General features: G+C 43.6%; 58 protein-coding genes and 1 tRNA gene (1 of these 59 running past the window's edge). 32 read left to right on the top strand and 27 right to left on the bottom strand.

Annotation, left to right across the window (positions count from 1 at the left end):
* The first annotated feature begins 431 nt into the window (after nt 1-431).
* Nucleotides 432-833: a hypothetical protein gene (locus MR764_RS17255; RefSeq protein ID WP_247980698.1), complete on the top strand. Its 402-nt coding sequence runs from the start codon at nt 432-434 to the stop codon at nt 831-833.
* Between the two features lie 76 nt (nt 834-909).
* Here the strand turns inward: MR764_RS17255 and MR764_RS17260 are convergent, their stop codons facing one another.
* The 15 genes from MR764_RS17260 to MR764_RS17330 are packed head-to-tail and all read right to left on the bottom strand — an operon-like array spanning nt 910 to nt 17,716.
* Nucleotides 910-1,359, bottom strand: a complete 450-nt coding sequence (locus MR764_RS17260) for a GatB/YqeY domain-containing protein (protein WP_247980699.1) — start codon at nt 1,357-1,359, stop codon at nt 910-912.
* A gap of 14 nt (nt 1,360-1,373) precedes the next feature.
* Complete coding sequence (ftsZ, locus tag MR764_RS17265) at nt 1,374-2,762, bottom strand: cell division protein FtsZ (protein ID WP_247980700.1); 1,389 nt, start codon at nt 2,760-2,762, stop codon at nt 1,374-1,376.
* 28 nt (nt 2,763-2,790) lie between these two features.
* Nucleotides 2,791-4,101, bottom strand: coding sequence for a cell division protein FtsZ (gene ftsZ, locus MR764_RS17270; protein WP_247980701.1), 1,311 nt, complete (start codon nt 4,099-4,101; stop codon nt 2,791-2,793).
* Between the two features lie 11 nt (nt 4,102-4,112).
* Nucleotides 4,113-5,396, bottom strand: coding sequence for a cell division protein FtsA (gene ftsA / locus MR764_RS17275; protein ID WP_247980702.1), 1,284 nt, complete (start codon nt 5,394-5,396; stop codon nt 4,113-4,115).
* A gap of 2 nt (nt 5,397-5,398) precedes the next feature.
* On the bottom strand, nt 5,399-6,148 hold the full coding sequence (locus MR764_RS17280) for a hypothetical protein (RefSeq protein ID WP_247980703.1): 750 nt from the start codon (nt 6,146-6,148) through the stop codon (nt 5,399-5,401).
* Nucleotides 6,141-7,532: a UDP-N-acetylmuramate--L-alanine ligase gene (murC, locus tag MR764_RS17285; protein WP_247980704.1), complete on the bottom strand. Its 1,392-nt coding sequence runs from the start codon at nt 7,530-7,532 to the stop codon at nt 6,141-6,143. Before murC ends, MR764_RS17280 begins: the two co-directional genes overlap by 8 nt.
* Nucleotides 7,529-8,632: an undecaprenyldiphospho-muramoylpentapeptide beta-N-acetylglucosaminyltransferase gene (gene murG, locus MR764_RS17290; protein WP_247980705.1), complete on the bottom strand. Its 1,104-nt coding sequence runs from the start codon at nt 8,630-8,632 to the stop codon at nt 7,529-7,531. Before murG ends, murC begins: the two co-directional genes overlap by 4 nt.
* On the bottom strand, nt 8,613-9,836 hold the full coding sequence (locus tag MR764_RS17295) for an FtsW/RodA/SpoVE family cell cycle protein (protein WP_247980706.1): 1,224 nt from the start codon (nt 9,834-9,836) through the stop codon (nt 8,613-8,615). Before MR764_RS17295 ends, murG begins: the two co-directional genes overlap by 20 nt.
* Nucleotides 9,836-11,173 (bottom strand): UDP-N-acetylmuramoyl-L-alanine--D-glutamate ligase, encoded by a 1,338-nt coding sequence (murD, locus tag MR764_RS17300; protein WP_247980707.1) that lies wholly within the window; start codon nt 11,171-11,173, stop codon nt 9,836-9,838. Before murD ends, MR764_RS17295 begins: the two co-directional genes overlap by 1 nt.
* Before the next feature lies 1 nt (nt 11,174).
* Nucleotides 11,175-12,425 carry a phospho-N-acetylmuramoyl-pentapeptide-transferase gene (gene mraY / locus MR764_RS17305; protein ID WP_247980708.1) on the bottom strand — a complete coding sequence of 417 codons (1,251 nt, stop codon included), beginning with the start codon at nt 12,423-12,425 and terminating at the stop codon, nt 11,175-11,177.
* 10 nt (nt 12,426-12,435) lie between these two features.
* Nucleotides 12,436-13,893 carry a UDP-N-acetylmuramoyl-L-alanyl-D-glutamate--2,6-diaminopimelate ligase gene (locus tag MR764_RS17310; protein WP_247980709.1) on the bottom strand — a complete coding sequence of 486 codons (1,458 nt, stop codon included), beginning with the start codon at nt 13,891-13,893 and terminating at the stop codon, nt 12,436-12,438.
* 1 nt (nt 13,894) lies between these two features.
* Nucleotides 13,895-15,997 (bottom strand): penicillin-binding protein, encoded by a 2,103-nt coding sequence (locus tag MR764_RS17315; protein ID WP_247980710.1) that lies wholly within the window; start codon nt 15,995-15,997, stop codon nt 13,895-13,897.
* Between the two features lie 3 nt (nt 15,998-16,000).
* On the bottom strand, nt 16,001-16,348 hold the full coding sequence (locus MR764_RS17320) for an FtsL-like putative cell division protein (RefSeq protein WP_247980711.1): 348 nt from the start codon (nt 16,346-16,348) through the stop codon (nt 16,001-16,003).
* A gap of 1 nt (nt 16,349) precedes the next feature.
* Nucleotides 16,350-17,252, bottom strand: a complete 903-nt coding sequence (gene rsmH, locus MR764_RS17325; RefSeq protein ID WP_247980712.1) for a 16S rRNA (cytosine(1402)-N(4))-methyltransferase RsmH — start codon at nt 17,250-17,252, stop codon at nt 16,350-16,352.
* An 8-nt stretch (nt 17,253-17,260) separates the two neighbouring features.
* Nucleotides 17,261-17,716 carry a hypothetical protein gene (locus MR764_RS17330; RefSeq protein ID WP_247980713.1) on the bottom strand — a complete coding sequence of 152 codons (456 nt, stop codon included), beginning with the start codon at nt 17,714-17,716 and terminating at the stop codon, nt 17,261-17,263.
* Nucleotides 17,717-18,077: 361 nt separating this feature from the next.
* On the opposite strand from MR764_RS17330, the gene MR764_RS17335 reads away from it, so the two are divergent.
* The 3 genes from MR764_RS17335 (at nt 18,078) to MR764_RS17345 (ending at nt 20,716) form a co-directional block, all read left to right on the top strand.
* Nucleotides 18,078-18,929 (top strand): 1-acyl-sn-glycerol-3-phosphate acyltransferase, encoded by an 852-nt coding sequence (locus MR764_RS17335; protein ID WP_247980714.1) that lies wholly within the window; start codon nt 18,078-18,080, stop codon nt 18,927-18,929.
* Nucleotides 18,930-19,059: 130 nt separating this feature from the next.
* Nucleotides 19,060-20,019, top strand: a complete 960-nt coding sequence (locus MR764_RS17340) for a GNAT family N-acetyltransferase (RefSeq protein ID WP_247980715.1) — start codon at nt 19,060-19,062, stop codon at nt 20,017-20,019.
* Complete coding sequence (locus MR764_RS17345; RefSeq protein ID WP_247980716.1) at nt 19,994-20,716, top strand: NUDIX domain-containing protein; 723 nt, start codon at nt 19,994-19,996, stop codon at nt 20,714-20,716. The genes MR764_RS17340 and MR764_RS17345 overlap by 26 nt, the downstream gene beginning before the upstream one ends.
* A 26-nt stretch (nt 20,717-20,742) precedes the next feature.
* Here MR764_RS17345 and MR764_RS17350 read toward each other — a convergent pair whose 3' ends face one another.
* Both MR764_RS17350 and MR764_RS17355 read right to left on the bottom strand, forming a co-directional pair.
* Nucleotides 20,743-22,641: an amidophosphoribosyltransferase gene (locus MR764_RS17350; RefSeq protein ID WP_247980717.1), complete on the bottom strand. Its 1,899-nt coding sequence runs from the start codon at nt 22,639-22,641 to the stop codon at nt 20,743-20,745.
* Nucleotide 22,642: 1 nt separating this feature from the next.
* Complete coding sequence (locus MR764_RS17355) at nt 22,643-23,104, bottom strand: SPOR domain-containing protein (protein ID WP_247980718.1); 462 nt, start codon at nt 23,102-23,104, stop codon at nt 22,643-22,645.
* A gap of 252 nt (nt 23,105-23,356) precedes the next feature.
* On the opposite strand from MR764_RS17355, the gene miaB reads away from it, so the two are divergent.
* The 3 genes from miaB to MR764_RS17370 are packed head-to-tail and all read left to right on the top strand — an operon-like array spanning nt 23,357 to nt 25,418.
* Nucleotides 23,357-24,688, top strand: a complete 1,332-nt coding sequence (gene miaB / locus MR764_RS17360; RefSeq protein WP_247980719.1) for a tRNA (N6-isopentenyl adenosine(37)-C2)-methylthiotransferase MiaB — start codon at nt 23,357-23,359, stop codon at nt 24,686-24,688.
* A gap of 4 nt (nt 24,689-24,692) precedes the next feature.
* The gene (locus MR764_RS17365) at nt 24,693-25,046 is read left to right on the top strand and encodes a carboxymuconolactone decarboxylase family protein (RefSeq protein ID WP_247980720.1); all 354 of its coding nucleotides are present in this window, start codon (nt 24,693-24,695) and stop codon (nt 25,044-25,046) included.
* A 48-nt stretch (nt 25,047-25,094) separates the two neighbouring features.
* Nucleotides 25,095-25,418 carry a NifB/NifX family molybdenum-iron cluster-binding protein gene (locus MR764_RS17370; RefSeq protein WP_247980721.1) on the top strand — a complete coding sequence of 108 codons (324 nt, stop codon included), beginning with the start codon at nt 25,095-25,097 and terminating at the stop codon, nt 25,416-25,418.
* Here MR764_RS17370 and yjjX read toward each other — a convergent pair.
* Complete coding sequence (yjjX, locus tag MR764_RS17375) at nt 25,405-25,938, bottom strand: inosine/xanthosine triphosphatase (protein ID WP_247980722.1); 534 nt, start codon at nt 25,936-25,938, stop codon at nt 25,405-25,407. The genes MR764_RS17370 and yjjX overlap by 14 nt on opposite strands.
* 147 nt (nt 25,939-26,085) lie before the next feature.
* Between yjjX and MR764_RS17380 the strand changes: the two genes are divergently transcribed.
* The 5 genes from MR764_RS17380 (at nt 26,086) to MR764_RS17400 (ending at nt 30,967) form a co-directional block, all read left to right on the top strand.
* On the top strand, nt 26,086-26,952 hold the full coding sequence (locus tag MR764_RS17380; RefSeq protein WP_247980723.1) for an alpha/beta hydrolase: 867 nt from the start codon (nt 26,086-26,088) through the stop codon (nt 26,950-26,952).
* Nucleotides 26,953-27,094: 142 nt separating this feature from the next.
* Nucleotides 27,095-27,541 (top strand): GNAT family N-acetyltransferase, encoded by a 447-nt coding sequence (locus MR764_RS17385; protein ID WP_247980724.1) that lies wholly within the window; start codon nt 27,095-27,097, stop codon nt 27,539-27,541.
* A gap of 36 nt (nt 27,542-27,577) precedes the next feature.
* Nucleotides 27,578-28,240 (top strand): RNA-binding domain-containing protein, encoded by a 663-nt coding sequence (locus tag MR764_RS17390; protein ID WP_247980725.1) that lies wholly within the window; start codon nt 27,578-27,580, stop codon nt 28,238-28,240.
* Nucleotides 28,241-28,324: 84 nt separating this feature from the next.
* Nucleotides 28,325-29,479: an alkaline phosphatase gene (locus MR764_RS17395; RefSeq protein ID WP_247980726.1), complete on the top strand. Its 1,155-nt coding sequence runs from the start codon at nt 28,325-28,327 to the stop codon at nt 29,477-29,479.
* Nucleotides 29,480-29,623: 144 nt separating this feature from the next.
* On the top strand, nt 29,624-30,967 hold the full coding sequence (locus MR764_RS17400; RefSeq protein WP_247980727.1) for a 1-acyl-sn-glycerol-3-phosphate acyltransferase: 1,344 nt from the start codon (nt 29,624-29,626) through the stop codon (nt 30,965-30,967).
* Between the two features lie 14 nt (nt 30,968-30,981).
* On the opposite strand, the gene MR764_RS17405 is transcribed toward MR764_RS17400, so the two are convergent.
* Nucleotides 30,982-31,332 (bottom strand): T9SS type A sorting domain-containing protein, encoded by a 351-nt coding sequence (locus MR764_RS17405; RefSeq protein ID WP_247980728.1) that lies wholly within the window; start codon nt 31,330-31,332, stop codon nt 30,982-30,984.
* A 64-nt stretch (nt 31,333-31,396) separates the two neighbouring features.
* Nucleotides 31,397-32,131, bottom strand: coding sequence for a 3-deoxy-manno-octulosonate cytidylyltransferase (kdsB, locus tag MR764_RS17410; protein WP_247980729.1), 735 nt, complete (start codon nt 32,129-32,131; stop codon nt 31,397-31,399).
* Nucleotides 32,132-32,477: 346 nt separating this feature from the next.
* Between kdsB and MR764_RS17415 the strand changes: the two genes are divergently transcribed.
* The 4 genes from MR764_RS17415 to secG are packed head-to-tail and all read left to right on the top strand — an operon-like array spanning nt 32,478 to nt 35,162.
* Nucleotides 32,478-33,710: a sigma-54 dependent transcriptional regulator gene (locus MR764_RS17415; protein WP_247980730.1), complete on the top strand. Its 1,233-nt coding sequence runs from the start codon at nt 32,478-32,480 to the stop codon at nt 33,708-33,710.
* 4 nt (nt 33,711-33,714) lie between these two features.
* Nucleotides 33,715-34,230, top strand: a complete 516-nt coding sequence (locus MR764_RS17420; protein WP_247980731.1) for an LptE family protein — start codon at nt 33,715-33,717, stop codon at nt 34,228-34,230.
* 1 nt (nt 34,231) lies between these two features.
* Nucleotides 34,232-34,831, top strand: a complete 600-nt coding sequence (locus MR764_RS17425) for a tetratricopeptide repeat protein (RefSeq protein WP_247980732.1) — start codon at nt 34,232-34,234, stop codon at nt 34,829-34,831.
* Nucleotides 34,832-34,835: 4 nt separating this feature from the next.
* Nucleotides 34,836-35,162 (top strand): preprotein translocase subunit SecG, encoded by a 327-nt coding sequence (secG, locus tag MR764_RS17430; RefSeq protein ID WP_247980733.1) that lies wholly within the window; start codon nt 34,836-34,838, stop codon nt 35,160-35,162.
* A gap of 96 nt (nt 35,163-35,258) precedes the next feature.
* Here secG and MR764_RS17435 read toward each other — a convergent pair whose 3' ends face one another.
* Together MR764_RS17435 and MR764_RS17440 are read right to left on the bottom strand one after the other, a co-directional pair.
* A complete protein-coding gene (locus MR764_RS17435; protein WP_247980734.1) occupies nt 35,259-35,855 on the bottom strand; it encodes a hypothetical protein in 597 nt (198 codons plus the stop codon).
* A 564-nt stretch (nt 35,856-36,419) separates the two neighbouring features.
* Nucleotides 36,420-37,505 (bottom strand): helix-turn-helix transcriptional regulator, encoded by a 1,086-nt coding sequence (locus MR764_RS17440; protein WP_247980735.1) that lies wholly within the window; start codon nt 37,503-37,505, stop codon nt 36,420-36,422.
* Nucleotides 37,506-37,878: 373 nt separating this feature from the next.
* Here MR764_RS17440 and MR764_RS17445 point away from each other — a divergent pair, with 373 nt between their 5' ends.
* From MR764_RS17445 to MR764_RS17490, 10 genes are all read left to right on the top strand, one after another.
* Nucleotides 37,879-38,157: a co-chaperone GroES gene (locus MR764_RS17445; RefSeq protein WP_247980736.1), complete on the top strand. Its 279-nt coding sequence runs from the start codon at nt 37,879-37,881 to the stop codon at nt 38,155-38,157.
* Nucleotides 38,158-38,181: 24 nt separating this feature from the next.
* Nucleotides 38,182-39,816, top strand: coding sequence for a chaperonin GroEL (gene groL / locus MR764_RS17450; protein WP_247980737.1), 1,635 nt, complete (start codon nt 38,182-38,184; stop codon nt 39,814-39,816).
* 388 nt (nt 39,817-40,204) lie between these two features.
* Entirely contained in the window at nt 40,205-41,539 is a 1,335-nt protein-coding gene (gene gdhA / locus MR764_RS17455; RefSeq protein WP_247980738.1) for an NADP-specific glutamate dehydrogenase, read from the top strand.
* A gap of 171 nt (nt 41,540-41,710) precedes the next feature.
* Nucleotides 41,711-42,475 (top strand): TatD family hydrolase, encoded by a 765-nt coding sequence (locus MR764_RS17460; RefSeq protein WP_247980739.1) that lies wholly within the window; start codon nt 41,711-41,713, stop codon nt 42,473-42,475.
* Between the two features lie 29 nt (nt 42,476-42,504).
* Complete coding sequence (locus MR764_RS17465; protein ID WP_247980740.1) at nt 42,505-43,548, top strand: asparaginase; 1,044 nt, start codon at nt 42,505-42,507, stop codon at nt 43,546-43,548.
* 67 nt (nt 43,549-43,615) lie between these two features.
* Nucleotides 43,616-43,703: transfer RNA gene (locus MR764_RS17470), tRNA-Ser, on the top strand.
* Between the two features lie 136 nt (nt 43,704-43,839).
* Nucleotides 43,840-44,643 carry a MotA/TolQ/ExbB proton channel family protein gene (locus MR764_RS17475; RefSeq protein WP_247980741.1) on the top strand — a complete coding sequence of 268 codons (804 nt, stop codon included), beginning with the start codon at nt 43,840-43,842 and terminating at the stop codon, nt 44,641-44,643.
* A gap of 16 nt (nt 44,644-44,659) precedes the next feature.
* Nucleotides 44,660-45,121: a hypothetical protein gene (locus tag MR764_RS17480; protein WP_247980742.1), complete on the top strand. Its 462-nt coding sequence runs from the start codon at nt 44,660-44,662 to the stop codon at nt 45,119-45,121.
* Nucleotides 45,122-45,154: 33 nt separating this feature from the next.
* Entirely contained in the window at nt 45,155-45,718 is a 564-nt protein-coding gene (locus tag MR764_RS17485) for a biopolymer transporter ExbD (protein WP_247980743.1), read from the top strand.
* Nucleotides 45,719-45,730: 12 nt separating this feature from the next.
* Nucleotides 45,731-46,201, top strand: coding sequence for a biopolymer transporter ExbD (locus tag MR764_RS17490; protein ID WP_247980744.1), 471 nt, complete (start codon nt 45,731-45,733; stop codon nt 46,199-46,201).
* Nucleotides 46,202-46,267: 66 nt separating this feature from the next.
* Here MR764_RS17490 and MR764_RS17495 read toward each other — a convergent pair whose 3' ends face one another.
* The 3 genes from MR764_RS17495 to MR764_RS17505 all read right to left on the bottom strand — a co-directional run bounded on the left by MR764_RS17495 (nt 46,268) and on the right by MR764_RS17505 (nt 49,292).
* Nucleotides 46,268-47,587, bottom strand: a complete 1,320-nt coding sequence (locus tag MR764_RS17495; RefSeq protein ID WP_247980745.1) for a DEAD/DEAH box helicase — start codon at nt 47,585-47,587, stop codon at nt 46,268-46,270.
* 139 nt (nt 47,588-47,726) lie between these two features.
* The gene (gene dprA / locus MR764_RS17500; protein WP_247980746.1) at nt 47,727-48,830 is read right to left on the bottom strand and encodes a DNA-processing protein DprA; all 1,104 of its coding nucleotides are present in this window, start codon (nt 48,828-48,830) and stop codon (nt 47,727-47,729) included.
* Between the two features lie 9 nt (nt 48,831-48,839).
* Nucleotides 48,840-49,292: a hypothetical protein gene (locus tag MR764_RS17505; RefSeq protein ID WP_247980747.1), complete on the bottom strand. Its 453-nt coding sequence runs from the start codon at nt 49,290-49,292 to the stop codon at nt 48,840-48,842.
* A 97-nt stretch (nt 49,293-49,389) separates the two neighbouring features.
* Here MR764_RS17505 and aroB point away from each other — a divergent pair, with 97 nt between their 5' ends.
* Nucleotides 49,390-50,454, top strand: coding sequence for a 3-dehydroquinate synthase (gene aroB, locus MR764_RS17510; protein WP_247980748.1), 1,065 nt, complete (start codon nt 49,390-49,392; stop codon nt 50,452-50,454).
* Nucleotides 50,455-50,495: 41 nt separating this feature from the next.
* Nucleotides 50,496-51,728, top strand: a complete 1,233-nt coding sequence (locus tag MR764_RS17515; RefSeq protein ID WP_247980749.1) for a 3-phosphoshikimate 1-carboxyvinyltransferase — start codon at nt 50,496-50,498, stop codon at nt 51,726-51,728.
* Nucleotides 51,729-51,955: 227 nt separating this feature from the next.
* Here MR764_RS17515 and MR764_RS17520 read toward each other — a convergent pair whose 3' ends face one another.
* A complete protein-coding gene (locus MR764_RS17520; protein WP_247980750.1) occupies nt 51,956-52,399 on the bottom strand; it encodes a nucleoside deaminase in 444 nt (147 codons plus the stop codon).
* Between the two features lie 160 nt (nt 52,400-52,559).
* Between MR764_RS17520 and aspS the strand changes: the two genes are divergently transcribed.
* From aspS to MR764_RS17535, 3 genes are all read left to right on the top strand, one after another.
* Nucleotides 52,560-54,317, top strand: coding sequence for an aspartate--tRNA ligase (aspS, locus tag MR764_RS17525; RefSeq protein WP_247980751.1), 1,758 nt, complete (start codon nt 52,560-52,562; stop codon nt 54,315-54,317).
* 782 nt (nt 54,318-55,099) lie between these two features.
* Entirely contained in the window at nt 55,100-55,765 is a 666-nt protein-coding gene (locus tag MR764_RS17530) for a transaldolase family protein (protein ID WP_247980752.1), read from the top strand.
* Between the two features lie 231 nt (nt 55,766-55,996).
* Complete coding sequence (locus tag MR764_RS17535; RefSeq protein WP_247980753.1) at nt 55,997-56,353, top strand: ArsC/Spx/MgsR family protein; 357 nt, start codon at nt 55,997-55,999, stop codon at nt 56,351-56,353.
* 16 nt (nt 56,354-56,369) lie between these two features.
* On the opposite strand, the gene MR764_RS17540 is transcribed toward MR764_RS17535, so the two are convergent.
* The gene (locus MR764_RS17540; RefSeq protein ID WP_247980754.1) at nt 56,370-57,041 is read right to left on the bottom strand and encodes a carboxypeptidase-like regulatory domain-containing protein; all 672 of its coding nucleotides are present in this window, start codon (nt 57,039-57,041) and stop codon (nt 56,370-56,372) included.
* A gap of 244 nt (nt 57,042-57,285) precedes the next feature.
* Here MR764_RS17540 and MR764_RS17545 point away from each other — a divergent pair, with 244 nt between their 5' ends.
* Nucleotides 57,286-57,671, top strand: the 5' portion of a protein-coding gene (locus tag MR764_RS17545) for a pirin family protein (protein ID WP_247980755.1). Its footprint extends 631 nt past the window's final position; the window shows 386 of its 1,017 coding nt (coding positions 1-386); its start codon is at nt 57,286-57,288; the stop codon falls past the right edge of the window.

Raw genomic sequence — 57,671 nt, forward strand, 5'->3', positions numbered from 1 at the left:
CACAAACAAGATACCATTAAAATTAAAAGCTATAAAAGAACAGACCGTTTCAAAGCTAGCTTTGAAACGGTCTGTGAATCTATTAACTTAGTCCAATAATCTGTAACGCTTATTTAGGACTAGTCAACTTTTCATTGATTCGTTCCCAAACCTGCTATCCATCAGAAAGCTTGCCTTGAATGACGATGTTCAGATGTTCAATTTCGCCTTATCATAATAAAAACATGCCGATAAGCTTTTAAGATTCAGTAACTTCAAACTAAACTTTTCACTAATTCAAAAAAAATAGGTTAGTTCTATTGCAAATGTCGGATTAAGGATATTTATTTGTCGAAGAAAGATTGCAGTTCATTGTGTGATTGTAAGGAGAAGATGCTTAGACATCTAAGCAATGAAATATTTAAGGAACAATAACTTAACTGGTTCAAAAAATGACAAGCAGCAAGCCCAAGGTAATTAAAGACTATAACAAACTTGATAAAGATCTGCAACAGCAGATCAAGCTAATTTATGCAGACGGATTCGCCGATAACCTGATCCATTTCTTTGACAAAAACGGACAGAAAATTACTGTTCTTCCGTTTGAAACAGAGGATAAGTATTACATGCTACGCATGACCGAAAACGAAGCCGTTGCACTGGTTGACGAGGACGACGACTACGATGATGAAGGCTTCCTGAAGGATGAAGTAAAACAGGAATACGAAGACAAATACTCGGAACTCGACCATATCGCTGATAAGCTAAATGATGATGAGGATGTTCCGGACGATGATGAAGACGAAGAAGATGATGATGCTGATGAAGACGAAGGAGACGAAGACGATTTTTAACATAAAAAAGGCCGGTTAAAACCGGCCTTTTTCATTTCCCAAAAGCGGAAACTGTTGATCTGGATTATTACAGATTCTATCCTAACAGTTCTTTTACTTTTGCTGAAATATCTTTTCCGTCAGCCTTTCCGGCGAGCTTTTTGGAAGCAATGCCCATCACTTTCCCCATATCTTTCATCGAAGTGGCACCTACTTCTTCTACAATTGCCTTCACCGCTTCAGTCAATTCTTCGTCCGACATTTTGGCGGGCAGATATTGTTCAAAAACGGCTACCTGCAGCATTTCCTGCTCATAGAGATCTTCCCGGCCCTGTTGCTTAAAAATAGCAGCAGCATCGCTTCCCTGTTTGGCCAGTTTTGAAATGATCTGCAAAGCTTCCTCGTCGGTAAGATCTGCACCGGCACCTTTGGCGGTTTTGGCTTCCAGCATTACTTTTTTGATTCCGCGAATGGCTTCAAGCTTTTCCTTCTCGCGTGCTTTCATCGCCTCCTTGATATCGTTGTTGATTTGATCGAATAATGACATAACGTTTGTTTTTATTAATCTACTTTATCGTGTAAATAACTATTACGGTCTGAAATCTGGTTGTTCCGGTTCACCGAATATTTCGATGGTTTCTTCTGAAACTTTGGATCGTTCATCCTGATCTGGCGACGCCGGTAGGCAGGTATTTTGTCGAGGTCATCCATATCTTCCTCGCTTAGCGACGAAAAATCGGAGATATCCAGTGGTTGTTTTTCCTGGGTTGTACGTTTACGGCTCGTATTAGGATACAGGTTCTCAAATTCCATATCCTCAATTTCGCGTTCTTTTTTAATATCGAACTCAAAGGTTTTCTGACCAGCGCCATGGCCTTGAGCGTGTTTTGCATGACTTGATGCATCGCTTTCCGAAGTGGCATCGTCCGATAAATAGACCCGTTCTTTTTGCTGACTGTTTTCATGCGTTCCGGAAAGAATGCCGTTTGGGAATCCGGTGGCAATCACTGTCACCGAAAGTTCCTCATCAAGGCTTTCATCAAAGCCGTTCCCCCAGATCAGGTCGGCATCAAATCCGGCTTTATTTTGAATATAATCGGTTATTTGCCCGATTTCGGACATGGTGACTTCCTTTTCTCCCGAAGTAATATGAACCAGCACATTTCGTGCTCCGCGAATATCGTTATTGTTCAGCAAAGGAGAATTGAGTGCCAGCTCCACTGCTTCTTCTGCACGGTTGGGTCCTAACGAAACTCCTGTTCCCATCACGGCCATACCGCTTTTGCGCATTACGGTTTCGACATCGGCAAAATCGACGTTAATATAACCGGGCACGGTGATGATCTCCGCAATCCCTTTAGCGGCCGTAGACAGAATGTTGTCGGCCCTCAAAAATGCTTCAGAAATTCCAAAATCGCCATACATTTCACGAATCCGCTCGTTATTGATCACCAACAGCGAATCCACGTATTTTTCCAATTCTTTGATGCCCTCGTAAGCCTGTTTTATTCTTCGCCGTCCTTCGTTTCGGAAAGGAATGGTTACAATCGCCACGGTCAGGTATCCTTTTTCGTGACAGGCCTGTGCGATTACCGGCGCTGCACCTGTTCCGGTACCACCGCCCATTCCGGCAGTGATAAATACCATTTTAGTGTCCTTCTCCAGCGCTTTTTTTACGTCTTCAATATTTTCGATGGCAGCCTGCCGTCCTGTTTCGGGTTTATTCCCCGCGCCCCGTCCTTCAGTAAGTGTAGCGCCAAGCTGCACCCTCCGGCGGATCGGACTGTTTTCCATTGCCTGAGCATCGGTGTTGCAAATCATATAACCTACATCACGGATTCCATGCTCGTGCATGTGATTAACGGCATTTCCTCCGCCTCCACCAACTCCTACAATTTTTATTACCGTTCCCGGTTCTTGCTCCAGATTAAAATTTGCCAGTTTCTCCATTTTCCAGTCTTTTAAGGGTTAAGTGGTGTTAATCCAACGATTGGTCATCTTCATCAAAAAACTTGCTCAAACCAAAGTTCTTAAAGAACCAGTTATCCACGTTCGATTCAGTCACCGGCTCATCCCTTTTGCTTTTTTCCTTCTTCTCTCGCTTGGCCTTTTTTTCTTTTTTTCTGTCATACTCCTGCCGGGGAGGCCTGACAATAATAGTTTCTTCAGTATCCGAATTGTCGACGATGTGTTCCTCTTCTTCCTCCTCATCGCGATTCGAGAAATCGAAGCTCACAAATCCTTCAGTTTCATTTTCATCTTCCTCCTCCAGATCAAATTTCTCCGGTTCCTGAACGGGCTGCATTACCCGGTTCGGATTGGTTACAAAACCGGTGGCCAGAATGGTAACGCTGATCCGGTCGCCCAAGCGATCGTCGTATCCGTTACCCCAGATAATATCAGCTTCCTGGCCGGCTTTTTCCTGCAATGCTTCAATAATTTCGCCGATCTCTCCGATCCTGATTTCTTCACTTCCGGAGATGATATTGAGCAGAATATTTTTAGTGCCGAAAATGTCGTTGCTGTCGAGCAGCGGCGATTCCAAAGCAGCCTGCACCGCATCCATAGCGCGTCCTTCGCCGGTTGCAAACCCGGTTCCCATAATGAAAACGTCGCTTTTGTGCATTACAGTATGCACATCGGTATAATCGATGTTCACATTTCCGTGAACCGTGATGATTTCGGCAACTCCTTTTACAGCCGTCGAAATAATATTATCGGCCATTTTGAAGGCTTTGCTCGCCGGCAAATCGCCATAAATATTGTGCAGCCTGTCGTTGCTGATCACCAGCATACTGTCGACATATTGTTTTAGCTTCTTGATGCCTTCCTGTGCCTGATCGTAGCGTTTACGACCTTCGGCCGGCGACGGAATGGTAACCACTGCAATGGTCAGAATATCCAGCTCGCGGGCCAGACTGGCAATTACAGGTGCTGCACCGGTCCCGGTACCGCCGCCCATTCCGGCAGCAATAAAAAGCATCTTTGTATTTTCCTGCAGAACCTTTTTCAGGTCTTCATAATTTTCGCGGGCTGCTTCTTCCCCCATTTCGGGCCTGTTCCCTGCACCTCGTCCTTCGGTTAGCGTAACTCCTAACTGTATTTTTACGGGTACCGGGCTATTTTCCAACGCCTGTGCGTCGGTATTACAAATAATGTAGTCAACCCCTTTAATGCCTTCTTCGTACATGTGATTGACCGCATTGCAGCCAGCACCTCCCGCACCTATCACCTTAATTATGGAAGATGTTGCTTTTGGAAATTGAAAGTTTACGAATTCTTCGGCCATAATATCATTATTTAATTTAATTCTGCGTCTGAACCATCGGTATCAAAAAGGTTGAGCGCGCCCTGCACTACATCCTTAAAAAGCGGTGCAAAACGACGTTCCTTTTTCTTGCTGCTCCTCACCTGTGTCCGTTCCGAAATATTTCCGGATGAACTCAGCACAAGCTTTAAAGCTCCCAGGGCGGTAAAAAGTTCAGGATTTTTAAATTCTTCCTTGCGATTTACGGGATGAATAACCGCGTGAGCATTTCGCGCATCCATGGCAGTTTTGAATTTTACCAACGCCACCATATTGTCGAGTTTTGCCGTACCGCCCGTAATCACAATTCCGGAACCGAGGTTACTTTCCATTCCCGATTTTTCAATCTGAACATTTACACATTCGATGATTTCCTCGAGGCGTGCCTGAATAATGTAGGCCAGGCTTTTAAAGGAAATATCGCGGGGTTCCCAACCGTTTTCGCCGGCGATGGTCACCACTTTCTGCTCGTCGGCGAAATCGCCCATTGCCTGCCCGTATTTTACTTTTAACAGTTCTGCCTTTTTCAGAAAGATCGAGCATCCCTCTTTGATATCGTTCGTGACTACTTGCCCGCCAAAAGGAATTACGGCAGTATGTCTTAAAATACTGTCCTGATAAACGGCGATATTTGTAGTTCCGGCTCCAAAATCCATGACAATTACGCCCATTTCTTTTTCTTCGGAACTTAACACAGCTTCCGAAATGGCCAGCGAAGCATGAACGATTTCGCCCAGCTCCACTCCGGCTTTGTCAAAAACCAGGTTCAGGTTGTTCACGTATTGCGTAGGCATAACCACCAGCTTAAAGTTGGCTTCTATCTTCCGACCCGTGGTGCCCACTGGTTTTTCCACTTCGTGCTCGTCATCGATCATGTACGAAGTAGGAATCACTTTCACGACTTTGTAATCTTGCTGAATCTCCACCCTTTCGGCTTCATCGAGTAAACGCTGCACATCGGAAGCGGTCACAAAACCTTCGCCCGAGGTAAGTGAAGTAGTCCGGTAATCGATGGTTCTCATTTTTGATCCGGCAAAAGCCACATGCACCACTTCCGGCCTCTCTTCCAGCTGATTTTCGAGCAGATTGAGCAAATCGCCAAGAGCATCAGCAGCTTCCTCAATATTCACAATCACCCCCCGTTTTATTCCTTTAGAGGGTATTTGAGCTGTACCTAAAATTTCCATTTTACCCAGCTCCGTAAGTTTACCCGCCAGCGCCACCATTTTTGACGTGCCCAGGTCAACAACCACCGAAAAATTCTGTTTTGAAGCCATAATTACCTTCTTTTAGCAATTACCTGATTAGTATATTTTAAACTTATCGATTCGTATTTGTTCCAGTTTCTGTTGGCCAACACCTGTTTGTAGAAGGCCTTCATGTTCCGGAATTTTTCCTCCAGATGCTCCGGAGTTCCCAGTTCTATTAAATGATCGCCCATCAATGGACTTAAGACCATGTCGCCATCGGGCTCCACATGAACCTGCTCAATCTGTGCATTCCAGAACTCATCGCCGGTGATAAACAACACACACGGCAACAATTGTTCTTTTGCGTAGGTGGTATCGATCCTTCCGGTGGCTACCAGCACCTGAGCAGGGTAAGTGGACGATACCGGGAAACGGTGCCCGTACTTATCGAGATAATACGAGTCGGTACTTGTGATTACCCTCACCACCGGCTCGCGGTGTTTCACCCGCACGGTCAGTATTCCGGAGAACGATGAGCTGTCTTTGGCAACAGTCTTGAAAACTTCGGCTTTAAAAACAGCAGCCTGTTTTTCCACAGCGGCCTCCAGCTTCTCGGCATCGATTTGATCGAATTTCTTCCCAACAATGTCTTTGTCCGCTTTCCTGACCATTCTCCGGATCACTTCTTTATTCAGCGTGATCTTGTCGTCAGCTTCATATTCGATACGGACAGATTTACAGGTAACTCCGGAATATTTCATAGAGGTGAATGCCAGTGTTATGATCATGAATAACACCACCAGCAAAGCACTTCCTATTTTCCAAAGTTTCTTAAACACCTTGTTCCTGTTGTAAAAGTTCAACAATGGGTTTTACCATTCTGTCAATGTCGCCTGCTCCCATAGTCAGGATAATCTCATTCTGATCGTCTTTTAAAAGATCTTCCAGTTCACTTTTATCCACAAGTTGCTTCTCCTCCAACTTCATTTTATCAAAAATAATTTCGGATGAAACGCCTTTGATAGGTTCCTCTCTCGCCGGATACAAAGGCAATAAAACAGCGTGATCGAGCAGATCGAGGCTGGCAGCAAATTCAGCGGCAAAATCGCGGGTACGCGAATACAGGTGCGGCTGAAAAATACCGGTTACTTTTTTGCCCGGATATAGCGCTTTCACCGACGAAATAAAAGCTTTCAACTCTTCGGGATGATGCGCATAATCGTCGATATATATCTTCTTTTCGGAACGGAAACGCACATCGAAACGACGGGCCACTCCCTGGTAATCCTGAATTCCGGCCTTTAATTCGTTGGCGCCCACTCCGGCCAGCCAGGCGAGCGAAGCTGCTCCCACAGCATTTTCCACATTTACCAGTCCGGGATATTCCATTTTACAATTGGCAATAATACCGCCCGGCGTTTTCAAATCAAAACTGTACGTTCCGCTTGCCTCATCCAGCTTTAAATTCAGCGCAGCGAAATCGGTATCGTCTTTTAACGAATAGGTGAATACTTGTGCTTTTGTTTTTGAGGTATCCAGTTCCACGCCTTTTTTGATAACCAGCTTCCCCTCCTCACGGATCTGAGAAATAAATTTCTCGAACGACTCAACAATTTGTGCCTTGTCGCCATAAATATCCAAATGATCGGCATCCACCGAAGTTACCAGCGCCAACAAGGGATGCAAATGCAAAAACGAACGATCGAACTCGTCGGCTTCTGCCACAATCCACGGCGATTCCTCTTTCGGCAAAACCAGGTTACTTCCAAAATTCTTGGAAATGCCCCCGAGAAATGCGCCACATCCTTCGGTGGTTTTGTTCAGAATATTCGCCACCATTGTACTGGTGGTGGTTTTACCGTGGGTCCCTGACACCGCAATGGTGCTCTTTTCGTTGGCGATTAAACCCAGCACTTTGGCCCGTTTAAACAAACCAATGGGCTGACTTTTAAACCAATTCAATTCTTCGTGCTCGTCGGGTAAGGCCGGGGTGTAAATCGCGATGGTTTCTGCCGGGTTCCATTTCGACGGAATTTTACGAATATCGTCTTCAAAGTGCACATCAATTCCCTCTTCCTGCAAGGCATCCGTGAGCGCAGTTTGCGTACGGTCGTAACCTGCTACGTTCTTTCCGGTATATTTAAAATACCGGGCCAAAGCGCTCATCCCAATTCCACCGATACCGAGGAAATACACATTTTTTATCTTTTCGATGCTCTTCATTTTAACAACTTTTCTACTTCATCAACTATTGTTTTCGTGGCTTCCGGCCTGGCCAAACCCTTTATCTTTTCTGACAGCCGGGAACATTTTTCTGCGTTGTTTACCACTTCGAATGCAAGCGGAAACAAGCGGATATCAATTTCATCGTCGCGTAACATTAAAGCGGCTTCTTTTTCAACCAGCGCCAAAGCATTTTTTGTCTGATGGTCTTCTGCCACATTTGGCGAAGGCACCAGCACCGATGCCTTTTCAACCAGGCACAGCTCGGAAATCGTACCCGCGCCGGCTCTCGAAATCACCAGGTCGGCCACGGCATAAGCCAAATCCATTCGCGAAATAAACTTATGCACCTGCAGATTTCCGGGTTTCGAAGTTTTCAGTTCTTCTTCAATACGATCGTAATAAATGGCGCCGGTCTGCCAAACTACTTTAATGTCAGTATCAGCAATCGACTTTATATTTTTAAGTACCGCATTGTTGATCGACCGCGCGCCAAGGCTTCCGCCAACAATGAGTATTACTTTATCGGTTTCATTCAGCCCGAAATAGTTCAGGGCCTCTTGTTTGTCTATTTTCTGAATGAGGTTTTCGCGCACCGGATTTCCGGTAAACACAATCTTCTCTTTTGGGAAAAAACGTTCCATTTTGTCGTAAGCCACACAAATGCTTTTCACCTTTTTGCTTAGCAGCTTGTTGGTGATTCCTGCATATGAATTCTGCTCCTGAATGAGTGTAGGCACCTTAAATTTGGCGGCTGCGCGTAAAAGCGGACCACTTGCATAACCACCCACTCCAATTGCAACTTCGGGTTTAAAGTCTTTCACAATTTTGCGGGCCATCGATGCACTTTGCATCAGCTTTCTGAAGAAAGTGATCATTTTTAAGCTAGGCTTGCGCGGAAATCCCATCACGGGCAGACCAATAATTTTGTAACCGGCAGCAGGAACTTTCTCCATTTCCATGCGCCCCAAAGCCCCTACAAAAAGTATTTCGGCATCCGGATTCCGGCGCCGTATTTCGTTGGCAATGGCCAAAGCCGGGAAAATGTGCCCCCCGGTTCCGCCACCGCTTAATATGACTCTATTTATCTTTTTCTTCATTGGCTTCTATTTCATAATCTTCGTCAGGAGCTTTTACCATCACGGGCTGATCCACTGCCTCGCGGTTCACCTGGTTCTGATAACTCACACTCAAAATACACCCAAAAGAAATGGCAGTAAACAACAAGGCGGTTCCACCGTAACTTACCCACGGCAAGGGCTGCCCGGTAACCGGTAAAGTGCCGCTGGAAACTCCAATATTTATCATGGCCTGGTAAACCAGTATCATTGTTAGCCCCACCACTAAGAATGCGGGGAAAGTCCGGTTGGCCCTTCGCACAATCGTCACTCCCCGAAAAAAGAAGATCAGGTACAAAAAGATCACCCCGATACCGATAAACAAACCGTATTCTTCAACTATAATTGCAAAAATAAAGTCGTTGTAGGCCGCCGCCATAAAGTTACTTACATCAGAATGACCAGGTCCTTTTCCCAGGAAACCTCCGGAATAAATGGCCAGTTTGGCATAGTCGGCCTGGGTAATCCCATGTTCGGAATTCGGATCGCCGTGAACAAAACGATCGATACGCCCTTTTATGGTAGCAATACGTGCAGGCGGCTCGTCCAATACACTTGCGCCAAAATACATCAACGCTACAAAGCCAATTCCGGCTATCACCACCAGAAACATATATTTTAATGGAATGCGACCGATAAACATCATTGTCATAATGGTTGCAAAAAGCAGTGCCGAGGTAGAGAAATCGGATAAGGAGATCAGGAAACACACGATCCCCGCAGGAATGATTATTCCCCGGAACGCCAGGAAAAGGTCCCGGTTTGTTTTTTGCTTTTTCCCCAGCACTTTCGCAGCGTACATGATCAATGAAATTTTGGCGACTTCGGCAGGCTGAAACGACAAGGGCCCCAATGGAAGCGTACGCCCACTTCCTGAAATAAGGTGTGTAAACTTAAGCGCCACCGCCAGCATCAGCAAAGCGATACTCAGGTAGAGCGCCAGATTGGCCGCCATCGAATAAATCTTTACCGGCAGGATGTTCACCATCAGCAACATCACACCAAAACCGGCAACCAGAAATCCCAGGTGCCGAACCAGGTAAATCCAGGTTTTGCCCGAGGCCACACGATATGCCAATGCCCCGGTCGCGCTGTAAACAATCAGCAACGACAGCAACGACAGCAAAATCAGCACAGCCCAGATAACACGGTCGCCTTTAAATATTTTCCAAAAGGAAACGTTCATTACAAATTTCTTACCTGTTTCTTAAACTGATTACCGCGGTCTTCGTAATTTTCAAACAAATCGAAACTTGCACAGGCAGGCGAAAGCAAAACCGTATCTCCGTTTCGTGCCAGGTAGTAGGCAGCGCGCACTGCTTCTTCCATACTCATTGTTTCGACGATGTCCGACACACAATCACCAAAAGCTTCTTTAATTTTTGCATTGTTTTTCCCCAGGCAAACAATGGCTTTTACTTTACTGGTTACCAATCCCTTCAGGATCGAGTAATCGTTGCCTTTGTCAACACCGCCGGCAATCCAAACCACCGGTTTGTGCATGCTTTCCAAAGCATACCACGAAGAGTTGACGTTTGTTGCCTTTGAATCGTTCACAAACTCGATTCCGTGAACTTTCAGGAAATGCTCCAGACGGTGCTCTACCCCTTTAAAGTCGGACAGGCTCTCCCTTAACTGTTCGTCGCGAATTTGAAACACCATGCTCGCAATGCCCGCAGCCATGCTGTTGTAAATGTTGTGTTTCCCCTGTAATGATAAATCCAGAATAGACATACTGAATTGGTTTTGTTTTAAGTTGATAATTATCCGATTCTCTTCCACTCCTGCTCCCGGCACAGCGGCCGCTCCCAACCCAAAAGGAACCTGAACAGAAGCAATTTCTCTTTTTCCTATTTCTTGTTTCACCACTTCATCGTCGTCGCAATAGATGAAGTAGTCGTCGCTTGTTTGATTTTGAAGGATCCTGAATTTTGAATCCACATAATTCTGCATCTGATAGCCGTAACGATCGAGGTGATCGGGTGTAATGTTCAGCAAAACTGCCACGTCGGCACGGAAGTCGTACATACCGTCGAGCTGAAAACTGCTGAGTTCAATTACATACACATCGTGATTTTCTTCGGCTACCTGCCAGGCAAAACTTTTCCCCACATTTCCGGCAAGGCCCACATCTAATCCGGCTTTCTGCAAAATGTGATAAGTAAGCAGCGTAGTGGTGGTTTTTCCGTTGCTACCGGTAATGCAGATCGTTTTTGCATCGGTATACCTACCGCCAAATTCTATTTCAGAAATAACCGGGATACCCTTTTCTCTGAGTTTGACGATCAGTGGTGCAGTCTCCGGAATGCCCGGGCTTTTTACCACTAACTCAGCATTCAGAATTTTATCTTCGGTATGCTGACCGGCTTCAAATTCAATCGCATATTCTGAAAGAACGTTCTGGTATTTCTCCTTGATCTTCCCGAGGTCGGAAACAAAAACGTCAAATCCCTGTTTCCTGGCGAGGATAGCTGCACCAACCCCACTTTCTCCTGCTCCTAATATGGCTACCAGCTTTTTCACTTTATCTCATTTTTAGTGTTGCCACGGTTATTACTGCCAGGATAATTCCGACGATCCAGAAACGTGTTACAATCTTTGGTTCCGGAAATCCCTTTTTCTGAAAATGATGATGAATCGGGCTCATCAGGAATACACGCCGCCCCTCACCATATTTGCGTTTCGTATATTTAAACCAGCTCACCTGAATGACCACCGAAAGGTTTTCGACCAGGAAAATTCCGCAAAGCAGCGGGATCAGAATTTCTTTTCGGATGATGATGGCAAAAACAGCCAGAATTCCTCCAAGCGCCAGACTTCCGGTATCGCCCATAAAAACCTGCGCCGGATAGGAATTGTACCACAGGAAACCTACAGTAGCACCGATAAACGCCGCTATAAAAATCGTCAGTTCACCAATGTTGGGGATGTACATGATGTTGAGGTAGTCGGCATAAATAATGTTACCACTTACATACGCCAGAATACCAAGTGTTGCCCCGCTAATCGCCGAAGTCCCGGTTGCCAGTCCGTCGATACCGTCGGTAAGGTTGGCGGCATTCGAAACAGCTGTGATAATCAGAATAATGGCGATGGCATAAATCACCCATTTTAACCAGCGGGCTGCATCGCCGGCAAAAGCCACCAGCCAGGCGTAATCAAATTCATTCTTTTTGATAAAAGGAAGAGTTGTTTTGGTTGACTTCACTTCCTTGGTTACAAACACCTCCTGAGTTTCACCCGTCACCGGATCAGAGGTTTGCATCGTCAGGTATTTTCCGTTCTCGTCGCGAACATGCTCCCGCACTTTTACATCTTCACTGATGAAAAGTGTGGCCACCACAAAAAGCCCCAAACTCACCTGCCCCAGTATTTTAAACCTTCCGGCCAGCCCTTGCTTGTTCTTTTTGAAAACCTTAATATAATCGTCGAGAAAACCGATCAACCCCAGAAAAGCTGTGGTGATCAGCATCAAAAGAATATACACATTATCGAGGCGGGCAAACAACAAGGTTGGAATAATGATCGCCATCAGAATAATAATACCGCCCATGGTTGGCGTACCCTGTTTTTGCATCTGACCTTCGAGGCCCAGATCGCGCACTTCGTCGCCAATTTGCTTGCGTTGCAAAATGCGGATCATTTTTTTACCAAACACCGTGGTAATAAACAACGACAGAATAATGGCTGCCGCCGACCGGAAAGAGATGCCGGGGATCATCCCTGCTCCCGGAATATCATAATCTTTTAAAATTTCATATAACCAGTACAACATATCTCTGTATTTAATCGTCCAATCCGAAACATTTTTTTACTTCTTCCCTGTCGTCGAAATGATGTTTCACTCCGTTTACTTCCTGGTAATTCTCGTGCCCTTTTCCGGCAATCAGAATAATATCGCCGGGCTGTGCCATCAGCACTGCAGTTTTTATGGCGTCCCTGCGGTTTTCGATCGAAACCACTTTGTTTTTGTACTGCGGATCAACACCCGCTTCCATATCTTTAATGATCGCAGCCGGGTCTTCAGTACGCGGATTATCCGACGTTAAAATCACCTTGTCGCTGGCCACCAAAGCCTCATGCGCCATCTCGGGGCGTTTGGTTTTATCGCGGTCGCCACCGGCACCAACTACCGTAATTACCTGTTCGTTTCTTGTTCTTATTTCAGAAATAGCAGCAAGCACATTTTTCAGTGCATCGGGAGTGTGCGCATAATCTACAATAGCATATTTTCCATCGAGGCTGCGAATGGTTTCGAAGCGCCCCTGCACCGACTGAAGATTGCTAATGTGTGCCAAAACTTCATCCCGGTTCTGCCCCAGCTGAATGGCCGTAGCATAAACTGCCAGCAGATTGGATGCATTGAACAAACCCACAAAACGGGTCCAGATTTCCTGTCCGTCGAGGTTGAGCAACATCCCGTCGAAATGACTTTCCAATACCTTGCAGCGAAAATCGGCCATCGCGCGATTGGAATAAGTCAGTTTCTGCGCCTTTGTATTTTGCAACATCACCAACCCATTTTTGTCGTCGAGGTTGGTTAGCGCAAAAGCTGAAGACGGTAATCCGTCAAAAAAGGCTTTTTTCGCTTTGATGTATTCCGCAAAAGTTTTGTGGTAGTCCAGATGATCGTGAGTGATATTCGTAAAAATTCCTCCCGCAAATTCGATTCCGGCAATACGTTCCTGGTGAATCGCGTGCGAACTCACTTCCATAAAACAATATTCGCAACCTTCAGCGGCCATCTCTGCCATCAGCTGCTGTATTTTCAGCGCATCCGGCGTAGTATGCGAAGCCACTTCCTCGGTTTCGTTAATCTTATAAGTAATCGTAGAAATCAGCCCAACGTTGTAGCCCTGCATACGAAACAAACGATGCAACAATGTTGCAATGCTTGTTTTTCCGTTCGTTCCGGTTACGCCTACCACTTTCATTTTGGCCGACGGATAATTGTAAAATGCCGAAGCCAGTTTTCCGAGTACTGCGTTTGAGTCAGCTACTTTTACAAAGGTCACGTTCTCCGGAAGTTCGCTGGGAAACTCCTCACAAATCACAACCGATGCACCACCGGCAAGCGCTTTGTCAATAAATTTATGTCCATCCACATGAACGCCACGCTGTGCAACAAATGCAATTCCTTCCTGCACTTTTCTTGAATCGAAAGCAATCCCCTTCACCTCACCGGCCGGATTGCCAACGAGTTCCACCACTTCAATCTTTTCGATCAGCTGATTTAATTTCATATTATCCCAGTGCTATGTAAATCGTTTGTCCGGGGTTACATTTTACTCCCGCCCTTAACGATTGTGTTTTTACTTTTCCTACTCCGTTTATTTTAACTTTCAAACCTGCATTTTCAAGTAAAAAAATGGCATCGCTGACACCCATTCCACGAACATCGGGAACCAGCCCCTGCTGAACATCTGCTCCGGTAACCACCAATTGATCTTCTTTTTCGGCCACGTTGGCGAGCTGAGCGTCAGGTTTTCCCTTCACATTCTCCAAATCCAGCTCTTCTGCCACTTCAAAAATGTCCGCTGTTTTGCCTTTTGCGATTTCGCGGTTGCGAACCGTCACCTCTTCTTTTCCGTCATCCAGATTGGCCAGAATCTGGCTCGCATATACTTTTTCTGATATTTCTTTGAATACAGGACCGGCAACTGAACCTCCGTAATAAGCCCCCCGTGGATTATTAAAGGTGACGATCAAAGAATACTCAGGATTATCAGCCGGGAAATATCCGGTAAACGATGCCAGGTACATTCCCGCACTATACCCCGAGCTACTGGTAGCCACACGGGCCGTTCCGGTTTTTCCGGCTACTTTGAAATAATCTCCCTGAATGGTAGTCCCGGTTCCGCGCTCGCAAACACCTTCCAGCATTGCCCTCGCTTTCCCGATGGTTTCGCGAGACGCGATCATCGGATTCAACACCACGGGCTCAAATTTTTTCACTAAAATCCCATTATCACGAATTTCTTTTACCAGACGGGGTTTTACCATTTTGCCGCCATTCGCTACCGCATTGTAAAACGTGAGAATCTGTAGCGGTGTCATTTTGGTTTCGTAACCGTACGACATACCGGCCAGTGTGGTTCCCCACCAGTCGGCATCGCCCGGATATTTGAAATAGGGACGACCTTCCCCTTCAATTTCAATTCCCAGTGGTTTATTCACCCCAAAACTGTACACCCGGTCCACATATTTTTTTGGATTTTTTGCGTAGTGCTCGGTGATAATTTTGGCCGTTCCAATATTCGACGATTTCTCAAAGACCTGCTTTACGGTAATCCTTCCGTAACCGTGGGTGTCTTTTATCACCCTTCCGTTATTGGCCCAAGCTCCGTTTCCGGTATCCACCACATCACTGGTATCCACCACACCATCTTCCAATGCCGCCATTAACGACATCAACTTAAACGAAGAGCCAGGCTCGAAGCAGCCCCGGTGCCCCAGTGCATAATTATCTTTTTCGTAATAATCACCTCCCCCTTTCCCCAGATTGGCAATGGCTTTAATCTCGCCGGATTTTACTTCCAGTAAAATAGCAGTTGCCCAATCCGCGTTTGATTCCTGCAACTGATGATGTAACGCACTTTCTACAATGTCCTGAAGTTTAACATTGAGTGTAGTGATAATATCCATTCCATCCTGCGGCTCGATTTCGGTGCGAATCACCCAGCGACCGGAAAGATTCTGACGGTAACTCACGCCATCCTGCCCTTTTAAGTACGATTCGTAGGCGCGCTCCAAACCGGTGTAGCCGATCGGGCCATTAATTTCTTCATATTCTCCCTTGTTCAGGCTGCCGATGGTACGCAAAGCCAGTCCGCCAAGCGGATTCACACGTTTGTTCTCCTGCTCCACAATCATACCACCGCCATAACGGCCACGACGAAGGATCGGAAATTTCTTTAATTGCTGAAGTTCGAGGTAATCCACTTTTCGCGGCGTAAGCAGAAACCCACGGTTACGGGCTTTGTACGCCCCTTTTATTTTCCGAAGGTATTCGTTTTGAGAAGCATCTTTAAAAAACCGGGACAAGTGCCACGCTAACGAGTCGCATTCATTATTAAATACCTTTCTAACTCCTTCGGAAGCCAAATCGATACGCACAAAATAACCGGGTACCGAAGTAGCCAGTACACTTCCGTCATCTGCACAAATATTTCCACGTGTAGGTTCCACCACCACCGTATTCTTACTGAGATTCTCCTCAATCTGCTGCCAACGGTCGTTTTTGATGCGTTGCACCGAAAACAACTTGGCAATCACGACCAGGGTAAACAGCAGGAGTACAAAATACACCAGCGCAAAACGTGCCAATATGGTTTTCCTTATTCCCATCTGTTAATCTTCCTCAACTACCAGCTTTCTGGGTGGCTTTACCGGCTCTTTCAAACCGATACCTGCCTCATCTACTTTTTTTGCGACCTCAGAAGGACGACTTGCGTCCATCAGTCTTGCAGAAATGGTTGCATGCTCCGAACGAAGCGCTTCCAATTCTTTTTGCATATCTCCAATTTGTCGGATTGTTTTCTCCGACCAGTTTCTATTCATAATCAACGCCAGACCAAACATGGCCAGCAACACCAAAAACGGGAATTGTTTCGAAATCCGCTCATCCGTTAAAATCGTTCCACCAATGAAAGATTTCATCCCGGGCTTCTTCTTCTTTCCTGTGCTTTCTCCTGCCATCTTAAACTCTTTCTGCGATTCTTAATTTTGCACTTCGCGAACGCGGATTTGCGGCCAGTTCCTCTTCGCCGGGCGTAATTACTTTGCGGTTCACCTGCACAAACGGCGACTGAACATTACCATAAAAATCCTTCTCGACTTTTCCCTCGAAATTTCCGGTCTTTATAAAATTCTTACACAAACGATCTTCGAGGCTGTGATAAGTGATAATCACCAAACGCCCTCCCGGGTTGAGCAAATCCAGACTGGCCTCCAGAAACTCTTTCAGCGCTTCCATCTCTTCGTTCACTTCGATGCGTAAAGCCTGAAAAACCTGCGCCAGGTACTTATTCTCAATTGCCCTCGGCGCACAGGCGGCAGCAATCTCTTTTAACCGGGTAGTGGTATCGATCCGCTTCGCAACACGCGCCTTTACAACCTCAGCAGCCAGTCGTCGTGCATTTTTAATTTCACCATACAATGAAAAAATCTGCTGCAACTGCGCTTCCGAATATTCATTTACGATAGTTGCGGCGTCGACCTGCGCATTACGGTTCATTCGCATATCCAGCGCACCGTCGAAGCGAAACGAAAAACCCCTTTCAGCTACGTCAAAATCGTGTGAAGAAACACCAAGATCAGCAAACATGGCATCAACTTTATCCACGTCATAGTGCTGAAGAAAGTTTTTAACATATTTAAAATTATGACGGATAAAAAAAAGCCGGTCATCCTCTATGGCATTCCCGGCAGCATCTTCATCCTGATCGAAGGCAAAAAGCCTTCCGTTGCGAAGCTGGTCGAGAATGAGCCGGGAGTGACCGCCACCTCCAAAAGTGGCATCCACAACATCGCTGCCCGGATCGAGATTCATCGCCTCGATACTCTCCTTCGCCAAAACCGGTATATGATAAACGTCTGTCATCTGCTACTCTACGCCCCCTGTCCATCAATCATTTTCAACATATCCAGGTAATCCTCATCTGAAACAATACTGTCCTGAGCACTAACCGCGACACTCAAACGAATGGAAGTCTGCATACCAAGGAAAGTCACTTTTTCCTTTAGTCCGGCATAGTCGAGAAACTCGTTTGGAATATTAATCCTGCCATTGGCAGCAACACCTACATGCACAAAATTTTGAAAATAAAGTTGAAGCAGCTTGTCATGCATCGGGTTGGTTTCCGGATTCAGTTTTGCCCTAAACTTCTCAACATCTCTCTTCCACGTCTCAACAGTGTGTATATCCAGGCACTTACTCCGGCGGTTTTTTTCCACTACAACAAACTCCAGCTGCATCTCACCCAACGCCTTCTTAAAGGCTGCGGGTAGTACCACCCTGCCTTTGTCGTCGATAGTTGCGTTGTATTGTCCAGCGAAAGTTGCCATAAATGAGGTTCCACTTTTATAAGCGTAAAAATACAATTTTATTCCAAATCCTGCCAAACTATGACATTTCATTCCACCGCGATTATTGATAATTTTGTTGATAACAGCTTACCAAGTTGTTAATAACAGGAAACACACAGTTAAAATCATTTTATTCAACACTGGTTTTGAGCACCTTACTACAAACACAAAACTTTATGCACACACGTTGATAACTCACAAAACGCCCATAATTCAACGCCCAACCAAACCCTCAAAAAGATGCTACAATACTCTCAGAATTGTTAATTTTACACCCTCGTTACACCGGCTGTTTTCAGATCATTTTTCTGACCGGCCTTTCTGATAAAAAAAGAAGACAATGACAGGTACCGAAAAAAATAAACCGATTAAACCCATCAATATCCGGGAAATTTTCAGGGAAAAGAACGAGCGGATCGCCCGCTTCACTCCGGGCTTTGTATACAGCTATCTTCACCGCATCCTGCATATCGATTTCATCAATAACTTACTCAAGAAACACGGCCAGCAAACAGGAATCGCTTTTGTTGACAAAGTAGTGGAAGAATTCAATGTCAGAGAACATTTGCACGGCCTTGAAAACATCCCCTCAGAAGGCAAATTTATCTTTGCCAGCAACCATCCGCTGGGAGGTTTTGATGGCATGTTACTCATGAAAAACGTTGAAAAAAAACTGGGGAGTTTCAAGTTCCTGTCCAACGATATCTTATTAAATATTCCGCAACTCAGCCCTGTTTTTGTGCCGGTTAACAAACATGGAAGACATGCCCGTGAAGCTGCCAAAATGTTATCAGGCGTGTATGATTCAGATGTGCAGGTTTTGATTTTTCCATCCGGATTAGCCTCCCGCAAAATAAAAGGACAGATCATGGACCTGGAATGGAAAAAACATTTCATCTCGAAAGCTATCGAGCACAAACGAGATATTATTCCGGTATTTATTAGCGGAAGAAACACCAACCGGTTTTACCGACTGGCGAAGCTCAGAAAATTTCTGGGCATAAAATGGAACCTCGAAATGTTCTTTCTTCCCGACGAAACCTACCGCCACAGAAATACCGATGTTCATTTATATTTTGGAAAACCAATCCCTTACACCACCTTCAACTCGACAAAAAATCACAAAGAATGGGCTGAATGGGTAAAACAAGAGGTGTACAAATTACCCACATCTTATTCTGCGATTAATTAAATAGAAAGAAAATGTCATGTGTAGACGGATTTTTTTAATTTTGTAATCCATTTTTCTAAAAAATCGTAAACAACCTTATAATGATTTAAATTCAATTGGTTGGGTTTAGAAAAACTAACAAAAATAACAGATGAAGGAAATTGTAGCACCTGTATCCAAAGCAGAGCTTATAGCAGAGCTTACGCCGGATAAACTCATGAGGAAAACAAACAAGGGAGGAAATGAGATATACATTACGACAGCCCAGGATTCTCCGGCAGTGATGCAAGAACTGGGACGATTACGGGAAATTACGTTTAGAGAAGCAGGTGGGGGAACAGGCAAAGAAACCGACATAGACAATTACGATACACAGGAAAAACCTTATAAACAGCTTTTTGTTTGGGATCCGGATGCCCAGGAAATTTTGGGCGGTTATCGTTACATGCTTTGTGCCGATGCTCCACGCGACGAAAACGACGAAGTACTGATGGCAACATCACGGGTATTTCATTTCTCGAAAGAATTTATTAACGATTACCTTCCTTATACGCTGGAACTCGGGCGTTCTTTTGTTCAGCCGGCCTATCAGTCGAGCAAAGCGGGGGCAAAAGCTCTTTTCGCCCTCGATAATCTTTGGGACGGACTGGGCGCGTTGACTGTCGACCATCCGGAAATCAAATATTTTTTTGGGAAAATCACGATGTATCAGCACTTCCATAACGAAGCGCGCAACCTGATTCAGTATTTTTTCAAAAAATATTTCCGCGACAAGGAAAACCTTGTATACCCAAAACATCCGGTAGAATTTGACATTGATATGCCTGCGATGCGAAAGCTATTTACCGGCAGTAACTATAACGAAGATTACAAGATTTTGGTGCAAAGCGTGCGTCAGTTTGGAGAAAACATTCCGCCACTGGTAAATGCGTACATGAATTTGTCGCCATCGATGAAGACCTTCGGCACCATCAAAAATGAAAAGTTCGGAAATGTGCTCGAAACAGGAATCATCGTTACCATAAAAGACATTTACGATGCAAAGGTTGATCGGCATATCGAAACCTATATAAAGGATAAAGAGAATGACGACTTTCCCACACCCAAATAACGACATGGATTTCTATCGGCAAGAGCCGAGAATGCATGTAGCCGTCGATTCGATCATCTTCGGATTCAACGAAAACGACTACGAACTAAAGCTACTGCTTCTGAAAAGAAATTTTGAGCCGGCCAAAGGACAATGGTCACTTATGGGCGGTTTTGTCACCTTGGAAGAAAGTCTGGATGATGCAGCCCAACGAATTCTGTCAAACCTCACCGGGCTCGACGACGTTTACATGGAGCAACTTTATGCTTTTGGTGATCCTCGCCGCGATCCGGGGGGCAGAATCATCTCGGTGGCTTATTTCTCGCTGATCAAGATTAATGAATACGACAAAGAGCTGGTAAAAAAGAACGGCGCTTGGTGGGTTCCGTTGTCAGAATTGCCCGAACTGATATTCGACCACAACGACATGGTAGCGAAAGCCCTCAGAAAACTTCGGATTCGCGCACGCACACAACCCATCGGGTTTGAATTGCTACCCGAAAAATTCACCATACCTCAGTTGCAAAGGCTTTACGAAGCCATCTACCAAAAGCCTTTTGACAAACGCAATTTCCGGCGTAAGGTTTTAACAATGGGCTTGCTCGACAAGTTGGAAGAAAAAGAAAAGGAAACCTCGAAAAAAGGTGCCTACTACTACCAATTTAATACAACGAAATACGAAGAATTACTTCGCAGGGGATTCAATTTTGAACTTTAAAAAATTGGAAAAATGGAGAGCAGACTTTAATAAGCCCGCTCATCTTTCCCTTCTACAAAATTGATAAACGAACTGTTTACCACCCGGTTTCCACCCGGAGTTGGGTAATTTCCGGAGAAGTACCAGTCGCCTAAATCGTTCGGACATGCTTTGTGCAGGTTTTCCAACGATTGATATACAATTTCCACTTCTGCCCTGCAATCTTCAGGTTTTAGCAACTCGGCTATTTTTGCTGAAATCTCTTCGGCAGTAAACGGCTTGTATATTTCGCGCACGTAATTCACCATTTCCTCTTTTGGCAAATTCTCCTGCTCCTTGCACTTCCTGTACACATCGTGAATCAGTGCCTCTTTTCCCTGATCTTTTAGCAATTCGATGGCAGCGTTAAACGCGATAAATTTATCGAGACGCGCCATGTCGATTCCGTAACAGTCGGGATACCGGATTTGCGGCGCTGATGACACCACTATAATTTTTTTCGGCTTTAAACGATCCAGAATTTTCAGGATACTGTTTTTCAACGTGGTTCCCCGAACAATGGAGTCGTCAATAATAACCAGCGTATCCACATCGTTTTTAATGATACCGTAAGTAACATCGTATACGTGCGCCACCAGGTCGTCGCGACTGGCATCATCAGCAATAAATGTACGCAGTTTAACGTCCTTTATCGCGATTTTTTCCACGCGTGGTTCAAACGAAAGTATTCGCTTAATGTCTTTATCACTTAACGATCCGTTCTTCTTTTGAATCTGGTCAATTTTCCAATCGACGAGGTGATTTCTCACTCCGTGCACCAACCCGTAAAAAGCAGTTTCTGCAGTATTCGGTATGTAAGAAAACACGGTATTCTCAAAATCATAATCCACAGCCTTTAAAACGGTTGGAGTAAGCAAACGCCCCAGTTCCTTGCGTTCCTGGTAAATACTTTTGTCGCTGCCCCGCGAAAAATAAATCCGTTCAAACGAACAGGACTTCCGTTTGTGCGGTACCCTGATCATATCGTGACGAATTTCGCCGTTCTTCTTTACAATCAAAGATTCTCCCGGCGCTATTTCCTTAACCAGGTCGGCATGCACGTTCATAACGGTTTGAATCACCGGACGCTCCGATGCAATTACCACAATCTCATCATCGTAATAATAATGTGCGGGTCTGATTCCCCAGGGATCGCGCACCACAAAAGCATCGCCGTGCCCGATCAAACCAGCCATAGCGTAACCACCATCCCAGTCTTTCGACGCACGCTCCAAAATATTCTGAAGATCGATATTTTTTTCAATCAGCGGCGATATTTCAGAATTAGAATACCCTTCGTTTTTATATTTCCTAAAGAGCAGCTGATTTTCCTCGTCTAAGAAATGCCCTACTTTTTCAAGTGCCGTTACCGTATCGGTGTATGCCTTCGGATGTTGCCCCAGGTCGACCAATACATTGAACAGCTCGTCGGTATTGGTTAGGTTGAAGTTTCCGGCAAGCGCCAGGTTTCTCGATTTCCAGTTATTCTGCCGCATAACCGGATGTGCGAATTCAATGCTGTTTCTGCCAAAAGTACCGTAACGCAAATGTCCTAAATAAAGCGATCCGGCAAAGGGGTAGTTTTGTTCAGCCCAATCCGGATCATTTATATCAGCATCGTGTCGCTTAGCTTTCTTCAATGGTTTGTTTACCTTCTCGAAGATATCCTTTATCGGATTTTGCTCAACCGATCGTACACGATTGATATACGGATGTCCCGGCTCCACATCAGTTTTTACACACACCAGCCCGGCGCCATCCTGTCCGCGGTTGTGTTGTTTCTCCATTAAAAGATACAGTTTGTTAAGACCGTACTTCCATGTTCCGTACTTTTGGTGATAATACGACAGTGGCTTTAACAAACGAATTAACGCAATGCCACACTCGTGCTTAATCTGGTCACTCATATTATAGATTCTGTTTCAGCAATGGAAAATTTATTACATCCGGAACAACAAAGGCAGTTGGATATTCCTTTTGAATCTTTCTATACAATTTCCAGGCTTCGTTTTTTGTCCGGAAATCGCCGACTCTCACCCGAAAGTTTGGTGCTACAAATTTGATATGCACCGGATAATCGGGGTATTCAGATAAAAAATCAACTTTGGTTTTCAGCGCCTGTTCTTTTGCGTCCATTTTGGAGCTGAAAAAGATCTCAACTCTAAACCCATCCATCCCCTCTTTTTCGTGATTCTTTTCAATGTGCCATCCCAGCATTTTGTCTAAAACCGGATCTCGCTCCACCTGCAGCTGGTCAAGTATAGCAACGCGCACCGAATCGTGTGCAGCATCCAATCCTACAACCTCCTGAGCGCAAGCAAACTGCGCAACAAAGAAAACAGCTAAAAAGAGAATCAGAATCCTCATCATTCCTTCAATTGAGTGTGCAAATATAATTCAAAAACCTATAAAACAAGAACGCAACAAAGATCAACACATTGCCTTAATCTAATGGTAATGTCAACCGCCGAAACCCTAATGAACACTCGATTACTTTACCGCCAATTAAAATTAAACGTTTTCGCCAACTTACCAAAACCAGCTCATTACCAAGCATGTTCTTGTAAAAATCGGCTGACACACGATTCATTCACAAATAAAAAATAACTTTGCGCCCGCATCATGGAAGAAAGAAAATTATTTATTGAAACGTATGGCTGTCAAATGAATGTGGCAGACAGCGAAGTAGTTGCAGCTATACTGCAGGAAAAGAAATACACAGTGGTTGAATCAGCCGAAGAAGCAGACACTATTTTCCTGAACACCTGCTCGGTACGCGACAATGCAGAACAGCGTATTTGGGGAAGACTCGCCCATTATAAAAGCCTGAAAAAAAACAGAAAAGGTTTGGTGGTCGGGGTTTTAGGCTGCATGGCCGAAAGGGTTGGCGAAGAGTTTATCGCAAAAGGAGCAGCCGACTTGGTTGCCGGACCCGATGCGTACCGCGATCTTCCCTACCTAATCGACAAAGTGAACGATGGGCAAGCCGCCGTAAATGTGGAACTTTCGACGATAGAAACTTACGATAAGATAACTCCGGTTCGAATTGGCGACAAAGCCATTTCCGGATTTGTAAGCATTATGCGCGGATGTAATAATTTCTGCACCTATTGCATTGTCCCCTACACCCGCGGACGCGAACGCAGCCGTGATCCGCAGGACATTTTAAACGAAGTCCGCGATTTATCGGAAAAGAACTACAAAGAGGTTACCCTGCTCGGACAAAATGTGAATTCGTACATGTGGTTACCCGAAGGTGAACGCAAACCGGTTAAATTCTGGGATTTGCTTGACATGGTTGCACAGGTAAATCCGAACATGCGGATCCGTTTTACCACATCGCACCCGAAAGACATGTCGGACAAGGTTCTGCGCGCAATGGCCAAACACAATAACCTATGCAAACACATTCATTTGCCGGTGCAATCGGGCAGTTCGAATGTGCTAAAAACCATGAACCGGAAATACGACCGGGATTGGTACCTGGGCCGAATCAAGGCCATACGTGAAATACTTCCTGAATGCGGCCTAACCACCGACCTGTTTACCGGGTTCTGTGGCGAAACGGAAGAAGACCACCAGGACACCATCGCGCTAATGAAAGAAGTTCGTTTCGACAGTGCATTTATGTTTAAATATTCCGAACGACCGGGAACCTACGCAGCCAAACATCTTGCCGATGATGTGCCGGAAGAAATAAAAACACGCCGACTGAATGAAGTGATCGCTTTGCAAAACCAAATCTCGATCGAAAATAACCGGGCCGATATCGGAAAGACAGTTGAAGTGCTGGTAGAAGGAACTTCGAAAAAATCGGACGAAATGCTGTTTGGCCGAACTTCACAAAACAAGGTTGCTGTTTTTCCGAAATACGATTTCAAAAAAGGCGACTTCGTAACCATAACCGTGAACGATTGCACGCAAACAACGTTAATTGGAGATGTATTAAAATAGGACCATGGGAAAATTAGTAGACGAATTCAATGCCTACCGGGCAAAAATGAATGAAAAGATACTGGCTTCGGATAACAAAGTCATGAAGCGTTTGTATAGCCTGGACACCTTAACCTACCAGGAGGGAGCACTCAGTACAAAAGTGAAAGAAATGCTTGGACTCGCGACCTCGATGGTATTGCGTTGCGACGATTGCGTAAAATATCACCTCGAAAAATGCCACGAACAAGGTGTAACAACCGAAGAAATATTTGAGGTATTCGGAGTGGCCAACCTGGTGGGTGGAACCATCGTAATTCCTCACACGAGGAGAGCTGTCGAGTACTGGGAAGAACTAATTAATACCGAATTGAATTGAGCCATTTTCAATTTAAATTGTTATAATTAAATCTTAAAAATTAGAAATATGGGCAAACTGTTTGCGATAACTTCATCGGGAAAGACCGAAAAATCGTTTTTAGATCTACGTTTTGGGAAATGCCTGAACGTTGTCATATTTGATCCTGAAAAGAATACTTATTCCATTCAGGAAAATCCTTGTCTGGAGGCTGAACACACCGGCATTAAGCTGGTAGAATACCTGAAAGAACAGGGCGTAACAACCATTATTACAGGGGAAGTTGGCCCAATGGTGAGTCAGAAACTCGAAACTGAAAAAATGCAGTTGGTGCTGCTTCACGAAGAACGGATCAAAATAGAAGAAGTGATGGACCGCATCAGCGGAAACTAGGCGAATAAAGTTCTTTGTTCAGAAAAGGGATCAGTGCCAGTTGAACGGCCTGACGATATAACTGCGTACGGTCTATTTTATCTCCGGTCAGCAATCCCACTGCTCCCGATTTCTGCTTCGAATTGTGTTGTTTAAAAACCATATCGTTGGCAGTACCCAACTCGTAACCGCTTTCAACTAATAAGGCCACTTTGGGCGGCAACATAAAACTGGTGGTTCGCGATTCTCCTTTTTGTGAACCATCAGTAATAACAATCCACGCAAAAGCAACCAGCCCTTCAGCCTCGCGTTGCAAACCTCCTTCAACTCCGATCCAAAAATCAGCTCCCGGGAAAAGTTTCTGCGCATTGGCAACCCGGTTACGTGCGCCCGCCAGTGTTTCCTCATCACTCATCGGCTGGTCAGAAACTCCTGATTCTACTGAAACACCTTCGACGCTTACTTCATCAAAAAAATCACCAAACCCTTCGAGGGTGGCGTTGATCTTTACCGGATTTTTGGATGCAACAATAATTTTCACCTTTCAAAATTTTCCGAAAAATAGGGATTTAATGAAAACTACCTCGTTAAGTATAGAGAATAATAGATTGAATAAGACCTTGTAACTAATCCAAAGATTTTTATTTTCACCTTACATTTGCAATTGAAACACTCAAACCACAATAAAATGACCATCCAAAAAGGAATTATCGAAATCGACGGTTTCAATTTACGTTATCAGATCGAAGGTGCAGGAATTCCCATTCTTTGCATAGGAAGCACGTTGTTTTACTCTCGCATATTTTCTGCCCAGATCAAAAATCAACTTCAGTTTATTTTTATTGATCACTGCGGATTTACGAAGGCTCCGGCAAGAGAAATCTCAAACAAAGAATATTCATTGGAAAATTTGATCCGTCATATTGAAATTATCAGAACTAAACTGAAATTGCATCGCTTCTTTATTTTAGGCCACTCAGGCCACGCTTTTATGGCGCTGGAATATGCCAAAAAACATCCCAAAAACATACTGGGCAACATTCTGGTTGGAGTCAGCCCTGATTATAGTGCCCAATCTCATCAGTCGACAGATATTTTTTTTGAAGAAAGTGCCAGTGATGACCGCAAACAGTTTTATCTCCGTAAAATGAATGAGTTACCGGAATTAATCAAGCTGTCTCCGGAAAAGCGATTTGTCCATTTTTGCTTATGCAGTGGAGCCCGCAACTGGTTTCGACATGATTTTGATGCCGTATTTTTATGGAAAGGCGTTGAAACCAATATGCAAATGATTGATCATGTTTGGGGGACCATTTTCAAAGATATTGACATTACCCATCAACTGGATAGTTACAAAATACCTACTCTGCTCATGATAGGAAAGTATGATTTTGTAACTGGTCCGACTAATCTATGGGACGAGGTAAAAAATAAGTTCTGCGATCTGAAAATAAAAATCTTTGAAAAGAGCGGTCATTATCCGATGTTTGAAGAAAATGATCTTTTCGATACCGAACTCTTAAACTGGATCGAAGAAAAATACCGAAAGTCGTAGACTATAGATTATTACCATCTGCTTTTTGCTCAGACCCAAGGCATATAGTTCAGAAAACACAAAAATGACAGGTCGATTTTGGCCGAACAAATTCGGGAAAAGGATCAGAATTCTTATTTTAGACTATCAAAATCTACAGACAATGAAAGTAAGACTGGCAACCATCGACGATCACGAAAGCCTCGTGGAATTTCAGCTGGCCATGGCCCGCGAAACGGAAGGCATTGAGCTTCACCTGTCAACGGTTGAAAAGGGAGTGGAAGCTGTTTTGAACGATCCCAAAAAAGGGAATTACTATGTTGCAGAAATCAATGGGAAAGTGGTGGCTTCGCTACTTACTACTTTTGAATGGAGCGACTGGCGGAATGGTACGGTTATGTGGATACAATCGGTTTATGTGATGCCGCAATACCGGCGAAGAGGTGTTTATCGCAGCATGTATGCGCACATAAAAAGCCTCGTTCTTAGCTCGGATGAATGGCATGGCGTGAGACTTTATGCCGATAAATCGAATCAATCGGCTCACCGCACCTACGAAAACCTGGGAATGAACCAGGATCATTACATTACTTTTGAGTGGTTAAAATAAAACTTTCTGGTTGCATAGTTGTTTGGAGTTGGCGAGATGAGCAGATACCTTTATAAGTTGATAGAACAGGGCGAGCACGAGCAGCAGGATTTTAAATTTTGCATCAACGACTCCAAAAAAATAGCCAAATCGCTTGTCGCTTTTGCCAATACAAACGGCGGCCGTCTACTGATCGGGGTAAAAGACAACGGGAAAATTGCCGGTATTAGTTCCGACGAAGAATTTTACATGATTGAATCGGCTGCAAAAATTTTCAGTAAACCGGCCATTACTTTTACCACCCGGCAGTGGCAGGTTGAAGGAAAAACAGTGTTGGAAATCGGTATCGAGCCCGGAAGCGAAAAACCCTATTTCGCCAAAGACGAAAACGGGAAATGGCTCGCCTATATTCGCATCGGAGATGAAAACTTCCTGGCACACCGAATTCAAATCGAAGCATGGAAAAAGCAAAGCAGCCCAAACGGAGTATGCTTTTCGTACTCTGACGACGAACGCCTTTTAATTGAATATCTTCAAAACAACGATAGTATTTCCTTTTCAAAATACATGCGACTCGCCCAGCTTTCGAGAAAAAAAGCCGGAGATATTTTAAGCAACTTTGTTGTTATTGATGTCTTGAAAATCAAGACATCAAACGAAGGGACAACCTTTACATTAAATCATGATGTGGATAAAAGTGAATTGGATAAATTCAGATAACCCTTTCAGAAAACCTGATATATTTGTGTTTCAATTTTTGTTTAAATCAAAATATTTAATCGTTTACCAACTAAAAAAATAACAATGTTAAGAAAACTACTTTTACTGTTTGCCCTCGCAAACATGGCATGGGTTGTTGCAGGCCAGGATGAATACTTAAAAGCAGAAGCTGAAGACGGCGAAAAAACGTACAAGGGAGGAGAAGCCTACGAGGTAAAAATCTACCCGCAAAAATTCAAATCAAATAAACCCAAGAATATTATTTTCATGATTGGAGACGGCATGGGAGTAGGCCACGTTTTTGCTGCACATACGGCCAATCGCGGACAATTATTTTTGGATAACTTTAAACATATCGGATTCTCGACAACACAGTCGGCAAGTGATTTTGTCACCGACTCATCTGCCGGTGGAACAGCTTTATCCTCAGGAGTAAGAACCTACAACGGGGGACTGGGTGTGAATAGAGATACAGTAGCGGTTAAATCAATTCTGGAAAATGCCGAAGACAAGGGCCTTGCCACCGGATTAGTATCGACTTCGGCAATTACACACGCCACTCCTGCCTCCTTTATTGCTCATCAGCCCTCCAGAAGCATGTATGAAAACATTGCGCTGGACTTCCTGAAAACCGACATTGATGTATTTATCGGAGGTGGTCTATCTCATTTCATAAAACGCAAAGACGGACGCAACCTTTTGGAAGACCTGGAAAAAAACAACTACCGTGTTGAAACCGATTTGGATAAGATTGCAACAGTGAAAAGTGGCAAACTGGCAGGTTTGACCGCTGATATCCATAACGGGCGCATTGCTGAAAGAGGCGACATGCTTCCCGTTGCTACCGAAACGGCAATCAACATCTTAAGTAACAACAAAAAAGGATTCTTTATGATGGTGGAAGGTTCACAGATTGACTGGGGTGCCCATGCCAACAGCACCATTCAAGTGATTGAAGAAACCTTGGATTTCGACAAAGCCATAGGTAAAGCACTTGACTTTGCTGCAAAAGATGGAAATACCCTGATTGTTATTACTGCCGACCACGAAACCGGTGGCCTCTCCTTTTCGGGCGGAGATATCGAAACCGGCATGATCAAAGGAATATACGCTACTAAAAGCCACAGTGCAGTTATGGTTCCGGTTTTTGCATACGGTCCGGGAGCTGAAAATTTCACAGGAATTATGAAGAATACGGATATTCACGATAAAATGAAAGCTTTGCTTCTCGGCAAATAACTGCGAGATCAAGCCAGAAAACCGGAATTTGAATTTGTCGAATTCCGGTTTTTTATTTTCTAAGCATTGTTTTTTATCTTGCGCCCACTTTTCGAATGCTGTCCATTCAGCAAAAGCATTCAAAACTTAATTAGAACTTTTTGTATGAAATACGAAAAATGGTCGTTGGGCTACTACCTCCTCAAGCAATATGTGCGTTTTGTTGATTTCATCATTCATAAAAAAACGATAGTTAACGGAAAAGAAAATCTTCCTAAAGACGCACCGATCGTTTTTGCCCCTAATCATCAAAACGCATTGAGCGATCCAATGGCAATCCTGCTTCACACTCCTTATCAACCCGTTTGGCTGGGTAGGGCAGATATCTTCAAAAACAAAATAGCAGCCTTTCTTCTAAGGTTTCTTAAGATAATGCCCGTTTACAGGCTTCGCGACGGGAAAGAGCAACTCGCGAAAAACGACAAAACGTTTGCCGATTCCATCCGTGTGCTCGAAAATCATGTTCCGCTTGCGCTGTTCCCCGAGGCAGCACACTCGGGAAAACGACAAATGCTCGCCCACAAGAAAGCAGTTCCTCGTATTGTTTTTCTGGCAGAAGAAAAAGCAGGACACAACCTGAACATCCACATCGTACCCACCGGAATTTATTACAGCAGTTACTGGAAGTTCAACCGGACAGTGATTGTGAACCTCGGAGCACCGGTTCGTGTCAACGATTTTCTGGAAGAATATGCTGAAAATCCAAACAACGCCACGCAATTGTTAAAAGACGCGTTGTACAATGCCATCGAACCGCTTACTTTAAATATAAAAAGCAAGGCCCACTACGAAGATTTTGAAAACATCCGAGAAATATATGGCAGAGAGTTTCTTCGCAGGCAAAACAAACCGTATTCTCCCACCAACCTGTTTCATTCCGATCAGAAACTGGTAGGTCAGCTGGATGAATGGGAAAACCGCTCGACCGAGACAACCAACGAATTGGCAACACTGGCACACCAGTACCTGGACTCCTTAAAAAAGCACGGATTAAAAAGCTGGCTGCTCGACCGGAACACCAACAACGCCTTAAAAATTGTCGGAAATAAATTAGTGTTACTGGTTGGTCTTCCGGTATTCCTGTGGGGTTTTATTTTTAATGCCATCCCATTCTTCCTGATCGACAGTTTCAGCAGAAAAAAACTAAAAGACGTCGCATTTCGAAGCACCTTCTTTCTGGCTCTTGGATTAGTATTTTTTCCGGTAGTATATTTGCTTGAACTTTGGGCAGTATCGGCATTCATTCCCGGCTTCTGGCTAAAATTGTTGTTTTTAATTTCACTGCCACTTGCCGGAAAGATCGCTTTTCGCTGGTATATTCTGTTTCTGAAGACTTGGGGACGTGGCCGCTTGCTTTGCCTCAGTCTATTTAGCAAATCAAAATTGGAAAAACTAAAAACACAAAAAGAAAGGTTGTATTCAATGCTCGAATCGATGATTGCCGTGTAATTGAATCACAATTATCAATTTCGGGAAACCATCAACTTCCTGGTAAAGGTATTTTGGTCCGAAGTAATTATTCGCAAAATATAAATCCCGTTTGGAAGTTGATTAAGTTGAATGGTACTTTTTTGAACCGGAAAATCGTACATCTCTTTCATTACTTCTTTCCCGGTTATATTGATGAAATGAATTTCAGCTATTTCTTTAGATTGCAGCTCAACCGTTACCTTATTATTCTTGCTTGGGTTAGGATATACCTTCAATTCAGATTCGATCTGCTCTTTTTCCTTAAGCGATGAATTCCAGGTATTCTGAGCGGAAGCAGTGACATAAATAAACAATGTAAATATGATAGGTAAAATATATTTCATTCTGCTATTATTTTGCTTCTCTTGCTAAAGGTAACAATTTTCATGCCTTTTTGATCAACGTTTATCAAAATAAGTTTAGCGCAGCCTCTAAATCTTCAGGAGTATCGATACCTATTGACTGAGAATGAGTTTCTGCCGTTTTTATCCGATAACCGTTTTCAAGCCATCTCAGTTGCTCCAGCGATTCGGTCAGCTCCAGTCGCCCCTGCTCCAACAGTGTAATCTGCTGTAACACTTCGGCCCGAAAAGCATACATCCCGATATGTGCCCAGAAGTTGTGTTTAGTCACCCAGTCCTTTTCTTCCACTCCCCGAACATAGGGAACCGTTGACCGGCTGAAATACAATGCATTCCCTTGCTGATCAAGAACAACCTTGGGCCTGTTCGGGTTGAATAATTCTTCTGTGCTGTCAATCTTTTTCACTAAAGTTGCAATCTGCACGTCATCCTGAAAACATCCTTTTAAGAGAGCAATTTGTTCCGACTGAATAAAAGGCTCGTCGCCCTGAATATTTATCACCACATCAAACGAATGGTCAACAGCCAAAATACGAGCCGCTTCTGCACAACGGTCCGTTCCGCTCTGGTGCGAAGAAAGTGTTTTTACTGCCTTACCGCCAAAGCTCAACACAGCATCATAAATGCGATCATCATCGGTGGCCACACAAACCATATCCAGGGCTTTTGCCGCATTCTCATAAACCCACTGAATCATCGGCTTGTCTTTAATCATCACCAAAGGTTTACCGGGAAAGCGGGTTGACTGATAACGGGCGGGGATAATTCCAATAAATTTCATCTGCTTAAAATTGCTTATCGTTGAGGTAATAACAAAACACGTATCCGTTCAATTTCCGCAACAATTTGTCGTACGGATAAACCCCGGAAATACGACTCGTGTCTCATTTTAATAATTTACTATCAATTTGATAAGACAAAGATAATATTCAATAACTGATTTAAGCGCTAAAAAATCGTCTACTGCAATTCGAAAGGCTAAAAATCCTTAATTGTCAGTCACCAACTGTCATTGCCCGTAAAAAATTGTAATTTTGCGGATTGAAGTTTATTCGGATAAATTCTCCGAACAAAACAAGATCTGAATGCAGAATTAATCTTTTTGTTGGCCGGTCAGAAGAAATAACATGGATATACAGTCAATTAAACAACGATTCGAAATTATAGGCAACTCGCCGGGATTAAACCGCGCCATTGAAGTGGCAGTGCAGGTTGCTCCCACCGACTTGTCGGTACTTATCACGGGAGAAAGTGGTGTGGGGAAAGAAATTTTTCCTCAGATCATTCATCAATATTCCAGCCGCAAACACGGCAAATATATCGCCGTTAACTGTGGGGCAATACCCGAAGGAACCATCGATTCGGAACTTTTCGGACACGAAAAAGGTGCGTTTACGGGTGCACTTGCCGACCGTAAAGGATATTTCCAGGAAGCAGACGGTGGTACTATTTTTTTGGATGAAATCGGGGAACTTCCCCTCTCAACCCAGGTACGCCTGCTTCGTGTTTTGGAAACCGGCGAATTTATAAAAGTTGGTTCTTCGCAGGTTATTAAAACAAACGTGCGTGTTATTGCCGCCACCAATGTGAACATTCCGAAGGCCATTGAAGAAAGTAAGTTCCGCGAAGATCTGTACTACCGATTGAACACGGTGCCTATCAGCATTCTTCCTTTGCGGGAACGACCCGACGATGTGTACCTGCTGTTTCGGAAATTTGCCCGCGATTTTGCTGAGAAATACCGAATGCCACCGGTTCGCCTAACCGAAGATGCGCGTATATCGCTGATGAACTTCAGATGGCCGGGAAACATCAGACAACTGAAGAATGTAACCGAGCAGATTTCAATCATCGAACAGGAACGGGAAATAAATGCAGAAGTACTGCGCGAATATCTGCCGTTTACGGGTAGCCAGAATTTGCCCGCTATCTTTTCGAGAGCCGAAGAAAGCAGGTCGTTTGCCAACGAACGGGAAATATTATACAAAGTTCTTTTCGATATGAAAAAGGACATGAACGATTTGAAAAAGCTGGTACTTGACCTGATGCAAAACCGTGATGTTTCACTTTCCGGAGACCAGGCTCAAATCATCCGCGATTTGTACAATACCGAAGAGGTCGGATTTCCGCCGAGTGAACCGGTACCCAGCCCAATTCATATTTCACATGTAGAAAAAGATCATATACAGGATACAGAAGAATTTGTGGAAGAATCGCTTTCTTTGGCCGACAAAGAAATTGAGTTGATTCAGAAAGCGCTTGACAAACATCGGGGCAAACGAAAATACGCCGCACAGGAGTTGGGAATTTCTGAACGTACGCTCTACCGAAAAATTAAAGAATACGACATTAAGGGATAATTTTATGCTGAAAAAAATAATCGCCGGAATCATTTTGGCATTGATTGTTGTGGGCCTCGCTCCATCTTGTAAAATCAATTACTCCTTTACCGGAGCCAACCTCTCTCCTGACGTAAAAACTTTTACGGTTTATTATTTCCCCAACCGGGCAAGGCTGGTCAATCCAACACTCGCGCAGAATTTCACCGAGAAATTAAGGGAAAAACTACAGCGTCAGACCTCCCTGCATGAGTTGTCGGAAGGAGGTGATATTGAATTTGAAGGACAAATAACCGGATACGAATTTCGCCCGATGGCCGTGCAGAAAGACGACCTTTCGTCTCAAACCCGGCTTACCATTTCGCTCAAACTGAAATACACCAACAACAAAGTTCCGGATGATAATTTCGAGCAAAACTTTACTGCATACGAAGATTTCGACAGTAATCAACCGATCAGTTCGGTAGAAGACGATCTCACCGAACAGATTATTGATAAACTCACCGAGGATATTTTCAACGCCACCATTGCAAACTGGTAAGATGAACAGAAACCATTTTACAAAATACTTGCAAAATACTACATTGCTCAACCACGATTCGCTGGAGCAATTGCGCATTCTGACCACTGAATCACCGTGGTTTCAGGCCGGCTGGATCTTGTACCTCAAAAACCTGAAAGCAGTTGATTCGCCGCAATTCGAAGAGGTATTAAAAAAGGTGGCAGTAATGGTTCCCGACCGAAAACAGCTGTACAAATTTCTGAACGACGAGATTCAATTTAGTGTTGAAACCACCGAAAACGAGCAGATGTCGGGTTATTCGCTCGACAATAATTCGTCGGAAGGACATCAGGGCAACGCTCTTATTGATCGTTTTTTAAATTCAGGTGCAGGTAATTCCATTCGTGCAAATCAACGAACACAGCTCACTGAATCAGCAGTAAATAAAGACATTCTGGAGAAATCGGTAATCGAAAACGACGAATTAGTTACTGAAACATTGGCCAACATTTATTTCCATCAAAAAAATTATGAAAAAGCGATTAAAGCCTTTAAAAAATTAAGTTTGAAATATCCGGAAAAAAATATTTACTTTGCAAGCCGAATTAAAGAAATTGAAGTAATAAAGAATAATACTTAAGAAGATGTATATTTTTATCACCGTTTTACTGTTTATCGTATGTATCCTTTTGGTAATGATTGTTTTGGTACAAAACTCAAAAGGAGGTGGTCTGGCCAGCAATTTCCAATCTACAGGTCAGGTAATGGGAGTTCGTAAAACAACTGATTTTCTTGAGAAAGGCACATGGGTTTTGGCAGCAGCGTTAATGATTCTGTCGATTGTTGGCGCCGGTTTTATCCCACGCGAAAAAACAGATGCTGAACAGTCACGTGTTCAACAACAAATCGAGAATGTAACTGATCCTACACAGGTTCCTACATTCCCGACTACTCCTCCGGATTCTATCTAACGTTCGAATCCTGTTGACGATCGAAGAATAATTGCAAAAAATACGAAGCCACTTGATTTCAGGTGGCTTTTTCTTTTCCCTCGGATCAATCGAAAACTATAAGGTAAACCTTGGCGATGCAATATCCGATTCAACCATAATCGGAACTTTTAAATCGGCATGTACCGAAATTTCAAAATTTGAATACCCGTAAACACGAATAAAAATGAGTGTCCTGGGATTATTATCCATCATCTGAATTACGGGTTGCAAAAATTCATCCAGGTTCAGGCTAAATTCGGATGCAGTGAGCTGTTCCCCCTCTGCCAGCAATTCAACCGGTTCCTGCATGTGACAATCTATCGTTCCCACATGTGCATATCCCCATACAACAGTAAGCGATTGAATTTCGTCTGCCCCTTCCAACCCATTAAAAATTAATTGCGATCCGCTACCTGCTGCTACACCCAAAACAGCACCCGGGCAATTGTTCAGGTTGTCTTTGCTGGCCAAACTAAAAGAAGTACTCCCGTTAAACCGGTACAGCGAACCGACGGTCGCACTTTTGGGCGTAATTAACTCATCGGCCTGCCACGCTTCCAAAGGTAACTCAACCAAAAGTTGAGCATCAGTTTTCACACTTGTTTCGGCTTTTTCACAGGCACACAGGAACGTGAGAAATACTCCCACACAAAGTAAACTTAAGAGTTTCATGGCTTTAGCTTTTAGTATAATTGTTTCCGTTATTTTCTGCTCCAAAATTGTCTGGCATTTTGTTTACGAGGCATTCAGGTTGCAGGTTTCGGAAGGCAAACAATATGATTGCTCACAAATAAAACAACTAACCCGATAATTCGAAGGCATCAACAGAACCTAAGTTTGACCGACCCGATTGATGAAAACGACAGAAGCATTGAGAGGTTCTTTTTGTTTTCATGGAATATCCTTTGAGGTTCAAACAAAATAACAGAACACGAACAATATCGACATACATTTTTCTGGCTAAGTACAGGAGAACTGAACCACCTCAGCTCCCGCGTTTCACTCTTTCAGGTCGATCTTTTTTAAATTCTTTCATATTCTAATTTTCAATTTACGGACAACTTCTTCCGCAATAGCTTTAAAATCGCCCCCCCCGAAATAATCTTATAGGTGATTTACTTTGAGCTTAACCAAATTTAAGACGACAAACAGCCGTTATCATATCAAATTTGATTCAAAAGCACATATTTTTAGACCAATTTATCTTTTATTCTCATCCAAACAGGTATTGGGTGTTTATTCGCCCATAATCTGCAGATATTCAGACGGAGTTACCCCATATCTCAGCTGAAAACATTTGGTAAAATATGAAGGACTGCTAAATCCGGCTTCAAAAGCAACCTCGGCTATATTGGATGTGGTTTTATTCAGCAAATCGATGGATTTACCCAAACGATATTCGCGAATAAAATTATTGGGAGAAAGCCCCAGTAATGAAATCATCTTTCGGTATATGTGCGATTTACTGGAACTAAGTTGTTTTGAGAACTCATCAACAAAAAACGATTCATCCTGCCATTTACGCTCCATACAGTCAAGCAATTTATGGACAAAACGTTCGTCTTCGGCACTCAAAACCTCAATTCCGTCTATTTCAACCGGGGCATTACCGTTTTCTGGTTCACTTCCATCCTTACAATCCGAACTAACTAATATTTTTTCGCGGGCAACATGGCAAAGTCGTTCACTGCGTTTTAACACCAGCGCATTTGAACCATTTTCGTAACCAGATCTATGCCCCTGACTAAGTCCGACTTTAAATGAAATTTTGGTTTGCAGCCCTGAATCCAAACTTTCAAAAAATGAATCCTTTAGAAACGAAGCACACCTGATGGCATCTTTTGATGATTCAAAACTGATACAATAACGTTCGCCACCATTATCTATAATTTTCCCGTTAAATGGATCAATCATAACTCCGACCCGGGGAGTAAAATGCTTCTTTGCCTTCCAAAAGTTACGGACTTCTTCTTTTTTCATGGCATGGGAGACAATGTCAAATACCAATACAAAGTCCTCGCCTGCACAATTCCTTTTCTTTTCTTTTGATAAACGACTCAACCGTTGTAACTCATTCCAAATATCCAGGAACGCCTGCTCTTCAACCTCCGACACTGTATCACAGTTTTTTTTACGAAAAAAAGATTGGCCTTCCGCTCCGGGTACATCAGCCAGACAAATAATCCGTCCGTCAGCCTTACTCGACAAACAGACTAATTTCTGTACGTTTTCCCGTTCAAAAAATGATGTATTATCCGACAAATGAAAATTCTGATGTTGCTCGGTCTCTGGTTTATCACGATGGTCGATAAAATCTGACATATCGTGAGTTTTAAATGAACTCTAATTTTCAGGGATATTGGTTGTGAAAAAGAAATGAGCACTTCAATTTAACGTCAAAACAGAAACGTTAATGTTATTAATTTGTTCACCTTAATGGGTTCAAATTGAATTCTGGCCCTTTACTTTACTAAGCTTGCCTTAAGCCCTGCCAGCCTGTCATATTCCCTGACAAAACACTTAAAATATTGTATAGGTGCAATTTATGCACGAATAATAATTCATTCATAATTTTTCGGATGCAATTTTGTCCAGAATAAATTGCTGTTTTTGCCGAAAGTGCCGTTGGCACAGAATGTGATAAACCGACGGTGTCGAATTAAAAAAAATGTTTAATAAATAAATTGTTACTACAATGGCAGAATTAAAAGGTAAAATCCTGGCAGGCAAAATACTTGTAAAGCCACAGGAAGCAGAAACAAAAACTTCCAGCGGAATTATCATTCCTGATTCAGCAAAAGAAAAACCCCAGGTGGGTTCGGTTGTATTGGTTGGTGCTGATAAAAAAGATGAACCAATGGAACTGAAAGTGGGCGATATTGTATTCTACGGTAAGTACTCGGGAACTGAACTCAACATTGATGGTACCGACTATTTATTAATGTCGCAAAACGAAGTTTTATTCATTAATTAATCAAAACAAAAAAACAGATAAAAGATGGCTAAAGAGATTAAATTCGATATCGAAGCGCGCGACCTGCTGAAAAGCGGAGTTGATCAGTTAGCGAACGCTGTTAAAGTAACACTTGGTCCGAAGGGACGCAATGTTGTTATCGAAAAGAAATTTGGTGCACCTCAGATTACAAAAGACGGTGTAACCGTTGCAAAAGAAATCGAGTTAAAAGACTCATACGAAAACCTGGGTGCCCAGATGGTGAAAGAAGTAGCTTCTAAAACCGGCGACGACGCAGGTGATGGAACGACTACTGCTACAGTATTGGCTCAGTCGATTGTAAACGTTGGCTTGAAAAACGTAACTGCCGGTGCGAATCCTATGGATTTAAAACGCGGTATCGACAAAGCAGTTGAAGCTGTTGTAAAAAGTATTGCCGATCAGGCACAAACAATTGGCGACGATTACAAAAAAATCGAATCGGTGGCTAAAATTTCGGCCAACAACGACGGAGTAATCGGTGCTTTGATTGCTGAAGCAATGCAAAAAGTAAACAAAGAAGGTGTTATTACTATCGAAGAAGCAAAAGGAACTGACACTTACGTTGACGTAGTGGAAGGTATGCAATTCGACCGCGGATACATTTCGCCCTACTTTGTAACAAATCCTGAAAAAATGGCTGCTGAACTGGATGCTCCTTTCATCCTGATTCACGACAAGAAGATCAGCACCATGAAAGACCTTCTTCCTGTACTGGAGGCTACTGCACAAACAGGTCGTCCGTTAATGATTATTGCAGAAGATGTTGACGGAGAAGCACTGGCTACATTGGTGGTTAACCGCCTGCGTGGTTCATTAAAAGTATGTGCCGTTAAAGCTCCCGGATTTGGCGATCGCAGAAAAGAAATGCTCGAAGACATCGCAATCCTTACCGGTGGTACTGTAATTACCGAAGAAAAAGGGATGAAACTGGAACAGACCACACTTGACCTACTCGGACAAGCTGAAAAAATTACCGTTGACAAAGAAAATACAACTGTAGTTAACGGCGCTGGTTCACAGGAAGCGATCTCAGCACGTGTTGGCCAGATCAAAACGCAGATGGAAAACACCACTTCTGACTACGACAAAGAAAAACTGCAGGAACGCTTGGCTAAACTCGCCGGTGGTGTAGCAGTAATCTACGTAGGTGCAGCGTCTGAAGTTGAAATGAAGGAAAAGAAAGACCGCGTTGACGATGCTTTGCATGCAACACGTGCTGCCGTTGAAGAAGGAATTGTTCCCGGTGGAGGTGTTGCTTACATTCGTGCAAGTGAAGTACTGGCCGAACTAAAAGGTGACAACGAAGACGAAACAACAGGTATTGAAATCATCAAACGTGCTATTGAAGAACCACTTCGCCAAATCGTAGCCAATGCTGGCAAAGAAGGCGCTGTTGTTGTTCAGAAAGTAAAAGAAGGCAAAGCTGACTTCGGATACAACGCCCGCATCGATGAATACCAAAACCTTCTGGAAGCAGGAGTAATCGACCCAGCAAAAGTAACGCGTGTAGCTCTTGAAAATGCTGCGTCTATTGCCGGAATGTTCCTTACAACTGAAACTGTAATTGTTGACGTTAAAGAAGAAAGTCCATCTCCAATGGGTGGTCCAGGAATGGGCGGCATGGGTGGCATGATGTAATAAATAAAGATTTATGCAACATAGGAAAAGCTCTTCCCTCCGGAAGGGCTTTTTTATTGCCCCAAACAACGAACCGTCCAACTCACTTCCTCACTATTCTTACAAATTGTAAGCGAATAACCGCTTCGAAAATAATGACAATCGTCAGACAGTGTTTTTTAACATCTTTTTCACAGGATTAACACATTGATATTCTGATAACTACAACGAGCCTAAACTTTATGACAAGCTTGTTTTTTCATTCAGAAGTTCTCTACCTTTAGCGTGTTAATTAAATAAACAAAATCGATTGCTAAACACCTAAACAGTGTTTACAATACAACTTAGGTTAAACTTCGGGCAGGTGTTCGATCCTACACAATTGAAGCCGCCGAAAAACAAGGTCGTTATGAGAACAGACATAAATGAATTCATCCAGAATTTAGAAAGAAGAACTCCCGGGGAAAAGGAATTTCACCAGGCAGTTGAAGAAGTAATCGGTTCAGTTTGGGATTTTTACGAAAAAAATCCGCGTTATCAAAAAGCAAAAATTCTTGAACGCATGTGTGAACCGGAACGTGTAATTATGTTTCGCGTTCCCTGGGTTGACGACAGGGGCGAAATTCAAATCAACCGCGGCTACCGTGTTGAGTTTAACTCCGCTTTGGGCCCCTACAAAGGAGGTTTGCGTTTCCATGCCAGTGTTACTTTAAGTATTCTGAAATTTTTAGGTTTCGAGCAAACTTTTAAAAACAGCCTTACCACACTTCCTATGGGTGGCGGCAAAGGAGGTTCTGATTTTAGCCCTAAAGGAAAAACTGACGGCGAGATTATGCGTTTCTGCCAGTCGTTTATGACAGAGCTTTATCGTCACATCGGGCCCAATACAGATGTACCGGCTGGAGATATTGGCGTTGGAGGTCGTGAAATCGGCTATCTGTTTGGGCAGTACAAAAGATTGAAAAACGAATTTACAGGCGTACTTACCGGCAAAGGACTTTCCTGGGGAGGAAGTTTAATTCGCCCGGAGGCCACCGGATTTGGTGCCGTTTACTTTGCACAGCACATGTTGCATCGTCTGGGGCAGGATATCGAAGGACAAACCGTTGCTGTATCAGGCTTTGGGAACGTTGCATGGGGCGCCATTTCAAAAATCAACCAACTGGGAGGTAAAGTCGTAACCATTTCAGGACCTGACGGTTTTATCTATGACAAAGAGGGAATCAGCGGAGATAAAGTTGATTACCTGCTTGAATTACGCGCTACCAACAACGATGTAGTTGAACCGTATGCCAGGGAATTTGGCGCTGAATTTTTCGCAGGCAAACGCCCGTGGGAAGTTCCGGTTAATATCGCCATGCCTTGTGCTACAGAGAACGAAGTCGACCTGAACGACGCCAAATCGCTGGTTAAAAACGGCTGCACTATGTTGGCTGAAGTATCCAACATGGGCACAACCGCCGAAGCCGTAGAATACCTGTCTGAGCATATTCACTATGCTCCCGGGAAAGCAGTAAATGCCGGAGGCGTTGCTGTTTCCGGATTGGAAATGTCGCAAAACAGCATGCGCATTAACTGGCCTGCTGAGGAAGTTGACCTTCGGTTAAAAGGAATCATGAAAAACATTCATGACACCTGTGTAAACTATGGTCTCAACGGTGAAAAAGTAGACTATGTAAAAGGAGCCAACGTTGGCGGTTTTGTAAAAGTTGCAGAAGCCATGCTTGCTCAAGGTGTTGTATAATATTTGTGCTACTATATTATATATGGTATCGAGAATCCGCAGCTTTCTGCGGATTCTTTTTTTTGTAACAGCCTGCCCTAAAATGTATCGATCGTTAAATTTAAATTATAGATAATATTAAATTGACCTCCGTCACAAAACACTTTTTTACATTTGTCCAAATTTCTAAGAATGCTAATTGATACACATTCACATATTTATTCGGAGGATTTCATACACGATCGTGACGAGGCACTCCAAAGAGCCTATGACAACGGGGTAAAGAAAATCATTCTTCCGAATATCGATTCGGGTTCTATTAAACACATGCTGGATCTAACGGATGCGTATCCCCATCTCTGCTATCCATTAATTGGCCTTCACCCCACTTCGGTTGACGAAGATTATAAAGAAGAACTGGAAGCCATTGAATACTGGCTGAACAAACGCAAGTTTTTCGGAATCGGTGAAATTGGAATTGATCTTTACTGGGACAAAAAATACATAAACGAGCAAAAAGACGCTTTTCGGCATCAGATTAAACTTGCCAAAAGCCACAACTTACCCATTGTTATTCATGTTCGAAATTCCTTTGACGAGACCTATCAAATCGTTAAAGAAGAACAGGATGGGAGTTTAAGAGGAGCGTTCCATTGCTTTACAGGAACAGCCGAAGAAGCTCAAAAAGTTGTGGAGCTTGGATTTTACCTGGGAATCGGAGGCGTACTGACATTCAAAAACAGTAATCTTGACGAAGTCATCAGTTCAGTAAATATCGATAAGCTGGTATTGGAAACCGATGCCCCCTATCTTTCTCCTGAGCCCAAACGAGGAAAACGAAACGAAAGTTCCTATCTTGTTTATGTCGCACAAAAATTAGCCGAAATTTACAACATCTCTGTTACCCGTGTAGCCGAAATAACTACAACAAACGCTCGCGGATTGTTTGAAATTTAATAACTTGCGGACCGATTTTCAGGACTGCAATGAACAACGCTACAGACAAAAAGACATCCATTCTTATTATTTATACCGGCGGAACGATCGGGATGGTTCAACATCCTCAAAACGGAACCCTTGTACCCGTGCGTTTCGAAAAAATCCAGGAAGTAGTACCGGAACTTAAAAAATTCGATTTTATCATTAAAACGGTAACGTTTAATCCTGCACTCGATTCGTCCAATATGAATCCGATGATATGGATTAAAATTGCGAAAACCATCGAACGCTATTACAGTCAGTACGATGGATTTGTTGTACTCCACGGCACTGACACAATGGCCTACACCGCTTCGGCCTTAAGTTTCATGTTTGAAAATCTTGACAAACCGATCATCTTTACCGGATCACAGTTACCCATTGGTATGATTCGGACCGACGGCAAGGAAAACCTGATTACGGCGGTAGAAATTGCAGCGGCCAAACAAAATGGCGTTGCCATTGTACCAGAAGTGTGTATTTATTTCGACTTCAAACTATACAGAGGCAACCGAACTGTTAAACGCGACGCAGAGTTATTCAGCGCTTTCCGTTCGGTTAATTATCCCGAGCTGGCAGTTGCCGGTATCGACATAAAATACAGCAGCGAATTTATCTACCGCACAGAAAACCGCGGAATATTGAAGGTTAATACCAATTTTGACGACAATGTTGTCATCCTGAAATTCTTCCCAGGAATCAATCAAAACGTTTTAAATTCGGTTTTAAACACACCCGGTCTGAAAGGAGTGGTCATCGAAACATTTGGATCGGGAAACGTACCGACATCCAGATGGCTGATCAATTGTATCAAACGAGCCATCAAGCGCGGAGTAATTATACTGAATGTTACGCAGTGTGAAGGCGGAAAAGTTGTAATGGGCCAATACGAAACCAGCTTGGAACTGCTAAACGGCGGCGTTGTTTCGGGAAAAGATATGACAACAGAAGCAGCCATAACCAAGCTTATGTTTCTGTTGGGCCAAGACTTAAAACACGATGAAATTAAAATGTATCTCAATAAAAGCATGAGAGGGGAAATTAGTGAATAGCGAACTTTTTTTTTCACAATTTTTTATTAATTTGCAGCCCTCTTTTGGGAGGCCAGTTATCAATACTGGAGAGGTGCAGGAGTGGCTGAACTGGCACGCCTGGAAAGCGTGTGTACCGCGAAACGGTACCGGGGGTTCGAATCCCCCTCTCTCCGCTGCGGGAGAATAGTTCTTAAAATGTGTATACGATTGTAAAAAGCCGGGGCACATTTTTTGTGGTATGGGACAGAATTATATTCAAAAGCAAATAAAAAATCAAAAGAGATTATTAATTAAAAATTCAAATCAATTATGAAAAGACTATTCGCGTTAATAGCCGTATTTGGGATGCTATTTTTCATGGCGTCAAACGTAGCGCTTGCTCAAGATGAACCAGCAGCTGCACCGGAAACTACTACCGAACAGGTAGATCAGACTGTCGATCAGGAAGAACAAGCGGCAGCTGCGGCTGAAGAAGGAAAATCATTACACAGCCAATTAAAACAAAAATTCATCGAAGGTGGTCCAACTTTCATGTCGTTCGTTTTGATCACATTGATTCTTGGTTTGGCTTTCGCAATTGAAAGAGTTCTTTATTTGAACCTGGCTACCAGCAACACTAAAAAATTACTGGCTAAAGTTGAAGAAGCTTTGGAAAACGGTGGTGTTGAAGCAGCAAAAGATGTTTGCCGTAATACTCGCGGACCGGTTGCAAGTATTTTCTACCAAGGTCTTGATCGCTTCGATCACGGTATTGATGTAGTAGAAAAAACTGTAATTTCTTACGGAAGTGTTCAGGCTGGTCTTTTGGAAAAAGGTTTAAGCTGGATCGCTCTGTTCATCGCTCTTGCTCCTATGTTAGGTTTCATGGGTACAGTAATCGGTATGATTAGTGCATTCGACGCTATCGAAGTTGCCGGGGACATTTCTCCCTCATTGGTTGCTAACGGTATCAAAATCGCTTTGATCACAACTGTAACTGGTCTTGTTGTTGCTATTATCCTTCAGATTTTCTACAACTACTGTGTAGCTAAAATCGACAGCATCATCAACAATATGGAAGATGCTTCCATTTCGTTGCTTGACCTATTGGTAAAACATAACTTGAAAAAATAATAAGGAGTATTGAGAAATGGGTAAAACAGGAAAAATAGTTACGATAGTACTATGGGCTCTACTCATTGTTTCAGCAATACTTGTAGTTTCGTTGATGGTAAACATTAACGAAGAAGTTGATACTGATCCCGCAATGAATAGTTGGGTAAACTCCAACCTGGTTTGGGCTTATATACTTTTAGCTTTCGGAGCTGGCGTAGCAGTTATTTCATCTCTGCTGCACATGTTCACCGACAAAAAAGCTGCAAAAGGAGGAATAATTTCGATCGTGTTCCTTGGCGCCGTGTTTGTAATCGCTTATTTAATGGCATCTCCTGAGATTCCTCAGTTTGTAGGTGTTGATAAATTTATTACAGACGGAACATTGAACGAGAATGTATCGAAATTGGTAGATACTGGACTATATGCAACTTATATTTTAATCGGACTTGCGATTGTTTCGGTTGCATCATCTTCAGTAATGCGTTTAATTAAGTAATTAGTTTCGTGGTAAATAAAAACAGGAAAAGTTATGTCTAGAAAAATGCCGGAAATACCGTCTGCCTCCTTGGCAGATATAGCATTCATGTTGCTGATCTTTTTCCTGGTAACAACCACGATGGACGTTGACAGCGGTCTGCGTAGACAACTTCCACCATGGGCACCTGAACAGAACGATGATACTGACGTTAACGAACGTAACATCTTTGTGGTTCTGGTAAACAAAAACAACGACTTGTTGGTGGAAGGAGACTACGAACGTATTGAAAATCTTCGCGAAAGGGCAAAAGAGTTTATGGAAAATCCATACGACGAAAAAGACCTGCCCGAAAAAGAACCTAAGGAAATACCTTTCTTCGGAGAAGTTCTGGTAACCAAAGGCATAATTTCATTGCGAAATGACCTTGATACTCAATACGGAACGTATCTTGCTGTACAAAACGAGCTGGTTGCTGCCATTAATGAATTAAGAGACGAGTTAGCTAAACGAAAATGGGGAAAACCATACGAAAATCTTACGTCAGACCAACAAGACGCCGTTCGTAAAATTTATCCACAAAGGATTTCGGAAGCTGAGCCTAAAGGTAAAATCTAAAAAGAATAAGAGATGAGTAAATTTAGAAAAGATGGCGGGAAAGAACTTCCTCCAATTTCAACGGCTTCTTTGCCGGATATTGTGTTCATGCTTTTATTCTTCTTTATGGTGAGTACCACCATGCGTGAAGTAACCTTGAAAGTAAAGATGCGTCTTCCTGAAGCTACCGAATTGAGCAAACTCGAAAAGAAATCTTTGGTGAGTTACATCTACATTGGTGAACCTCAACCTCAGTATCAAAAAACATTCGGGAAAGCTTCACGTATTCAGTTAAACGATCAGTTTGCTGAAGTAGACGAAGTTCAGGATTATGTAATTGCTGAGCGTGAAGCAAGAGTGGAAGCTGAACGTAATGCTATTATTACGTCTTTAAAGATTGATGAAAATACAAAAATGGGTATTGTGAACGATGTTAAGCAGGAATTGCGTAAGTCGGCCGCACTAAACATTAACTATTCATCAAGGAAAAAACGTGAACTATAGAATAGATTGATGCTATACAAAAAAAGGGAAGCACAGCTTCCCTTTTTTTTGCTGTCATTTACCAGCTTATCTTCTTTTCTTTGTTTTACCCCGGACTTTTGTTCGTGCAAACTTATCATCAAAAGAACGTTTTGATCCTGTTCTCTTTTTCTTCTGATGAAAAGCTCCCTGAAATGTGGGATCATCAATCTTACGCTGCCGGTCAATCTCCCTCAGTTGCTGTTGGTTTTCATCAAATTCGGTTTCCGAAACTTCTACAGCATCGGGAAGTGGCAACAAGTCAATGCTTGTACGAATCAGTTGCTGTATTTTAGCCCAGTGCCATTCGTCAGAGGGATCGATCAGGGTAATGGCATCGCCCGTATTACCTGCTCTTGCAGTACGTCCGATCCGGTGAATGTAATCGTCGTAATCGTTGGGCAAATCAAAATTAATGACATGACTCACCTGACTCACATCCATTCCCCGGGCAGAAACATCGGTTGTAATCAATATTCTTATTTCACCGTTTTTAAAAGCCTGGATAGCATTTATCCTTGAATTTTGAGCTTTGTTCGAGTGAAGAATTCGCTTCTCCCCTTCAGCTTTTCGCTCAACAACCTTAAAAACGCCTTCAGCATGTTCCTTTGTTTTCACAAAAATGACAACACGTGTGAATTTCTCTTCGTCTTCCAACAAATATTTAATCAGGTTTAACTTCGTCCGGTAATTCGGAACCATGTAAGCGGTTTGTGTCACCTGTTTTACCGGCGTTGCTGACGGCGCGATCTCCAGTTTTTCGTAATGATCCAAAAACTCTTCCGAGAGTTTCTCAATTTCTTCTGAAAAAGTAGCAGAAAAAAGAAGGTTCTGTCTCTTTACCGGAATAATTTCCTGCAATTGCCGTAATTGCGGCATAAATCCCATATCGAGCATCCGGTCGGCTTCGTCGATCACCAGGTATTTTACCTTTTTCAGTGTTAATGCTCCGGACCTGTACAAATCCATTAACCTTCCTGGCGTGGCCACCAGAACATCAACCCCTTGCTCCAGCAGAGCTGCGTGCTTCGTCCAGCCAATACCGCCAAACACTGAAGCATGCCTCAATTCTGAATACGAAGTTAATTCAGCGATATCTTCCCCCACCTGAATCGATAATTCCCGCGTAGGCACCAGAATCAAAACCCTCGGATCTGTTCCTTCCGGCTTTTTTAAACGGGTTAAAAGTGGAAGCAGATAAGCAGCAGTTTTCCCGGTACCGGTTTGTGCGACACCCACAATATTCACTCCCGAATTAATTTTAGGAATCGCATGTTCCTGAATCGGAGTTGGTGATACAAAACCTATGTCGTCCAACGACTTTAGTATCGACTTTGCTATTTTTAATTCTTCAAATGTTTTCTTCATCTCAATTCAATTGTCACCCATTAATGGTATTCGATGTAACCCGCAAACAACAACATTCTTTTGAAAAAATCAAAATGCGAGTTCGTTTAACGTCGCAAAAATAGAAAACTTAAATGAGAATGAATGATTTAACGAAAAATCACCTTAAACGATACATTTTTCCAGGCAAGGCCTGAACTACATTTTTGAACTCAAGATTCAGCAGCATCGAGGAGATACGACTTACCGGAAGCTGAACTTCAGCAGAAATCTGATCAATAAAAAGTTCTTTTTCCTGTTGAAGCAAATCCACAACTCTCTGCTCATCAGCATTTAATTCTACAAACAGGCTGGATTGAACAGCTTTGTTCTTTGCAGTTGTTTCCCAACCCATAAAATATTCCAGATCTTCAATTCCTTCGATTAAAGTAGCGCCGTTGTTCCGGATCAATTGATTGCATCCTTTTGAATAGACGTCACCGGCGCGGCCCGGAAAGGCAAAAACATCGCGATTATAAGATGAAGCAATATCAGCGGTAACCAACGCTCCTCCTTTGACGGCCGACTCAACAACAATGGTAGCATCGGCCAAACCGGCAATAATACGGTTACGTTTTAGAAAATTCTGCGGATCAATCTTTGTTCCGCTCGGAAAATCAGTTAACAACCCACCATTTTCGAGCATATGAATGGCGGTTTCGCGGTGCAACGACGGATAGAGTCTTTCCAGTCCGTGTGCTAGTACCCCAACTGTTGGAACATTATTTTTCAAAGCCGCACGGTGTGCATGAATATCAATCCCGTAGGCCAGGCCACTAACAATCAACACTTCATACTGTCTTTCGGCAAAAGCGCTTACCAGATCATCGATCATGCGTTTCCCGTATTCGGTTGCATTGCGTGTTCCAACGATACTGATCACACGTGGTTCATCAAAATTAAAATGGCCTTTATAATAGATCAGTATCGGAGAATCAATGCAATTTTTAAGACGTCGCGGATAATCTGTATCCGTATAAAAAGCTGTTCTTATTTCGTGTTTCCGGATGTACTCCAGTTCTTTTTCGGCTTTCTCCAGAACGTTGGCTGCACGAATTCGTTTGGCATTCAGCTCCCCGATTCCGGGGATTTTCATCAGGGCCTTTTGCGACGATGTGAAAATCTCCTCCACGCTCCCCACATAGGCAAGCAGGTTTCTCGCCAGAATACCGCCAATCCCGGGCAACATCGAAAGTGCTATTTTATATTTGAGGTTGTCTTCCATGTTGAAGGCTTAACTTCGCATAATCTTAAACAGGCTTTCCTTTATCCGAAGGCGATCTTCAAAAGGCAAAGCAGATAAACTTACTGAAGGATATTCGGCAATTCCACGTTTGGTCCGGACTAAAAAGGTAAGATCAGAAAGCTTACCAAAAAAAGAATCTTCAAAGTGTGCATTTTGCAGGATATTCTGCGGAAACTCGATAGAGTTATATTCCTTTGAACCAAAACTGATAGCTTTGTAATACCGCAAAACAATCCTTCCGTGCTCATCATTAAATTGTATATACTGATAGTCGGCTACAAGAAAAAACAAGTACCACACTGAAAATACTCCAACGCCTACTAATCCGTAAATGGTATAATCAAATAAAAACGCTGCAAGACTAATCAAGGCAATCACAATACTTACCAGGAAAAATATTCGTTTATATCTGGTCGCTCTCCTTCTGTTCGTTATCTTCATTCTTCGTTATTAAAATTCTAAGACTTGCCCGTCCTTATTCAGAAACAAATCCGAAACTTATTTTTATTGTAACTTTAACGCAATTTAGCAGCTACTTATGGGAAATTCAACAATTTATTCCAAAATATTATACACCCGCGAGTTGGAGAAGGAACTCGTTGAATACATTAAAAAATATCCGGTAGGAAAAGTATTTCTGGCCACCGAAACTACGATGGACGAAATTTGGCTTCCAAAATTCAACGCTTTTTTCGAAGAATGGGGCGTGAGGAAAGTGGTGATTCCGGCCGGAGAGCACAACAAAAAAATTGAATCTGTCGGTAAAATCTGGGGATTTCTTTCGCAAAACGGTTGCGACCGCAAGTCTCTTTTAATTAATATTGGTGGCGGCATGCTCACCGATTTGGCGGGTTTTGCAGCCACAACATTCAAACGCGGTATCGATTTCCTGAACATCCCCACTACGCTGCTTTCGCAGGTCGATGCTTCGGTGGGTGGAAAAACCGGCATTAATTTTAGTGGCTTGAAAAACGAAGTGGGAACGTTTAAAGAACCCGTTGCCGTGATTATCAATACCGATTTTCTGAAAACCATCGACCGCGAAAATATGATTTCGGGCTTTGCCGAGATGATCAAACACGGGTTAATTCATAATCCGGAACACCTGGCAGAACTCAAACCTTTCGACTTCGACAACATCGATTATGATAATCTTCAGGAGATCATCCGGCATTCGGTAAATGTAAAGGAATACTTTGTTGCCAACGACCTTACCGAGAACAATATCCGCAAGGCACTCAACTTTGGGCACACGGTCGGGCATGCATTTGAAAGCCTGGCGATGGAACAAAAACGCCCCGTTCTGCATGGATATGCGGTAGCCTATGGAATGATTGCGGAGCTGTACCTATCGGTAAAAATGTGTGGTTTCCCTGAAAATGATTTAAAAGCGCTTACTCAGTGGATGCTCAGTATCTATGGTAAATTCCAAATATCGGAAAGCGATTTTGAAAGGCTTTACCAGCTGATGACACACGATAAAAAGAATGAATCGGGGCGCATCAATTTTACGTTGCTGCCGGAGGTTGGCAAAATTGCCATTAACCAGAACTGCAGCAAAGAACTGATTTTGGAAGCGCTTGAATATTACCGAAATTTGTAAGCGGTTTTTCAATCAAATTATTACCTCACAATTTCCAGCATATGAATTACCAGATTTCAGCAGATATAAAACACTTGTCGGGAACCATACAACTTCCGGCGTCGAAAAGTATCAGTAACCGCGCGTTGATTATCCATGCCCTGAGTTACAGTCCCTACCCGATCCGCAACCTTTCGGACAGCGACGATACCAAAGTACTGCAGGCCGCGCTTAATTCGAACTCGAATAAGTTTGATATCGGGCACGCGGGAACGGCCATGCGTTTCCTGACTGCTTTTTTGGCTAAAGTGGTTGGCGAATGGGAAATCACCGGTTCGGACCGGATGAAACAACGCCCCATTAAAATTCTGGTGGATGCTTTAACCGAACTGGGAGCCCAAATTGAATACATGGAAAATGAAGGTTGTCCTCCTCTCAAAATATTTGGCAAGCACCTGACAGGAAAAACCTTGCAACTCGACGGCAGCGTCTCGAGCCAATACATTACAGCTTTGTTACTGATTGCACCCACACTCGAAAGTGGCCTGACACTGAATCTGAAAGGCGACGCTACTTCGCGCTCTTATATAAAACTGACACTGGAACTGATGGGCAAATTTGGCATTCGCTACCAGTGGCATAAAAACGAAATTATCGTTCCCGAACAGCGTTATTTCCCGATCGATTATACCTGCGAAGCCGACTGGTCGGGAGCTTCGTACTGGTACCAGATTATGGCGCTTGTTGATTCGGGCGAGATACTGATGGAAAACCTGGTACTCGACAGCCTGCAGGGCGATGCCGACATTGCCGCCTGGTTTGAGCATTTTGGTGTGGAATCCATTCAGGAGAAAAACGGTGTGCTCCTCAGCAAAACAAAAAATAACCAACCCGATCGTTTAAATCTTGACTTTATCGAAAACCCGGATGTGGCGCAAACCATGGCTTGTTTGTGTGTAGCCAAAAGTATTCCCTTCCATTTCACCGGATTGAAAACACTGAAGATCAAGGAAACCGATCGTATTGCAGCTTTGCAAAACGAATTGGCGAAGTTTGGTGCTGCGTTAACAGAACCGGAACACGGCGAACTCGCCTGGGATGGTAAACTGGATATGGAAATGAAAGACGACAATCCGGTTATAAAAACTTATCACGATCACCGGATGGCGCTGGCATTTGCTCCCATGGCGCTGGCCGGACTTCCGATGCAAATCGAAGATCCGATGGTGGTTACCAAATCTTATCCCGGCTTTTGGAATGATTTGAAAAAGATCGGGTTTGAGGTTTCTGAATAGAAAAAAAGAAACATTAGATCTGGTTAAAATTTGAGATTGCTTCTCCCGATACATCGGGATCGCAATGACAGGCGCTTCATGCATTATAATTGATAGAGGGTTTGGTTGGCGGCATTCCGCCAACCAAACCCTCCTCAAAAGACGATCAATCAATAGGTCATTGCGAACGTAGTGAAGCAATCTAATTTTGTACTGCAATTGTAATAGAACAAAGGAATACTAAAATCCTACCGTTTTTTCCGAAAGAAATCCTGCATCAACTCACGGCATTCGGTTTCGAGAATTCCACCTACAATTTCAGTTTTAGGATGAAGCGCCTGTGCTGCGTATTTTTTGAAGCCCCGTTTTTCGTCGTGCGCTCCAAAAACCACTTTGCCAATTTGTGACCAACCCAGCGCTCCGGCACACATTACACAAGGCTCCAGCGTAACATACAAAACACAATCGTTTAAATATTTTCCGCCCAGCAAATTAGCGGCTGCAGTAATCGCCTGCATTTCGGCATGAGCCGTAACATCGTTCAGCGTTTCGGTGAGATTGTGGGCACGTGCGATAATTTTCCCCTTCGAAACTACCACTGCTCCTACCGGAACTTCTCCTTTGTCGTAGGCCTGCAAAGCTTCGGCAAAAGCCTTTTTCATAAAATACTCGTCGTTAAATGGCTCAATCATGGCTGCAAATCCCCTTTAATTCTTCTTTCATTTTCTCCCTTGCTCCTGTTCTTTCTGCCAGAAGCATAATTCTTGGTTATCACACAAGTTAAGGCGACAAATGTCGGACAAAATTGCCAAAATCTTCTTATTTTCGCAACCGAATAAAAAGACAGACATCATGTACAGAACACATACCTGCGGCGAGCTACGCATCGAAAATGTAAACCAGGAAGTTACCCTTTCAGGTTGGGTGCAGCGCATCCGCGACCTGGGAGCCATGAGCTTTATCGATCTGCGCGACCGCTACGGAATTACTCAGTTGGTAGTTGACGAACAAACCGATGCTTCGGTGGCTTCCATTTTGGATGGACTGGGCCGCGAATTTGTGATTCAGGCCAAAGGAACCGTTCGCGAACGTTCGAGCAAAAACAAGAATATCCCAACCGGTGAGATCGAAATCGCACTGAGCGATATTAAAGTTTTAAGCCAATCCGATATTCCTCCGTTTACCATTCAGGACGATACCGACGGTGGCGACGAGCTGCGCATGAAATACCGTTACCTCGATTTACGCCGTGCTCCGGTGCGTGATAACCTGATTTTGCGTGCAAAAATGGCACACGCCGTCCGCAATTACCTCAACGGCAAAGATTTTATCGAAACCGAAACTCCGGTGCTGATCAAATCGACTCCCGAAGGTGCCCGCGACTTTGTAGTTCCGTCGCGTATGAATCCCGGTGAGTTTTATGCTTTGCCGCAGTCGCCGCAAACATTCAAACAACTGTTGATGGTGGCCGGTTTCGACCGCTACTACCAGATTGTAAAATGTTTCCGCGACGAAGACCTCCGTGCCGACCGTCAGCCTGAGTTTACCCAAATCGACTGCGAAATGTCGTTTGTGGAACAGAAAGACGTGCTCGAAATGTTCGAAGGCCTTACCAAGTACATGTTCAAAGAAACGCTGGGTGTTGAAGTGGAAGATTTCCCGTGGATACCTTACAGCGAAGCCATGGAAAAATACGGTTCTGACAAACCGGATACCCGTTTCGAAATGACAATTAGTGAGCTGACCGAAACTGTAAAAGGAAAAGGTTTTGGCGTATTTGATGCAGCCGAATATGTGGGAGCGATTGCTGCCAAAGGCTGTTCGGAGTACACCCGCAAACAGCTTGACGGATTGACCGAGTGGGTAAAACGTCCGCAAATTGGCGCCAAAGGTTTGGTGTATGTAAAATGCAATGCCGACGGAACCTTCAAATCATCGGTCGATAAATTTTATTCGGAAGAAGACCTGAAAACCTGGGCAGAAATTACCGGTGCTGAAGCCGGCGACCTGATCCTGGTACTTTCGGGAGACAAAAAACACATGCAGGAAGCGCTGGGCACACTGCGGCTTGAAATGGGCAACCAGCTGGGACTGCGCGATAAAAATGTTTTCAAACCTTTGTGGGTGGTCGACTTCCCGCTTTTGGAATGGGACGAAGACACCCAACGTTTTTACGCCATGCACCACCCGTTTACTTCGCCCAAGCCCGAAGATATTCCGCTGCTGGATACCGATCCGGGAAAAGTTCGTGCCAATGCCTACGACCTGGTGATTAACGGAGTTGAAATTGGCGGAGGTTCGGTGCGAATCTTCAATTCGGAGTTACAGGCAAAAATGTTTGACAAACTGGGCTTTACTCCCGAACAGGCACAGGCACAGTTTGGCTTCCTGATGAACGCCTTTAAATACGGTGCGCCGCCACATGCCGGTATCGCCTTTGGCTTCGACCGTTTGGTATCAATGTTTGCCGGGCTCGATACAATCCGCGACGTAATTGCCTTCCCGAAAAACAACGCCGGTCGCGATGTAATGATCGACTCGCCCGCACCAATTGCCAACGAACAGTTAGATGAACTGAATTTGGTGATCGATCTTAAAGAGAAAAAGTAATAGCAATCCGATAAATTTGGAAAGGCATCTCCGCGAGGGGGTGCCTTTTTTTTATGAAAGTCTATTTTTAAAAATATCCAATTCCCAATTTTGAATGTAAAATATCCAACAAAATCATGGAAATTGGATATTGGGAATTTTGCATTGGATATTCTGGATAAGAGTAAGCTTCTTAATTTTCACATCTGTTGGTGCTTCCTGTGAATCATGATTGTTTTATGGATAGAAATTCTCACAAGCAATTGAGTTACGGTTTCGCCCCTTCAGGGCTAATTTCATTGTGCATTAATACCACCGAACGGTTTTTCATGTCATTGACACGGACAAAAGCCTTACCGAATAGTTTTTCATGTCATTGACACGGTCAAAGGACTGTCGGAACAGTTTTTCATGCTATTGACACAGGCAATGACTTGTCCGAACAATTTTTCATCGTATTGACACGGTCAAAAGCCTTACCGAACAGTTTTTCATGTCATTGACACGGTCAACGGGGTGCCGGAACAATTTTTCATGCTATTGACACGGTCAATAGAGTCACCGGGCAATTTTTCAAGTCATTGACACGGTCAATAAGCTTTAAAACATAAAATCCCATGCAGGCTTCGTGCTTTACTTACAACAAAAAACCTGATCCCCTTCCCGCATCTGAAGAAAAAGTAAACTTTATCAGTTTCAGCGCCAATAAGTTCGGAGTTCGGTAAACTTTGCTAAACTTTGTACCTGTTATTTCGAAGAAACCAATAGACGAACTCAAACCCCACCACAAAAAGTAATTGACTATGATTTACATGGCAGATACGGCTGATATAGAAGCCTTGAAAAATCTATATGAATTCTTTCCGCTACAAGGAGTAACCACCAATCCAACCATCCTGAAACAGGCAGGGCAACCGCTTTCGGTAGCTATTGAACAAATCAAAGCGATTGTGGGCGACGGGATGATCCACGTTCAGGTAATGAGCGAAAATGCCGAAGACATTGTGCGCGAAGCCAAAAAGTACAAAACGTATTTTGATTTGGGCGACAACTACTACACCAAGATCCCGGTAACACCGCAGGGTTACAAGGCCATGTCGATTTTAAAAGATGCCGGAATTAATGTAACCGCCACTGCTATTTTCACCCAGCAACAGGCACTGGTAGCCGCCAAGGCAGGCGCCGATTTTGTAGCGCCGTACGTGAGCCGTTTGGACAACATTTCGTCGCACGGAATTGACGTGGTGGGCGACATTGCCAAAAACATTATCGAGTACGAACTCAACACCAAGGTACTGGCGGCGAGCTTCAAAACCGTTGACCAGATTTACCGCGTAAGCATGAAACGCGCTCACTCGGCCACCATCAGTCCGGAGTTACTCATGCAGCTGATCAAACACCCGATGACCGACATCAGTGTAAAAACCTTTTTGGAAGACGGCCAGGACCTGTACGACATCTCGTTCTAGGCGATACGCAACATAGTACTTGATAACTGTTTCCGGTTAAAACATAGTTATAGACAACAGATTGCTTCACTGCGCTCGCAATGACGGTGTTGTTAAACTGTTAAAGTCCTTGAATTGTGTGTCATTCCGATCCCTATACATCGGGAGAAGCAATCGTAAAGCTTAACCTGACACTAAAGTATTTTTTTATTCAGAGCCTCCTGCTTATCTTTCCGCTTCAAAACACGTAAAATGAAGCGGAAAGTTTATTTTTTATCCACCTGCGATACCTGCCGGCGAATTATGAAAGAAGTGGGAGTTGACGACAGTTTTGAACAACAGGACATCAAATTCTCGCCGGTAACCGAAGAACAGGTGGATCATTTCTACCAGTTTACAGGCAGTTACGAGGAACTGGTGAACAAACGGGCACGAAAGCTGAAAGAAGTGCTGGCCGAAACTCCTGTTAATAAAGACGCTGATTACAAAAAACTGCTGTTAAGTGACTACACCTTTTTGAAACGCCCTGTTTTTGAAATCGACGGCGAACTGTTTATTGGAAATGCAAAAAATACCGTGGAAGCTATAAAAGCGAAACTGAAAGCGTAAAGCAGGGCAGTTTCGTTTAGCTCTTTTCCCTTATCAACTTATTTCGGAGCCACACATACAGCACCCAAAATAAGAGCGTACCCAGCGGAAGCACAATCTTCAGCGAAAAGGGATAAGTCGCGAAATGTGCCAGAAAAACCGGGCCGTTAAGCGGTAGGAACTGCGAAATATTCCCATTGGTGACCGACAGGAAAAAAGTTGGATTCAGCAGGACTATCGCACAAATCCAAAGCGCTTTTCGTTTTATTCCTTTTTTGAAAATAACAAACAGTAGGGTGAGCACGTTGAGCAGCGAAATTACATACATATTTATATAATACATCATGGAAACCCAGCGCGGTTCGAACACTCGGTCAGACTGCGTTGTTTCCCTCCGTTCCATTTCAATCAGCATATTCTGCGGGTCTGCCTTACCGGACCGAAAGGAAATGTGCCTGCTTTTGTATCCTTCTTTCGACAGAAGCATCTCCAGGCTGCCCGTATAACCAAACAACACCTTGTGGAAGGTATAATACCCGGCCGTGTCGGTATAGACCGAATCGATATTCTTAAAATTAACTGTCACTCCGCTGAGCGGCTCGTGAGTATCCTTGTCAATTACCTTTCCTTTCGATGAAAACAGGGTATCGCACGAAGTCAGCAACAGAAGCGCTAAGACTGGAATAAAAAAGCGGTTCAGGATTTTCATGGAATTCGGTTTTTACGGTTTGATTGCTGTAGTTCAAACAGGCTTCTAAATTAACAGAAAACCAGCCACTTCACAACATCAGCAAACCTATTAGACAACATAATTTCATCCGAAGACCGGCTATTGAGTACGATCCCAATTAAATATTAGTTAAATCAAAACATCCGGTAGAACAATCCTTCTCCCCTGTCGTTTTGATAGTACGATTTCCAGAACAGAAATTCTGAACAAAATAATGCAGGCAATGACAAATAAAATAAAACGCATCCAATCGCTTGGATTTCCGTGGCCCACACTCGATCCATTTTTGTTTTGTGTTCACCATCTCGATCATTATCCAAAAGCCAACAACGAAATGGGGCCGACAGCCTCGTTACTGGGCCGTAACATTGGCAACGATTTTGTGACAAAAGATGGCTGGCGCATGTACCACGGCGATAAAGTTCCCGGATTTCCGGCCCATCCGCACCGTGGTTTCGAAACCGTAACCTTTGTTTTGCAAGGTATGGTCGATCATGCCGACTCGGCAGGCGGCGCGGGCAGATACGGCAACCGCGATGTGCAATGGATGACTGCGGGCAGCGGGTTGCAACATTCCGAGATGTTTCCTTTACTCGATCAGGAAAATGA

The sequence above is a fragment of the Maribellus sp. YY47 genome, from assembly GCF_023111095.1.
Taxonomy (GTDB): domain Bacteria; phylum Bacteroidota; class Bacteroidia; order Bacteroidales; family Prolixibacteraceae; genus Draconibacterium.

Bases quoted from the DNA above. Each gene is read 5' to 3' on its own strand.
- groL (WP_247980737.1), top strand. From the start codon at position 38,182: ATGGCTAAAGAGATTAAATTCGATATCGAAGCGCGCGACCTGCTGAAA.
- MR764_RS17315 (WP_247980710.1), bottom strand. From the start codon at position 15,997: ATGGGAATAAGGAAAACCATATTGGCACGTTTTGCGCTGGTGTATTTT.
- MR764_RS17310 (WP_247980709.1), bottom strand. From the start codon at position 13,893: ATGAAATTAAATCAGCTGATCGAAAAGATTGAAGTGGTGGAACTCGTT.
- MR764_RS17340 (WP_247980715.1), top strand. From the start codon at position 19,060: ATGAAGGAAATTGTAGCACCTGTATCCAAAGCAGAGCTTATAGCAGAG.
- MR764_RS17495 (WP_247980745.1), bottom strand. From the start codon at position 47,587: ATGAAGAAAACATTTGAAGAATTAAAAATAGCAAAGTCGATACTAAAG.
- MR764_RS17395 (WP_247980726.1), top strand. From the start codon at position 28,325: ATGTTAAGAAAACTACTTTTACTGTTTGCCCTCGCAAACATGGCATGG.
- ftsZ (WP_247980701.1), bottom strand. From the start codon at position 4,101: ATGGCCGAAGAATTCGTAAACTTTCAATTTCCAAAAGCAACATCTTCC.
- MR764_RS17345 (WP_247980716.1), top strand. From the start codon at position 19,994: ATGACGACTTTCCCACACCCAAATAACGACATGGATTTCTATCGGCAA.
- MR764_RS17350 (WP_247980717.1), bottom strand. From the start codon at position 22,641: ATGAGTGACCAGATTAAGCACGAGTGTGGCATTGCGTTAATTCGTTTG.
- kdsB (WP_247980729.1), bottom strand. From the start codon at position 32,131: ATGAAATTTATTGGAATTATCCCCGCCCGTTATCAGTCAACCCGCTTT.
- MR764_RS17295 (WP_247980706.1), bottom strand. From the start codon at position 9,836: ATGAACGTTTCCTTTTGGAAAATATTTAAAGGCGACCGTGTTATCTGG.
- MR764_RS17320 (WP_247980711.1), bottom strand. From the start codon at position 16,348: ATGGCAGGAGAAAGCACAGGAAAGAAGAAGAAGCCCGGGATGAAATCT.
- MR764_RS17460 (WP_247980739.1), top strand. From the start codon at position 41,711: ATGCTAATTGATACACATTCACATATTTATTCGGAGGATTTCATACAC.
- MR764_RS17370 (WP_247980721.1), top strand. From the start codon at position 25,095: ATGGGCAAACTGTTTGCGATAACTTCATCGGGAAAGACCGAAAAATCG.
- MR764_RS17355 (WP_247980718.1), bottom strand. From the start codon at position 23,104: ATGATGAGGATTCTGATTCTCTTTTTAGCTGTTTTCTTTGTTGCGCAG.
- MR764_RS17490 (WP_247980744.1), top strand. From the start codon at position 45,731: ATGAGTAAATTTAGAAAAGATGGCGGGAAAGAACTTCCTCCAATTTCA.
- MR764_RS17255 (WP_247980698.1), top strand. From the start codon at position 432: ATGACAAGCAGCAAGCCCAAGGTAATTAAAGACTATAACAAACTTGAT.
- MR764_RS17520 (WP_247980750.1), bottom strand. From the start codon at position 52,399: ATGATTGAGCCATTTAACGACGAGTATTTTATGAAAAAGGCTTTTGCC.
- MR764_RS17535 (WP_247980753.1), top strand. From the start codon at position 55,997: ATGAAGCGGAAAGTTTATTTTTTATCCACCTGCGATACCTGCCGGCGA.
- ftsA (WP_247980702.1), bottom strand. From the start codon at position 5,396: ATGGCTTCAAAACAGAATTTTTCGGTGGTTGTTGACCTGGGCACGTCA.
- aroB (WP_247980748.1), top strand. From the start codon at position 49,390: ATGGGAAATTCAACAATTTATTCCAAAATATTATACACCCGCGAGTTG.
- ftsZ (WP_247980700.1), bottom strand. From the start codon at position 2,762: ATGGAGAAACTGGCAAATTTTAATCTGGAGCAAGAACCGGGAACGGTA.
- MR764_RS17260 (WP_247980699.1), bottom strand. From the start codon at position 1,359: ATGTCATTATTCGATCAAATCAACAACGATATCAAGGAGGCGATGAAA.
- dprA (WP_247980746.1), bottom strand. From the start codon at position 48,830: ATGGAAGACAACCTCAAATATAAAATAGCACTTTCGATGTTGCCCGGG.
- MR764_RS17445 (WP_247980736.1), top strand. From the start codon at position 37,879: ATGGCAGAATTAAAAGGTAAAATCCTGGCAGGCAAAATACTTGTAAAG.
- murC (WP_247980704.1), bottom strand. From the start codon at position 7,532: ATGAAGAGCATCGAAAAGATAAAAAATGTGTATTTCCTCGGTATCGGT.
- MR764_RS17485 (WP_247980743.1), top strand. From the start codon at position 45,155: ATGTCTAGAAAAATGCCGGAAATACCGTCTGCCTCCTTGGCAGATATA.
- MR764_RS17515 (WP_247980749.1), top strand. From the start codon at position 50,496: ATGAATTACCAGATTTCAGCAGATATAAAACACTTGTCGGGAACCATA.
- MR764_RS17365 (WP_247980720.1), top strand. From the start codon at position 24,693: ATGGGAAAATTAGTAGACGAATTCAATGCCTACCGGGCAAAAATGAAT.
- MR764_RS17425 (WP_247980732.1), top strand. From the start codon at position 34,232: ATGAACAGAAACCATTTTACAAAATACTTGCAAAATACTACATTGCTC.
- MR764_RS17540 (WP_247980754.1), bottom strand. From the start codon at position 57,041: ATGAAAATCCTGAACCGCTTTTTTATTCCAGTCTTAGCGCTTCTGTTG.
- MR764_RS17335 (WP_247980714.1), top strand. From the start codon at position 18,078: ATGACAGGTACCGAAAAAAATAAACCGATTAAACCCATCAATATCCGG.
- MR764_RS17380 (WP_247980723.1), top strand. From the start codon at position 26,086: ATGACCATCCAAAAAGGAATTATCGAAATCGACGGTTTCAATTTACGT.
- MR764_RS17330 (WP_247980713.1), bottom strand. From the start codon at position 17,716: ATGGCAACTTTCGCTGGACAATACAACGCAACTATCGACGACAAAGGC.
- secG (WP_247980733.1), top strand. From the start codon at position 34,836: ATGTATATTTTTATCACCGTTTTACTGTTTATCGTATGTATCCTTTTG.
- rsmH (WP_247980712.1), bottom strand. From the start codon at position 17,252: ATGACAGACGTTTATCATATACCGGTTTTGGCGAAGGAGAGTATCGAG.
- MR764_RS17405 (WP_247980728.1), bottom strand. From the start codon at position 31,332: ATGAAATATATTTTACCTATCATATTTACATTGTTTATTTATGTCACT.
- MR764_RS17480 (WP_247980742.1), top strand. From the start codon at position 44,660: ATGGGTAAAACAGGAAAAATAGTTACGATAGTACTATGGGCTCTACTC.
- MR764_RS17435 (WP_247980734.1), bottom strand. From the start codon at position 35,855: ATGAAACTCTTAAGTTTACTTTGTGTGGGAGTATTTCTCACGTTCCTG.
- MR764_RS17440 (WP_247980735.1), bottom strand. From the start codon at position 37,505: ATGTCAGATTTTATCGACCATCGTGATAAACCAGAGACCGAGCAACAT.
- mraY (WP_247980708.1), bottom strand. From the start codon at position 12,425: ATGTTGTACTGGTTATATGAAATTTTAAAAGATTATGATATTCCGGGA.
- MR764_RS17415 (WP_247980730.1), top strand. From the start codon at position 32,478: ATGGATATACAGTCAATTAAACAACGATTCGAAATTATAGGCAACTCG.
- MR764_RS17400 (WP_247980727.1), top strand. From the start codon at position 29,624: ATGAAATACGAAAAATGGTCGTTGGGCTACTACCTCCTCAAGCAATAT.
- MR764_RS17475 (WP_247980741.1), top strand. From the start codon at position 43,840: ATGAAAAGACTATTCGCGTTAATAGCCGTATTTGGGATGCTATTTTTC.
- aspS (WP_247980751.1), top strand. From the start codon at position 52,560: ATGTACAGAACACATACCTGCGGCGAGCTACGCATCGAAAATGTAAAC.
- MR764_RS17390 (WP_247980725.1), top strand. From the start codon at position 27,578: ATGAGCAGATACCTTTATAAGTTGATAGAACAGGGCGAGCACGAGCAG.
- MR764_RS17420 (WP_247980731.1), top strand. From the start codon at position 33,715: ATGCTGAAAAAAATAATCGCCGGAATCATTTTGGCATTGATTGTTGTG.
- MR764_RS17465 (WP_247980740.1), top strand. From the start codon at position 42,505: ATGAACAACGCTACAGACAAAAAGACATCCATTCTTATTATTTATACC.
- gdhA (WP_247980738.1), top strand. From the start codon at position 40,205: ATGAGAACAGACATAAATGAATTCATCCAGAATTTAGAAAGAAGAACT.
- MR764_RS17385 (WP_247980724.1), top strand. From the start codon at position 27,095: ATGAAAGTAAGACTGGCAACCATCGACGATCACGAAAGCCTCGTGGAA.
- MR764_RS17505 (WP_247980747.1), bottom strand. From the start codon at position 49,292: ATGAAGATAACGAACAGAAGGAGAGCGACCAGATATAAACGAATATTT.
- MR764_RS17530 (WP_247980752.1), top strand. From the start codon at position 55,100: ATGATTTACATGGCAGATACGGCTGATATAGAAGCCTTGAAAAATCTA.
- miaB (WP_247980719.1), top strand. From the start codon at position 23,357: ATGGAAGAAAGAAAATTATTTATTGAAACGTATGGCTGTCAAATGAAT.
- murG (WP_247980705.1), bottom strand. From the start codon at position 8,632: ATGAAGAAAAAGATAAATAGAGTCATATTAAGCGGTGGCGGAACCGGG.